We start from the raw sequence: 53,042 nt of genomic DNA on the forward strand, positions 1-53,042 counted from the left end.
GCCAGCTCCTGGCGGGCGTCGCCGAGCGGGTCGGGCGGCTCAAGCTCAACGGCCGGGTGGTCGAGCGGTCGCCGATGTCCGTGGTGCTGGAGGCCGAGCTGATGCGGTCCGCCGTCGCCGGCAAGCTGGGCGGCTGGCAGACGCTGGAGGAGCACGCCGGCGAGCTCGGTCTCGACGCCGCCCAGTTCCGCGAGCTCGCCGAGCGCGCGCAGCGGCAGCTCGCCACGCTCGACCGCCTGCACGAGTACGCGCGCCGGCGGGCGTTCCGGGACGACGAGGCGCCGGCGGGCTGATCGCTACGCGGCGTCGGCCCAGGGGTCCAGCACGACCTTGATGCAGCCGTCCTCCTTGCGCTGGAAGGCGCGGTAGGCCTCCGGCGCCTCCTCCAGCGGGAGGCGGTGCGTGCGCAGGTCGAGCACGCCGAGCGGGTCGGCCGGGTCGGCGGCCAGGGGGAGCAGGTCGTCCGTCCAGCGCCGCACGTTCGCCTGGCCCGTGCGGATCGTGAGCTGCTTGTCGAAGACCTGCATCAGCGGCAGCGGGTCCTTCGCGCCGCCGTAGACGCCCGAGAGCGACACCGTGCCGCCGCGCCGCACCAGCGCGATCGCGGCGAGGAGGGCGGCGAGCCGGTCGGCACCGCCCTTCTCGGTCAGCGGGGCGGCGAGCATGTCGGGCAGCAGGCCCACGAGCTTCTGCGTGGTCTCGGCCAGGGGCGAGCCGTGCGCCTCCATCCCGACGGCGTCGATCACCGCGTCGGGCCCGCGGCCGTCGGTGAGGTCGCGCACCGCCGTACGGACCCCGCGCTCTGCCGGGTCGAACGTGATGACGCCGTGCCGCTGCGCCATGATCCGCCGCTCGGGCACCGGGTCGATCCCGACCACGGTGCTCGCCCCGCGGTGCAGGGCGACGCGGGCGGCCATCTGTCCGATGGGCCCGAGCCCCAGCACGACGACGCTGCCGCCCTCCGGGACGTGCGCGTACTCCACCGCCTGCCACGCCGTGGGCAGGACGTCGGACAGGTAGAGCCAGCGCTCGTCGGGCGTGCCGTCGTCGGGCACCACGACCGGGCCGTACTGCGCCTGCGGCACGCGCAGGTACTGCGCCTGCCCGCCCGGCACCTGGCCGTACAGCCGCGTGTACCCGAAGAGGGCCGCGCCCTTGCCCTGGTCGCGGACCTGCGTCGTCTCGCACTGGCTCTGCAGGCCGCGGGAGCACATCCAGCAGCGCCCGCACGCGATGCCGAACGGCACGACGACGCGGTCGCCGACGGCGAGGTGCCCGACGTCGGACCCGACCTCCTCGACGACGCCCATCGCCTCGTGGCCCAGCACGTCGCCGGCGTCGAGGAACATCCCCAGCACGCCGTACAGGTGCAGGTCGGACCCGCAGATCGCGGTCGACGTCACCCGGATCACGGCGTCGGTCGACTCCTGGACCCTCGGGTCCGGGACGTCCTCGACGCTGACGTGCTCCTTGCCCTGCCAAGTCAGTGCGCGCACCGTTCCGCCCTTCCGCCGTGGGGTCGTGGCCCCTCGGCCGGCGAGCTGCTGCACCGACGTGGCCAGTGAAGCACCACCGGCGCATGCACACCCGTCGGCGGCCGAGGCCGTGCGAGCACGTGGTCGCGCGGGCACGGTGAGAAGACCGGTGAAGCAGTCCGCCGTCGCTCTCCCGAAGAGATGGAGGACGACATGACCATCCGTACCGTCGCCGACTGCATGACCTCCGCCCCCGCCGCCGTCGACGTCTCGGGCACCGTCCGGACCGCGGCGCAGGCCATGGGCCAGCTCGACGTGGGGGCGCTCGTGGTCCGGTCCGGACGGCAGATCGCCGGGATCGTCACCGACCGCGATCTCGTCGTGCGCGGGCTTGCCGAAGGCCGGGGACCGGACGACCGGCTCGACGGGATCGTCAGCGAGCAGCTCGTGGCCGTCGGCCCCGGTGACCCGGTCGAGGTCGCCGTCCAGGTGATGCGGGACGCCGCCGTGCGTCGCGTGCCCGTGGTGGACGGCGACGTGCTCGTCGGGATCGTGTCCCTCGGGGACCTCGCCGTCGAGCGGGACCCCTCGTCGGCGCTCGCGGACATCTCGGACGCCCCGCCGAACCGCTGACCGGCCCCCGTCGCGGGAGCCGGGTGCCACGCTGCTGGACATCCGGCCCGCGGCGGCCGCACGGGTCGCCGCACGTCGATCGTGCCCGGCCCGCGGACATGGTCGCCACCCGGGCCGACGTGCGGGGAGAGCGGGGCGGTCCCAGGCTGGGACGACGCGTCGAGCCGTGGCGCCCACCGACCCGCCGGAGGCCTCCGTGTCCCGTGCTCCCGCCGAGCTCACCGCGGCCGAGACCGCTCGCGTCGTCGGCACCGTGCTCGCGCCGCTCGTGGCGCAGGGCGCGATCGTGCGCCGTCCCCGCCTCACGGCGTGGGCGGAACGCAGGCAGACCGACCGCGCGGCCCGTCGCGTGCTCGGCGGCCTGCGCGACCGGTACGACGGCGCGCCCCTGGCGCTGCGGCTCGGGCCGCGCCGTCTGGTGCTGGCGACCACACCCGACGACGTCCGGCGCCTGCTGGAGGGCACGCCCGACCCGTTCACGGCCGCGTCGAACGAGAAGCGGGGCGCGCTCGCACACTTCCAGCCGCGGGCGCTGCTGATCTCCGGCCCGGACGACCGCCGCCGGCTGCGGCCGCTCAACGAGGACGCCCTCGACGCCGCGCACGCGGTGCACGACGACGGCTCGGCGTTCGTCGCGGCGGTCGAGCGTGCCGCCGAGGAGCTGGCCCGGCGGGTCGACGCCGCGGGCGGTCTCGACGCGGCCGCGTTCTCCGACGCGTGGTGGAGCCTCGTCATGGAGGTGACGTTCGGGGCACGGGCCCGCGACGACCTGCGGGTGGTGGACCTGCTGAACGCGCTGCGCCGCGACGGCAACTGGTCGTGGTTCCGCCCGCGCCGGCCGTGGCTGCGTGCCGAGCTGGAGCGGCGCGTCGCCGAGCACGTGGCGCGGGCGCCGTCGTCGTCCCTCGCCGGCCGGATCCGCGACGCCGACCCCGACGAGGCGCCCGGCCAGGTGCCGCACTGGCTCTTCGCCTTCGACGCCGCGGGCGCGACCACGCTGCGCGCGCTGGCCGTCGCCTCGGCCCGCGACGACGTCCGGGGCCGCCTGGTGGGCGAGCTCGCGGACGACAGGGGAGGGCCGGCGGCGCTGCTGCCGTACGGCCGGGCCTGCCTGCTGGAGGCGGTGCGGCTGTGGCCGACGACGTTCGCGGTGCTGCGCGACGCGGTGCGGCCCACCGACTGGGGCGGCGCGACCGTGCCCGCGGGCACCGGGTTCGTCGTCGTGAGCGCGTTCTTCCACCGGGACCCGGAGCGCCTGGCGTTCGCCGACGCCTTCGTGCCGGAGGCCTGGTGGGACGGGAGGGCGGACGAGGACTGGGGGATCGTGCCGTTCAGCGGCGGCCCGGCGGCGTGCCCCGGCCGTCACGTGGTGCTCCTGGTGGCGTCGCACCTGCTCGCCCGGATGGCGAACCTCGGCCTGGAGGTGGAGCGCGGGCAGCATCTCGCCCGGGACCCGCTCCCGGCCACGGTCGACCACCTCGGGCTGCGGTTCGTCGCGCCGCCCCTCGCCGGGGTCCGGTGAGGTCGGCGGGTGGGGAGGCATGCGCCGCGTTACCGTGGCGCGAGGTCCAGGAGCGGCCGCCGCGACGCGAGGTACGGAGAGCGCGATGAAGGCCCTGTTCGTCAGCTGCACGCTCAAGAAGTCCCCCGAACCCTCGAACACCGAGCTGCTGGCGAGGGTGGTCGCCGAGGCGCTGGAGGAGCGCGGCGTCGACGTCGGGCACGTGCGCCTGGCCGACCTCGACGTCCCGCCGGGAGTGGTGACCGACCTCGGCGGCGGGGACCGGTGGCCGCAGGTGCACGCCCGGCTGCTCGACGCCGAGATCCTCGTGGTCGTGACCCCGACGTGGCTGGGCCGGCCGTCGTCGGTCGCGCAGCGCATGCTCGAGCGGATGGACGCGATGCTGTCCGAGACCGCCGACGACGGCACGCCGGTCGCGTACAACCGCGTCGCGGGAGTCGTCGTCACCGGCAACGAGGACGGCGCGCACCACGTGATCTCGGAGATCAGCGGCGCGCTCGCCGACATCGGCTACACGATCCCCGGGCAGGCGTGGACCTACTGGAACCAGGGCCCTGGCCCCGGTCCGGACTACCCCGACACCGAGCACGGCCACGCGTGGTCGCACCGCACCGGCCGGCTCATGGCCCACAACCTGCACGCGGTGGCCACCGCGCTGCGGGCGCTGCCGGTGCGCCCGTTCCCCGAGAGCTGAGCCGGCCCGACCGGCGAGCGGGCCGGTCAGGACTCGGGCTCGGCCTGTCCGCCGCTGCGGGGGTTGAGCTGGTCGGGGTCGGCGTCCGGGTCCTGCACGGTGTCGTCGTCGCCGTCTCCTGCCCTGTCTCCTGCGGCGGCTCCCGTGCGCGGGTTCAGCTCCTCCGGATCGGCGTCGGGGTCCTGGGCGGGGTCGTAGCCGGGCTGGTCGGTCATGGTCGTCTCCTGTCGCACGAGCTGTCGTGCGAGCACGGCGGCCGGGGCTGGACCGCGCGGCTCTCCGGGCACCGTGGCACGCGCGGCCGACGCACGCACCCGTGGCGCCGGGTCACGACGTCAGCGCCTGCGCGGACAGCACCTTGATCGTCGCGTTCGCCCACCGGAGCTGGCGGAGCGTCCCGGGGTGGCAGCGCTGGCACAGGGCGAGCAGGTCCGGGTCGCGCACCGCCTGCGCCGCCTGGGCCACCATCTCCCACTCGGTGGAGACGCCGTAGGCGTGCATCGCCACCTGGCGCAGGTCGCGGAGCAGCTGGAGGGCGTCGGTCGGTACGTCCGCGGGATCACCGACGACGGCCTCGGCGGCGGTCGCGTCACCGAGAGGGTCGTCGAGCGCTCCGCCGAGGGCCGCCCCGAGCTCCCGGCCCAGGCCCTCGCCGGGCCCGTCGCCCTCCGGCGCGTCCTCGTAGCGCCGCGCCGCGGCCGCGACGTCGACGGCGTGGACGCGCGACCAGGACGCCACGTCGCGGCCGACGTGGAAGACCTCGTGCTCGGCCGGGTGCCGTGCCGCGAGGTGCTCCAGGCCGCGGGCCAGGCCGCGCTCCGACCGTTCCAGGTCGCGCAGGGCGGTCCCGATCCTCATGGCGTGCCCCACCTTCCGGCAGCCCACCCGACCGCGACGCCCTCGTCGCTCAGGGCGTCCGCCCCGCCCGCGGTGGGTGGGACGCCCGCGCCGGCCGGCGCGGACGCGGTCGTCGTGGGCGCCGGAGCCGGACCGGTCCCGTCGCGCACCTTCCGCACCGCCGCGACGCCGGCCTTGAACAGCGGCTGCTTCGAGGCGGGGTCCCAGTCGGTGGGCGTGAGCTCGTTGGCGGCCCGGCCCGTCGTCCCGTCCGCGCGCGGGCCGGTGTCCCAGGAGCCGTAGTGGAACGGGACGAACGCCACGCCGCGCCGGATCCCGCCCACCCGCACGCGGGCCTCGATCCCGCCGCGCGGCGTCGTGACGGCGGCGACGTCGCCCTCGGCCAGCCCGTACGCCTCGGCGTCTGGGGGGCTGAGCTCGACCCACACGTCGGGGGCGGCGTCGCGCAGCTGGGGCACCCGGCCCGTCTTGGTCCGGGTGTGGAAGTGGTAGAGCGTGCGGCCGGTGGTGAGGTGCAGCGGGAACGCCTCGCTCGGCTCCTCGTGCGGAGGCAGGTACTCGGCCGCCTTGATGACGGCCCTGCCGTCGGGGTTCAGCGCGCGGTACTCGGTGGGCTCGACGGGCGCCCCCGTGACGAGGTCGCGGCCGTAGCTCTCGCACGTGTCCGGCGCCGCCCAGAACGCCCCGTCGGCGTACAGCCGCTCGGTGCCGTGCGGGGCGTCGGCGGTGCACGGCCACTGCACGCCGCCCTCGCGCAGCACGGCGTAGGTGAGGCCGCTGTAGTCGCACGGCCGGCCGCGCGAGCACTCCTTCCAGGCCTCGAAGGCGCCCTCCGGGTCGGTCCACGGGACGAGCGGGCCGCCGTCCTTGTCCCGCAGGTTCAGGCGACGGGCGAGATCGAGGAAGATGTCGAGGTCCGGCCGCGCCTCGCCGGGCGGGTCCACGGCCCGCTCGGACAGGTGCACGGTGCGATCGGCGTTGGTGAACGTCCCCGACTTCTCTCCCCACGCGGCGGCGGGCAGCACGACGTCGGCCAGCTCGGCCGTCTCGGACAGGAAGATGTCCTGCACCACGAGGAACAGCCGGTCCTGGGAGAGCACCGAGCGGACGCGGGCCAGCTCGGGCAGGGACACCGCCGGGTTGGTGGCCTGCACCCACAACAGCCGCAGCGAGCCCTGCTCGGCGTACCGCAGCATCTGCATGAGGTGCGTGGGGGGCGAGTGGTGCGGGATCTCGTCCGGCTCCACGTTCCACACCCGGGCCAGGTCGGCGACGTGCGCGTCGTTCGCCCAGTTGCGGAAGCCCGCCAGGTCGCCGTCCGCGCCGCACTCGCGGGTGTTCTCGGCCGTGGGCTGCCCGTTCATCTGCAGCACCCCCGCTCCCGGGCGGCCCAGCATCCCGCGCACGAGGTGCAGGTTGTTCACCTGCACGGCCGCCGCCGTCGCCTGGTGCGACTGGTAGAAGCCCTGCAGCACGGTCGAGAGCAGGCGCTCCGCCGTGCCCACCAGCTCCGCCGCCGCCCGCAGGTCGCGCTCCGGCACGTCGCAGATCCGCGCGACCACGTCCGGCGGGTACGCCGCCACCTGCTTCTCCAGCTCCGCGAACCCCACCGTGTGGGCCGCGACGTAGTCGTGGTCCACCCAGTCGTGCGTCAGGACCTCATGGAGCAGGCCGTCCAGCAGCGCCACGTTGGTGCCCGGGCGGGGTGCGAGGTGCACGGTCGCGGCCCGGGCGACCGGCGTCTGCCGCGGGTCGACGCACAGCAGAGCCGGCGGCCGCGGCCCCGCGAGCCGGTCCAGCATGCGCGTCCAGAGCACCGTCTGCGTCTCGGCCACGTTGTGGCCGAACAGCGCGATCGCGTCCGCGTGGTCGACGTCCGAGTACGAGCCGGGCTGCCCGTCGCACCCGAAGGACTCCTTCAGCGCCTCCGCCGCCGTGGCCGTGCACAGCCGGGTGTTGCCGTCCACGTGGTTGGTGCGCAGCCCGGCATGGGCGACGAGTGCGAGCGTGTAGTACTCCTCGAGGAAGAGCTGGCCCGACGTGTAGAAGCCGAGCGCGCCGGGCCCCTGCTCGTCGAGCAGCTCGCGCGTGCGCGCCACGACCCGCCCCATCGCGTCGTCCCACGACGTCTCGACGAGGCGGCCGTCGCGCCGCACGAGGGGGCGGGTGAGCCGGTCCGGGGAGGCGTTGGCCTGCCAGCCGTACAGGTCCTTGGGGCCCAGCCGGCCGTGGTTGACCCGGTCGCCGGCGCGGCCCCGGACGCCCACCATCCGCCCGTCCTTGACGGCGATGTCGAGCGCGTCGCCGTTGGAGTGCAGCACCGTGGCGGACGGGACCCACCGGTCGACGTCGTCCGGCTCGATGCCGTCGGCGAGGTAGGTGTCCGTGCGCGCCGGCCACGTCTCGCCCGGTCCGTAGGGGGTGCGCGTGCCCCAGGGCTCCGCCACCCGGTCGATGGAAGCCACGAGGCCTCCTCTCGCCTCGAGGACGGCCGGCCGCGTCCTGACCGGCTCTGTCGACGCTAGCCCTCCGCCGCGGACGTCGCCGGTCGGCGCAGCCCGGCTCGGGCGCCGTCGGCGGGCCGGCCTGACGCGTGCGTGGCCGGTCCCTCACGACCTGGCCGCGTCCCGGTCCGGAGCACCAGCCCTGACCAGGGCGGGCACGCTGCGAGGTGCGCGGCCGAGGGCTCTTCGTGCGCTAAGTTATTGGCATGACCGCCAATAGCAGGGGCGCGCGCGGACGGGACGGCCGCCGCCGGCTCACCCCCGAGCGGTCCCGCCAGGAGATCCTGGAGGCCGCGACGGCGCTTGTCGCCGAGCACGGCCCCGACGCCGTGACCCTCGCCCAGGTCGCGGGCGCGGCCGGCGTGACCCGAGGGCTCGTGAGCCACTACTTCGGCACCCATCGCGGCCTGATCCGCGAGGTGCTGCGCGCGGAGGACGCGCGCCACCGCGAGCGCGTCCGCGCCAGGGTCGCGGACGACGCGGGCGTCCCGTACGCGGCCCGGATGCTCGACGTCGTCTTCGCGACGCTCGACGACGAGCGGTACCTGCGGCTGTGGGCATGGTCGGCGCTGCACCCCGAGCACGGCACGCTCGCGACCGACGGGCTCGCCGGCATCGCCGACATGATGGAGGCCGGGCTGCGCGCGGCGCTGCCCGCCGACCGGGTGCCGTCGCGCGACCGCATCGAGGCGGTGCTGCTGCTCGGCATGTCCGGCGCGTACGGCTACGCGCTGGGCGGGTGGTCGTGGCAGTCGGCGCTCGGTCACGACCCGGCCGACCCGGCGCGGGCCAGCGCGTTCCGTGCCGCGCTCGCCGCCGCGGTGGCGGCGTACCTCGTCGGCGAGGAGGCCGCCTGATGGGCACGACGCTCGACGCGACGCTCGACTCGATGCCGCCCCAGGTCCTCGTCGGCCTGGTGACCCTCGCCGTGGTCGTCCTCCTCCGCCTGCGCGCCCGCCCGGCGCGGACGAGGCGCCTGGTCACCGGCCCGGTCGTCGTCATGGTCGTCGGCGCGTTCCTGCTGGTGCCCTGGCTCGGGCTGCCGTCGCCCGGCGGCGGGGGAGCCACCGTCGCCGTGGCGGCCGCCGATCTCGTGCTCACCGTGGGTCTCGGCGTCGCGCGCGCCGTGACCGTCCAGCTCTCGCCGGGGGCCGGGGACGTGGTGCGCTACCGGTACACGGCGGCGACCGTGGTGCTGTGGGCGGTCTCGGTGGCGCTCCGGTTCGAGCTCGCGGACGCCGGCGCCCGGCTCGGCGCGTCGCCCGCGGTCACCGAGGGCAGCGTGCTGCTGACGCTCGGGCTCGCCCTGCTGACGCAGAACCTCGTGGTGGCGCGGAACGCCGCGCGCCTGCGGCGCGCGGCGGCCGGCGCCGCGCCACGCGAGCGAGCACCCCGGCTGGGTGCCGCCTAGCCTCCGCGCGTGCGCTACCTCGCGGCCCGCCGCTGACGCGCACCACGGCCCGGCCGGGTGGGTCGTTCCCCGGCCGGGCCGCGTGCCCGGGTCACTGGCCGGGTCCCGCGTCCGCGGCGTCGGTGCCACCCGTGCCCCCGGCGTCGCCATCGTCGCCACCGGCGAGCTTCCCCCGGACGGTCTCGGCGTCCGCGTCGATCGTCGCCTGGTCCACACCGGCGGTGACGGGCACGCGCGCCGCCACCTCGTCGACCAGGGCGGCGGCCTTCCCGCTGTCGATCCACTCGGCGGTCAGGTCGTCGACGGCGGCGTCGATCTTCGCGGAGAAGTCGGCGTTCTCCTCGAAGCGGGTGACCAGCGCGTTCTGGCTCATCATCCCGCCCATGCCGCCGCCCCCGCCGCCCCCGCCGGGGCCGCCCTCCATGCCCTCGGGCGGGCCCTGGACGTCGCCACCGGGCGCGGCACCGCCAGCCATGCCGCCACCCGTGCCACGGCCGGACATGCCGCCCAGGGCCAGGTTGAGGTCCCAGGACACGACGCTGAGGAGCCCGGTGTCGAGGTCGTAGTAGAGGTACGCGTTCTTCCCCGGACCGGAGATGGTGTCGACGTTGTCGAGCACCTCCTGGGTGCCGAGGTACCGGGCGAAGGACTCGACGTCGACCCACTGGTCGAGCTCGTCGGCGAACTCCTCGTCCGACGCGCCGTCGAGCCACTTCAGGAACGACACGATCGGCTGCAGGTCCTGGTTCCCGACGAGGTTGACCTGCTTGAAGTCGTCCGTGTACTCGGTCTGGTCGTCCCCCTGGTACTCGAACGAGCTCGTCGACAGCAGCTTGTAGAGCACCCCCTCGCCCTCGAGCCCGTCCGCGTACTGCGGGTCGGGGTTCTCGACGACGAGCCGGGTCGTGGTCGGACGGTCGTTGACGGCGTAGGTGGTGAACGCGTAGTCCTGCGTGGGCTGCCCCGACTGCTCCGTGAGCTCGAGCGCCACCGCCTCGTTGAGCGACGACTCGCTCGACGCGCTCGCGGGGCGGATGGAGAGCTCGGTCCGCCCCTGGTAGGCACGGCCCGGCTCGTTCTCGTCGAAGCTCACCAGCAGCGGCAGGTTCTCCGGCTCGTCGGTGGTCAGGGCCACCCCGGTGCCGCCGAAGCCGCCCCCGCCGTCCTCGCCGCCGGGCATCCCGCCCTCCGGCAGCTGTCCGCCCTCCGGCAGCCGTCCGCCCTCGGGCGGTTCCATGCCCTCGGGGAGCTCCATGCCCTCGGGCAGCTCAGGCATCCCGCCGCCCTGCCCACCCTCGCCGCCACCCATGCCGCCGATGCCGCCCGGGGCGCGCTCGCCCTCGGTGTCGGACCCCTCGCGGTCGTCGACCAGCGACGACAGCGTGGAGTTGCCCTTGAGGCGCACGGCGACGTCCTGGATGGTGGTGCCGTCGATGGTGATGTCGGCGGACATCCACTCCTTCTCGCCGTCGGCGAAGTAGGCGTCGAGCATCTCGTCGTAGCGCTCCTGCGTGTACGACAGCGAAACCTCGTGCTCCACGGAGTCGTCGAAGAGATCGACCGTCCCCGTGATGTCCTGCGTGATCCGTTCCTCGTCGGTGACGGCGGCCGAGCTCGTGGAGTACGGCCGGATCGTCAGGTCCCCGAAGAACGTCAGGGCGACGGCCACCCCGACCACCCCCGCGGTGAGGGGCTTCCAGTGCTGGCGCAGTCGGACGGGGAGGCGCTTGCGGAGGCTTGCGAGACTCATGTTCACCTGGGCTGTTCCCCGCTCACATGTCGGACTGGTCGTACCCGGTCAGCACGGTGACCTTCTGGCCGGAGTTGATCGCGCCGAGCTCCTCGATGACCTCGGCGGTCGTGACCCCGCCCTTGAGGCGCACGGAGTAGAACAGCTCCGTGAGGGCGCCGCCGCGCACGGTCTCGACGCTCACGAGCTCGAACTCCTGGGTCAGGCGGACCAGCACGTCGGCGACGTCCTGCTGGTACCGCGGCTCGGGCGGCACCTGGACCTTGACCACCTGTCGCTGGATGTCGAGCTTGAACCAGTCGAAGCGCTGCATGAGGAAGACGACGAGCAGGATCATCGCGGTCGCGGCGGCGGCCAGCAGGTAGAAGCGCGTGCCGACGGCCATGCCGATCGCCATCACGAGGAAGATGAACCCGACGTCGCGGGTCTCCTTGATCGCGTTGCGGAACCGGATCACGGACAGCGCGCCGACGAGGGCGAACGCGCGGGCGATGTTCGACCCGACGACCAGCATGATCACGGCGACGACCATGCCGATGACGACGAGGGTCTGGACGTAGGACTGGCTGTAGGAGATGTTCCGGTGCGTCCGCTTGTACACCCAGCCGATGGCCGAGGACAGGACGAAGGACAGCACCAGCGTCATCGCGACGTCGAAGACGGAGAAGGTTCCGCTCAGATCTTGCAGGTTCATCGGACGAGGACACTCTTTCGGTTCGGGGCGTCGGTGACGCCGTCGTCGGTGGACCCGGGGACGGGCCCGTCGGTCAGCTCGGTGGCGGGCGCGTGGTCGCCGAGGACGGCGTCGAGCTCGTCCGGGGCGTGCATCGTCGAGCGCGGCACGAGGCCGAAGGCCTGCACGCTCTGGCAGTACTTCGAGATCCGCACGACGTCGAGGCTCATCCGGGCGGTGAGATCCGTGACCCACGCCGGCACCCGTTCGTTCGCCTTCACCTCGAGCACGGACAGGCGGGCGGGCAGGATGAGCCGGTTCGCGGCCTCGGAGGCGAGGTGGAAGTCGCGGTCGCGGCCGCGCAGGCGGTGGTCGAGGGTGACGCGCAGGCCGAGGTCGGCCTCCCGCCCCACCCAGGCCTCGCGGTGGTACCCGGTGGTCACCGTCGGGCGCAGGTCGAGCTCGCCCACCAGGGTCGACACCTCGTCGAGGAACGCGCGCTCGCGGGCGCCGACCTCGCCCTCGGGCTCGTAGCCCTCCGGCGAGCACAGCCGCAGCGCGTCCCGGTACGGCAGCACGACCCGGCGCTTCTGCGTGACCCGGTTGACGCGCTGCTTGATCTCGACGAAGACCCTCGAGTCCGGCGACAGGTCGTCGGCCGTGCCGTAGTGCCGCACGCGCAGCTTGCGGCGGAACTTCAGGCCCTCGATCTTCTCCCAGTAGAACTTCAGGCGGGCCGTGTCGTAGTAGACGCTGGTGATCGGGTAGCCCCGGTCGCCGGAGTACGCGTCGTCGTCCATGTGCCGGCGCAGCTCGGCACGGAGCTCCTCGGCCCGGTCCTGCGGCACGAGGTACTTGATCTCGAAGCGGTTGAACGCGTGCAGCCGGCTCGCGGTGGCGGTGCGCGCCGAGGTCGCGGCGGCCGTCGGCCCCGCAGGCCCGGGGTCGCTCGGTGTCGCGCGGGGTTCGGTACGTCGGGACCGACGTCGCACGGGACGCTCCTCTCGTCGGTGCCGGGCCGGCGCCGTGGGTGAACGACGGCCGTCCGGCAGGTGAACAACCGGGAGCCTGCAGACTGTCGGGGCAACTTATGCGCCCGCTGGGACGGGCCGGGTCGCGGGCGAAGACATAGCCGGCTCACAGGTTCGGCACAGGATGCGCGGGGGTGGACGACGCAGGCTGGCGCCCATGTCGACGCCCTTCGTCCCCTCCTCCGTGCCCGCCGGGCGCCCGGACCTGCCGCCCCTCACCCGTCCGGACGGGGCGGCCGTCAGGGCGCTCGTGGTGGACGACGAGCTCAACCTCGCCGAGCTCCTCACCACCGCCCTCCGCCTCGAGGGGATGGACGTCGCCGCGGCGCCCGACGGCGCGTCGGCGCTCCGCCTGGCGCGGGAGACCGGCCCCGACCTGGTCGTGCTGGACGTGATGCTCCCGGACCTGGACGGGTTCACCGTGCTGCGGCGGCTGCGCGCCCAGGGCGCGCGGATGCCGGTGCTGTTCCTCACCGCGCGCGACGCCGTCGAGGACCGGGTCGCCGGCCTCACCGTCGGCGGCGACGACTACGTGACGAAGCCGTTCAGCCTCGAGGAGGTGGTCGCCCGGGCGCGCGGCCTGCTGCGGCGCGCGGGAGCGGTGACGCGGTCCGAGGACGGGCTCCTCGTCGTCGGCGACCTCGAACTGGACGAGGACGCGCACGAGGTGCGCCGGGCGGGTCAGGAGATCCACCTCACGGTGACGGAGTTCGAGCTGCTGCGGTACTTCATGCGCAACCCGCGCCGGGTGCTGTCGAAGGGGCAGATCCTCGACCGTGTGTGGAACTACGACTTCGGGGGCCAGTCGAGCATCGTCGAGCTGTACGTCTCCTACCTGCGTCGCAAGATCGACAAGGGCCGGGAGCCGATGATCCACACGCTGCGCGGGGTGGGTTACGTGCTCAAGCCCGCCGCCGTCGCGGAGGACGGCGGCGCCCGTGTGTGACCGTCGTCGCGCGGGACGGCGTCTGCGCCCGACAACCCTGCGCCGTCGCCTCGTGGTCGTGCTCGCCGCGGTGGTCGTCGTCGTGACGGTCGGTCTCGCGACGGTCTCGACGGCGGTGCTGCGTTCGCAGCTCGTCGCGCAGACCGACCAGCGGCTGGAGCAGGCGGGCCGGCGCCTCGTCGACGGTCCGGGACCGCGGCCGCCCGGCGCCGACGCCGGGGACGGCGCGGCCGCCGCGGACGACGTCCCGCCGCCCGCCCCGACCGACGCCCCGTCGGACTTCCCCGCGGGCTTCGGCCCGGGGAGCGCCGTCGTGCACTCCGTGGACGGCGAGGTGGTGCTCGCCGACCACGTCACGGACGCCCTCGAGCGCACGACGCTCGACGACGCCCAGGTCGCCGCCCTCCAGGCGGTGCCCGCGGACGGTCGTGCGCACGACGTCACCGTGCCGGACCTCGGCGCCTTCCGGGCCGTGCACCGGACCGGCGACGACGGCGCGGACGCGGTCGTCGCCACGAGCACCGCGGCGGTCGCCGAGACGGTGCGGGGGTACGTCCTCGTGCAGGTGGCGCTCGGGGCGGCAGGCCTGGCCGTGGCGGTGGTCGGCGGCGCGTGGCTGGTGCGCCGCTCGCTGCGCCCGCTCGACGACGTCGCCGAGGCCGCGGTCCGGGTCTCGGAGCTGGAGCTCTCCCGGGGCGCGGTCGCCGGCATCCCGCGCGTGACCGAGGGGCTCACGGACGAACGCACGGAGGTGGGCCAGGTGGGCGCCGCGCTCAACCGGATGCTCGAGCACGTCGAGACCTCGCTCCAGGAGCGCCACGACTCGGAGCAGCAGGTGCGCCGGTTCGTCGCGGACGCGAGCCACGAGCTCCGGACCCCGCTCGCGACGATCCGCGGCTACGCCGAGCTCGTGCGTCGCGCGCCCGACGATGCCGCCGGCCCCGCCGGTGACACCGCCCGGCCGCTCGACCGGATCGAGTCCGAGGCGGTGCGCATGTCCGGCCTCGTCGAGGACCTGCTGCTGCTCGCACGCCTCGACGCCGGCCGGCCCCTCGACCGGTCCCCGGTCGACCTGGCGGCGCTCGCCGTCGACGCGGTGATGGACGCGCACGCCGCGGGCCCGGACCACGACTGGGTGCTCGCGCTGCCGGGCGACGGCGACGATGCTGACGAACGCGGGCTGCCCGAGGAGGACGAGCTGGCCGTGACCGGCGACGAGGCGAGCCTGCGCCAGGTGCTGGCGAACCTGCTCACGAACGCCCGCACGCACACGCCGCCCGGCACCCGCGTGCAGGTGCGGCTGCGGGACGGCGGGGACGCCGTCGAGGTCGAGGTGGCCGACGACGGACCGGGCATCGCCCCCGACCTCCGACCCGCGCTCTTCCGCCGCTTCACGCGCGGCGACGCGTCCCGCCACCGGGCCGGCGGGTCGACCGGCCTGGGCCTCGCGATCGCCGACGCGATCGTGGCCGCGCACGGCGGCACGATCGACGTCCGGTCCGCCACGGCCGGCGAACGGCCGGGGGGCGCGACCGGCACGACGTTCGTCGTGCGGCTGCCGCGCGGCCGCACGCCGGACGCCGCACCGCGCTCAGCGTGACGCGCCCGTCGGCGGCTGGAAGCCCTCCGGCAGGCCGCCGCCCGGGAACCCGCCCTGCGGCCCGGACCGCTCGCCGGAGCCGCCGAGCCTGCTGAGGCCGCCCGACTCCTCCTCGTCGTCGTCCTGCACGAGCTGCTGGTCCAGGTCGGCGAGCACGACCTCGTCGCCGGCGGCCAGCCCGTCGGTGATCTCGGTGCGCTCCGGGCCGACGGCGCCCGTGGTGACGTCCACGGTCCGGACCGAGCCGCCGTCGAGCATGCGCACGGTCCGGGTGGACCCGTCCGCGCTCACCGCGGACGTCGGGACCACGAGCACGTCGTCCACGGTCGCGACCTCGATCGTCGCCGAGGCCGACGCGCCCTCGGGCAGGTCGGCGCCGGAGTCGTCCGAGCCGTCGACCGGGTCGAGCGCGATCGTCGCCGCGTACGCGGGGGTCGACGTCTCCGAGGAGTCGAGGACCCCCACGTTGCTCACCGTGCCGGTGTACTCGCCGCCGGTCGCGGGCAGCGTCGCCGTGACCGGCTGCCCGACCTCGACCGTACGCACCTCGGCGAGGTCGAGCGTCGTGGACAGGACGTAGCCGCCGTCGCCGAGGATCGTCGCGGCCGCGTCGCCCGCGCTGACGCTCGCGCCCTTCGAGGCGTCGACCTGCGCCACCGTGCCGGAGATCGGTGCCGTGAGGGTACCCGCCGCGGCGGCCGCCTTCGCGATGTCGACGTCGTTCTCCGCGACCGTCACCGCGGCACGGTCCGCGAGGATCCGCTCGGCCGTGACCGTGCCCGACGTGCCGGAGCCGCCGAGCGCGCCGGTGCCGGACCCGCCCGCCGTGCCCGAGGTGCCGGACCCGGCTGATCCACCGGACCCGCCCGTCCCGTCTGGTCCGGTCGGCAGGTCGCCCCTGCTCGAGCCGCCCGACGGCGTCGACCCGTCGACGGTGCCGCTCGGGGCGCCGCCCTGCGGGGTGTCACCGGCGCCCGACCCCGTCTCGGGTGACTGTCCCGAGGAGGTACCGCCGCCGGTGGATGCGTCGCCGGATCCGTCGCCGGACCCGGACGGGGCGGCGTCCTCGAGGGCCTGGACCGCGTCGTCGAGCGCGCCGGCCTTCTCGCCGAGCGTCGTCACGGCGTCGTCCAGGTCGGCCACGAGGTCGGTGAGGGCGCCCTCGGCCGTCCCGGTCGCCTGCTGGGCAGCGTCGGTCGCCGCGAGCGCGTCCTGCGCCGCGACGATCGCGTCCACGCAGGCGGCGAGGTCGTCGGCGGTGGCCCCGTCGTCCGTGGTCTCGTCGTCCGAGGCGTCCGCCGCGAGGACGGCGGCGCACGCGCCGTCGTCGCCCGTCGCCGCGGTCACGGCGTCGCCCGAGGTGCCGAGAGCCGTGGTGCCCTCGGCCAGCGCGTCCTCCACGGCCTCGTAGCCGTCGAGCAGCGCGTCCTGTGCCGCCTGCACGTCCGCCCGAGCGGCGGTGAGTGAGGCGCGGGCGTCGGTCACCGCCTGCTCGAGGTCGGCGGTGCCGCCGGCGGCCGGGGCCGTCGCGGCCGTCGGGCTCGTCGCGCTGACCAGCCGGACGGTCGCTGTGGTCGTCGTGCTGGTCGTCGTGCTGGTCGAGGTGTCGGACGTCGCCGCGCTGCTCGCCCGCACGTCGCCCGACGCGGACGACCCGGACGGGGTGGCGGCGGTGCCGCTCGTCGAGCTGGTCCCGGCGGCCTGGGCCTCGAGGTCGTCGGCGAGCGTCTGCTTGGCTTCGGCCAGCGCCTCGGTGGCGTCGTCGACGGCGTCCTGCAGCGCGGCGGCGTCCAGCGTGGCGAGCGTGTCGCCCGCCTCGACCTCGTCGCCCGCGGCCACCGTCACCGAGGCGACGGTGCCGGCCGTGCCGAACGTCGCGTCGGCGCGGCGGGCGGACGCGACCGTCGCGCTCACCGACACGTGCTGCGCGACGTCGCCGGTGGTCACCGCCGCCGTGCGGTAGCGGGCGTCGGCCGGGCGCAGGGCGAACGCCGTGCCCCCGGCGCCCAGGACGACCACGGCGACGCCGGCCGCGACGAGGCGACGCCGTCGGGTGCGGCGCCGGCGGACGGCGGCGTCACGCATCGCCGTCACCGCCCTGCCCGGCGGCCTGCTCGTCGCCCTCGCCGTCGCCCTGCCCGCCGGGGAAGACGCCGCGGCCACCGAAGCCGGTGGAGCAGCCGTCGTCGCCGGGCGCCGCGACCGTGAGGCCGGTCGCCGCGACCGTGCCGCTGTCGTCCTCCTCGCCCTGCGCCGTGACGCACTGCCCGACGGCGACGTCGTCGGCCGTGCCGTCCTGCTGCACGGAGTACCGGGTGGCGTCGTCGACCGTCACGGTCTCCTCGGTCGTCTCGCCGTCCGCGGACGCGGTCCGCACCGTGAGGGTGGCGCCGTCCACCGCCGTGACCTCCCCGGCGGTGACGCCGCCGAACCCGCCGCCGCGGCCGCCTCCCGGGCCGCCGCTCGGCATGTCCGTCGGCAGGTCGGTGGGCAGGTCGGAGGGCATGTCCGTCGGCGCGCCCTCCGGCCGCTCGCCGCCACCGCCGCCGGGGAACCCGCCGCCGAACCCGCCGGTGCACTCGCCGTCCACCGGCTCGCTCACGGAGACGGACGACACCGCGGAGGCCTCGTCGTCGGAGGAGTCGGACGAGCCGTCGCCGGGCGTCCCGCCCGTCGTGGCGACGACGCAGGAGCCCACGGCGACGTCGTCGAGCGTGCCGTCGACGGTGACGGTGATCGTCGTGTCGTCGGTCCAGGTGACGGCGGTCTGCGAGTCGGAGCCCTGGACCTGCGCCGTCGTGCCGTCGACGGCCGCCACCTCGCCCGAGACGCCGGGGGCGCGGCCGCCGCCCGCGGGGCCGCCCTGACCCTGTTGCTGGCCCTGCTGCTGGCCCTGCTGCCCCTCGGCGGCGGGCGTGCCGTCGGACGTCGCGGCGTCCGAGGAGGAGCACCCGGCGAGCGCGAGCACGAGGCCGACGACGCCCACGACGCCGTACGACGCGAGGGTGGCCCGCGAGCGCCGGGCGGCGGCCTGGGACGGGGCGGTGCGGGACGAGGTGGTGCTGGACAGGGCGGTGGTGGACACCGTGGTGCGGCGGGTCATGGGGGTCTCCGGGACGTGGGGGACGGTTCGGGCGCGGACGGTGGCCGCTCGGGGTGGGGCGCGGTGCACGGCTACTCGCTCCGCAGCGCGTCGATCGGGGCGAGCCGGGCGGCGCGGACGGCGGGGTAGACGCCGAACACCAGGCCGATGGCGAGCGCCACGGCGAGCGAGCCGGCCACCGCGACGGGCGACACGACAATCGACGAGCCGAGCACCGAGGGCAGGGTGACGGCGGCGAGGACGCCGAGGCCGGCGCCGACGAGCCCGCCGGTGACGCCGAGGATCGACGCCTCCGTGAGGAACTGCCGCCGGATCGCGCCGGGCGGGGCGCCGAGCGCCTTGCGGAGCCCGATCTCCCGGGTCCGCTCCGTGACGGACACCAGCATGATGTTCATGACGCCGATGCCGCCGACCAGCAGGGACAGCCCCGCCACGCCGGCCAGGAGCACCGTGAGGGTGCGGTAGACCGACGTCGCCGTGGACACGAGCGAGTCCTGCGAGTCGATGGTGAAGTCGGCGGCGTCCGCGCTGGTCGCGCCGTGCAGCGCGAGGAGGAGCGACTCCGCCTCCTGGTACGCGGCCGAGATCGCGTCGGTGTCGGTCGCCTTGAGGTAGATGGTGCTCACCGACGTGTCGGCGCCGCCCGTGATGCCCGACGTCATCGCCGTCATGGACACCACGGCGGTGTCGTCGAGGTTGGTCGACGCGCTGGACCCGGCGGGCTCGAGCACGCCGACGACGTCGAACGTCGTCCCGGCGATGCTCACCGTGCGCCCGACGACGTTCGTGGTGCCGAACAGCTCCGTCGCCGTCTCGGGGCCGAGCACGACCTCGTCGGTCGAGCCGTCGCCGACGAACTCGCCCGACGCGAGCTCGCGCGAGCGCACGCCCAGCCAGTCGCCGGTGACGCCGGTGACGGTCGTGGTCCAGTTGGCGTCGCCGGCCTCCAAGGACTGCGACGACTCCTTCTCCGCGGTGACCGCGGCGACGTCGGGCACGGCGACGCCGGAGCCCAGGGCCTCCGCGTCCGCCGTCGTCAGCGTCGACGCGGTCCCGAAGCCGCCGCGCATCCCGGAGGAGTCGGTGGACGACCCGGGCGTGACGATGAGCAGGTTCGAGCCGAGTGAGCTGATGTCCTGGGACACGTCCTTCTGGGTGCCCAGGCCCAGGCCGACCGTGAGGATGACCGCGGCGATGCCGATGAGGATGCCGAGCACCGTCAGCAGCGACCGCATCGTGTGCGCGCGGATCGCGTGCCACGCCGTCGCCAGGGTCTCCGCCCAGCTCATGGCGTCACCGCCCGGCCGCTCGGGGCGTCGGACGTGATCAGCCCGTCGAGCACCCGCACGACGCGGCGCGACCGCTCGGCGACCTCGTGCTCGTGCGTGATGAGCACGATGGTGCGGCCGTGGGCGTGCAACGCGTCGAACAGGTCGAGCACGTCGGCCGTGGAACGCGAGTCGAGGTTGCCCGTCGGTTCGTCCGCGAGGACCAGCGCGGGCTCGCCGACCAGGGCGCGGGCCACCGCGACCCGCTGCTGCTGGCCGCCCGACAGCTGCCCGGGGCGGTTCGCGGTGCGGTCGCCGAGGCCGACGCGCTCGAGCGCCTGCGTGGCCCGTGCGCGGCGCTCGGCCGGCGCGACGCCGCGGTAGACGAGCGGCAGCTCCACGTTCCGCAGCGCCGACAGCGAGGGCAGGAGGTTGAACTGCTGGAACACGAAGCCGATCTGCTCGTTGCGGACGCTCGCGAGGTCGGTCTCGTCCATGTCGTCCACGTCGTCGCCCGCGATCCGGTAGCTGCCGGACGTGAGCGTGTCGAGGCAGCCCAGCACGTTCATGAGCGTCGACTTGCCCGAGCCGGACGGCCCGACGATCGCCACGTACTCGCCGCGCCTGATGCGCAGGTCGACGCCGCGCAGCGCCTCGAACTCCAGGTCGCCCGTGCGGTAGGTCTTGCGCGCGTCCCGGAGGTCGATCACCGCGTCGGGCGTCGGGTGCAGCACCTCCGGGCCGACGGCGGCCGGCGCGGTCACGAGTTCCCTCCCCGGCCGCCGCCGGGCACGCCCAGCTGCGACGGGTCGAAGCCCTCGGGGAGGCCGCCCTGGCCGCCGCCCCGCACCTGCGACGGGTCGAAGTCCTCCGGCAGCTGGCCCTGCCCGCCGGTGCCCTGCCCGCGCCCGGCGCCCGGGGTGAACGTCGTGTACTGGACGGTGTCGCCCTCGGACAGGCCCGAGGTGATCTCGACCAGCTGGCCGGACGTCTCGCCCGTCTCGACCGCCTGCTCGGTGGTCGAGCCGTCGTCGGCGACCAGCGTCACCGTCGACGAGCCGTCGTCGCCCGTGGTCACGGCGGCCGCGGGGACGGACAGCACGTCGCTGCGGCGCTCGGTGACGATGGAGACGTCGACGCTCACGCCGTCGTGCAGGCCGTCGGGGTCGCCCGTCACCGCGACCGTCACGGGATAGGCCACCGCGCCCTGCGACGTCGACGGCAGCCTGCCGATCTCGCTGACGGTGCCGAAGACGGTGTCGGCGAGGTCGTCCGAGGTCATCTCGACCTGGTCGCCCTTCTCGACGGACGCGACGTCCGCCTCGCCGACGCTCACGTCGACCGTCCATGCGTCCGTGCCGACGATCGTGAACGCCGCGGTGGCGTCGGTGGAGCCCGAGCTCCCGGACCCGCTCGCGGAGCCGGAGGCGCTCGGCGCCGAGCCGGAGCCGCCCTGGTCGGAGGTCGAGCCGCCGCCCGCGGAGGAGCCGGACGTACCGCCCGCCGTGTCGCCCACCGTATCGCCCACCGTGACCCCGACCGAGGTCACGAGCCCCGCCGCGGGGGCCTTGAGCGTGGCGTCCGACATCGCGGCCTCGGCGTCGTCGGCCGCCTGCCGCGCGACCGCGACGGCGCTCTCGCGCGCCTCGACGGCGGCCTCGGCGGCGTCCGTCCCGTCGTCGGAGTCCTGCGCGTCGGCGAGGTCCGCCTCGGCCTGGGCCAGGTCGGCCTTGGCCTGCGCGAGCGCGGCGTCGAGCTGCAGCGTGTCGACGGTCGCGAGCGTCTGGCCCTTCGTGACGGTGTCGCCCTCGGCGACCTCGACGGTCTGCACGGTGCCCGACGCCTCGAAGGAGACGTCCTCCTGCACGGCCGGTGTCAGCGTCCCGGTGGTGGTGACGGACTGCTCGAAGGTCGCCGTGCTCGCGGTGGCGGTGGCGGTGCGGGTGGCGGCCGCCGCGTCCGGCGCGGCGCTCCGCGGCCGCAGCACGGTGAGCCAGACGACGAGCGCGGCCACCACCACGACGGCGACGGCGCCGAGCAGGATCGCGCGGCGTCCGGGGCGGCGCCCGCGCAGCCGCAGGGCGACGCGTCGGCGGCGGGCGGGCGGGTCGTCGGGGACCCCCGACGACGGTGAGGTCACGGACGACCGTGAGCGCTGGAGCAACACCCTCGACTCCCTGGATCGGTGCCACCGGACAGGTGACGGGTGATCCGGAGGCTAGGGAGCGCGCCTGGGACGTGATGAGCCCGGGCCTATGGAGTTCCTGAGAGTCAGGGGGCGGGGCTCGAGGTGGTCCCGCCGGCGTTGTCGACGGGACCGTCGGTCGGGTCGGGCTCCGCCGGCGGGGTCGTCGTCTCCTCGTCGGTCGGGTCCGGCTCGGGCTCCGTCGGCTCCTCGGTCGTCGGCTCGTCGGTCGGCTCGTCCGTGGGCGTGGGCGTCGAGGTGGGCTCGTCGGTCGGCGTGGGCGTCGACGTCGGGGTCTGCGTCGGGGTCTGCGACGGCGTCTCGCTGGGCGTGGGCGTGCTGGTCGGGGTGGGCGTCGACGTCCGCTGGGGGCGGGACGTCGGCTCGGTCGGGGCCTGCGTCGTGGGGGCGGTCGTGCTGCGCGTCGGCGACGGGGTCGACGACGGCGACGGGCTGTGCGTGACCGGGGCGACCGGGCCGTTGCCGTCGGTGTCGCGGAAGAACCAGAAGGCGCCCGCGCCGAGCGCGACCGCCAGGAGCGCGGCCAGCACGATCAGGAGGATCCGACGCCGGCGTGACGGCCCGGGCTCGTCGGCGGCGGGCACCCCGCCGACCGGGGCGTCCGTGGGGGGCTCGGGCGGCGGGCCGCCCAGCACCTCCGTGGGTGCCTCGCCGGAGGGGGCGAGGGGCTCCGTCGGTGCGCCGTCGTCCGGCGTGAGCGGCTCGGTCGCGTCGACGGCCCCGAGCATCCGGGTGCGCTGGAGCTCGGCCTCGGCGGCGGCCGCCGCGGCCGCGCCGGCCGCGACACCCGCCACGCCGAGCGCTGCCGTGCGGTGCGGGTCCTGGGCCGCGATCTGACCCATCGTCATCGTCTGGTCGCCGTCCGGGGTCTCGGGTCCCGCGTCGGGGTGAGGGACGGCCACGCGGGGCGCCCCCGCGAGCAGGGTGGCGACCGTCTCGCCCATCGCACCCGCGGTCGCGAACCGCCGGGCCGGGTTCTTCGCCATCGCACGGGCCACGAACCGGTCCACGGCGGACGGCACGGCGGCCCGGCGCGCCGACGGTGCGGGCACGGGCGCGCCCACGTGGGCCAGCAGGACGTCGCCCGGGCGAGAACGTTCGTACGGCGGGTGCCCGGTGAGGGCGAAGTAGGCGAGCGCCCCCACCGAGTACAGGTCGCTGCGGGCGTCGAGCGGCCGGCCCTGCGCCTGCTCGGGGGACATGTACGACGCCGAGCCGGCGACCCGCTCGCCGTCGCCGTCGCCCCCGCCGGGCGCGGTGAGGCCCAGGTCCAGCAGACCGACCGTCATGCTGCCGTCGTCATGCCGCTCGACCACGACGTTGCGCGGGCCGACATCGCGGTGCACCAGGCCCGCCTCGTGCACGGCGGCCAGGCCCTCGAGCAACCCGGCCACCACGGTGAGCGCCTCCGGCCAGGGAAGGCCGTCGCGGGCCGCCAGCTCCGACAGGGGCGTGCCGGGCAGGCGCCGCATGAGCAGCCAGGGGACGTTCGCCCCCGCGACCTCGTCCTCGCCCGTGTCGAGGACCTTCGAGACGCCCGGGTGGTCCATCAGGTCCGACGCCGCGATCTCGCGGGCGAGGCTGGCGCGCGCCACCTCGTCGTCGACCAGGTGCGGGTGGAGCACCTTCACCAGGAGCGGGGTCTCGTCGCCGGTGTCGCCGGTGTCGCCGGTGTCGTCGCTGGTCTCGGCGGTGGTCTCGGCACCGGTGTCGGCACCGCCGGGCAGGCGGGTGGCCTCGTAGACGGTGTACGTGCCGCCCGTGCCGAGGATGTCGCCCAGCACGTACTTCCCGCCGAGCACGACGTGCCCGGCGGCCGGCTCCTCGGCGGGGTCGTTCGGCGTCATGCCGGGCACCGCGGCGAGAGCGGGGCGTCGAGGCGGATGCCTGCGCAGGAGGGCGTCGGGGCGGCGAACTCGGTCATTTCAGTCATGGGCGATCACAGGATAAGTGGTGGCCACGCGTGCTGCAGTGTGCCCCGTCACGACTCCTGGAGGTCCGCCAGCGCGCTCTCGATCGCGCGGTGGAACGTGGGGTAGGCGTAGATGAGGTGCCGCAGCTCGGAGACGGGCACCCGGGCCTGCACGGCGAGGGTGAGGACGGCGAGGATCTCGCCGCCCGCGGGCCCGGCGGCCGTGGCACCGACGAGCACGCCGGCGTCGGCGTCCTCGACCAGCTTGATCAGCCCCTCGTTGCCGGGCCCGTGCACGAAGCCGCGCGACGACGCGGCCAGGTCGGTGAGGCCCGTACGGACGGTCAGCCCGGCGTCGCGGGCGGCGGCCTCCGTGAGCCCGACGCCGCCGATCTCGGGATCGGTGAACGTGACGTGCGGGACGGCCCGGTAGTCGGCGTGCTCCTCGCCGCCGTCCTCGCCCCCACCGTCCGCGCCACCGCCCGCGAGGATGTCCGCGGCGGCGATGCGCGCCTGGTACATCGACACGTGGGTGAACGCCCCCTTGCCCGTGACGTCGCCGACGACCCAGACGCCGTCCGCCGCGCGCAGCCGGTCGTCGACGGCGATCGTGCGGCCGGTGTCGTCGATGCCGACGGCCGCGACGCCCAGCGCCTTCAGGTCGGTGCGCCGGCCCGCGGCGACCAGCAGCCGCTCGGAGACCAGCTGGGTGCCGTCGGCGAGGGTCAGGGTGAAGCCGCCGCCGTCGTGCGACACCGACGTCACCTTCGCGTCCGTGCGCACCCCGATCCCCTCGGCGGCGAAGCGGTCGGCGAGGAGCGCGCTCGCCTCGGGCTCGTCGGGGGCCAGCAGACGAGGGCCGGCCTCCACCACCTCGACCGCGGTCCCGAACCGGGCGAAGACCTGCGCCAGCTCGCAGCCGATGGCGCCGCCGCCCAGCACGGTGAGCGACGCCGGCGCCTCGGTGGCACGCACGGCGTCGCGGTTGGTCCAGTACGGGGTGTCGGCCAGCCCGTCGACGGGCGGCACCGCGGGCTCCGTGCCCGGGTTGAGCAGGACGCCGCGCGTCGCCCGGAAGCGGCGCTCGCCGTCGGCGGTCGCGACGACGACCTCGCCCGGGCCGACCAGGCGACCACGGCCGCGCACGACGTGCGCCCCCGCCTTCTCCAGCCGCTCGACGGCGGCGGTGTCGTCCCAGTCCGCGGTGGCCTCGTCGCGCACGCGCGCCGCGACGGGTGCCCAGTCCGGGGCGACGTCGACCCTGCCGGCCAGCCTGCCCGCGCGGCGGGCCTCGGCGAGCGCGTCCGACGCGCGCACCATCATCTTGGTCGGGATGCAGCCGAAGTACGGGCACTCGCCGCCGACCAGGCGCGCCTCCACGGCGACGACGTCCAGCCCCGCGCGGGCCAGCCGGCCGGTCGCGTCCTCCCCGCCCGGTCCGGTGCCGATCACCACGACGTCGACGGTCTCGACGGGCTGCTCGGTCGTCATGCGGTCCTCCTCGCGCGGTGGGGTGGCCGGGTGCGCCGGCCTCGGCCAGCGCACCACATCGGCGGGCTCGTCGCGCGGCGAGGATCGCGGGAGGTGGTGAGTCGGTCGTGCGTCGGTGGCGGGCGGCAGGATGGCGGCGTGCACGTCGTCCTGACCCGAGAGCCCGGCGGCACGGTCCGCGTGCACGACGGTGCGCAGCGCGCCGTGCCGGCGGTGCCCGTGGCGGACCTGCCCGCCCTCGTGGCGGACGCCGAGGGCGGCGGGCGCGACGGAGGCGTCGTGCCGCGGTGGACGTGGGACGACACGAACCGTTGGTACCTCGGCCTGCTGCGGGCGGGCGTGCGCGTCGAGCGGTCGCACGACCTGCGGCTCGTGCACCGCATCCTGCGCCACTCGACGGCGACGGCGGGTTCGGCGCTCGCGACGGCGCCGTCGGACGCGTGGGACGCGATGCCGCCCACGCCGGCGGGCGCGGCGTCGCCGGTGGGCGCCCGCCGCGCGCCGCAGGGCGAGGCGCTCTTCGACCTCGCGACGCCCGCGCCGTCGGCCTCGGCCGAGCGGACGGCCGGGGCGGTCGACCCGGCGGTGGAGCTGCGGCGCCAGGAGGACGCGGTGCGCGGCTCGACCGCGCCGGGGCGGCTGCGGCTGCTCGCGGCGGGGGAGTCGGCGGGCGCGCTCGTCGCGGCCGAGATGCACCACGCCGGGCTGCCGTGGCGCGCGGACGTGCACGACGCGATCCTCACCGAGGCGCTGGGCCCGCGGCCGCCGGAGGGTCAGCGCCCCGCGCGGCTCGAGGAGCTCGCCCGCCAGATCCGGGCTGCCCTCGACGCGCCGCCGTCGCTCAACCCCGACTCGCACCCCGACCTGCTCAAGGCGATGCAGTACGCGGGCGTCGGGGCGCGCAGCCTGCGCAAGTGGGAGCTGGCGACGATCGACCACCCCGTCGTCGCGCCGCTGCTGGAGTACAAGAACCTGTACCGGCTCCTCACCGCCAACGGCTGGCACTGGCTCGACGAGTGGGTGACCGACGGCCGGTTCCGCACCGAGTACGTGGTGGGCGGCGTCGTGACCGGGCGCTGGGCGTCCACCGGGGGCGGGGCGCTGCAGCTCCCCAAGGGCGTGCGACGCGCGGTGGTCGCCGACCCGGGCTGGTGCCTCGTCGTCGCGGACGTCGCCCAGCTCGAGCCGCGCGTCCTGGCGGGCATGGCCGGCGACGAGGCGATGGCCGGTGCGGGCCGGGCCGGCGACCTGTACGCCGGCATCGTCGCGTCCGGGGCGGTGCCGACGCGCGAGCTGGCCAAGGTGGGCATGCTCGGCGCGATGTACGGCGGCACCACGGGGGCCAGCGCCCAGGTGCTGCCGCGCCTCGGCAGGGAGTACCCGCGGGCGATCGCCCTCGTGGAGGAGGCGGCCCGCACGGGGGAGCGCGGGGGCGTCGTGACGACGTGGCTCGGCCGGTCGTCCCCGGCGCCGGGATCCGCGTGGGACGAGGCGCAGGCGGGCGCGTTCGCGGACGACGCCGGGGCCGACGCCGCGGCGCGCGCCCGGTCGGCCACGCGGTCCTGGGGGCGGTTCACGCGCAACTTCGTGGTGCAGGGGACGGCGGCGGAGTGGGCGCTGTGCTGGCTCGCGTCGATCCGCCGCCGGCTGTGGGCGCTCGGCGTCGCCGACGGCACGCGGCCCGGGCTGGCCCCCGCCCCGTTCGCCGCCCGCCCGCACCTCGCGTTCTTCCTGCACGACGAGGTGGTGGTGCACGCCCCCCGGGAGCTCGCCGAGGTCGTCGCCGCGGAGGTGCGCGCGGCGGCCGAGGAGGCGGGCCGCCTGCTGTTCGGCGACTTCCCGGTCGACTTCCCGCTGACCGTCGCGGCGGTCGACTCCTACGCCGACGCCAAATAGTGCCCCCGCCTTTAGGGTCGGGCCATGACCACCGGCACCGGAGACAGCAGCCGAGACAGCACCGCACCGCACACCCTGCGCGACGTCGTCGCCGCCCTCGAGGACCTGTACCCGCCGTCGACGGCGGAGGGGTGGGACGCCGTCGGCCTGGTGGTGGGCGATCCTGCGGCACCGGTGCGCAGGATCCTGTTCGCCGTCGACCCGGTGGCCGCGGTGGTCGACGAGGCGATCGACTGGGGCGCGGACCTGCTGGTCACGCACCACCCGCTCTTCCTGCGGCCCGTGCACTCCGTCGCGGCCACGACGTTCAAGGGCGACGTGGTGCACCGGCTGCTGCGCGCGGGCTGCGGCCTGTACGTGGCGCACACCAACGCGGACGCCGCCCCGCGCGGCGTCGCGGACGCGCTCGCGGACCTCGTCGGCATCACCGACCGCAGCCCGCTCGTCGTCGGGGACGCCGGCGACGGCACCGGTGCGGGTGCGGTGCGCGGCATCGGCCGGGTCGGCCGGCTCGCGGAGCCCACGACGCTGGGGGCGTTCGCCGAGCACGTCGCGGCGGTGCTCCCGGCGACGGCGCAGGGCGTGCGCGTCGCCGGCGACCTCCACGCGCCGGTCGCGACGGCGGCCGTCGTCGGCGGGTCGGGGGACTCGCTGTTCGACGCCGTCCGTGCCGCCGCCGTCGACGTGTACGTCACCGCCGACCTGCGCCACCACCCCGCCTCGGAGCTGCGGGAGCGGGCGGACTTCGAGGCCCGCGCCACCGGCCGGGCGGCGACGCCGTTCCTCGTGGACGTGGCGCACTTCGCGAGCGAGTGGCCGTGGCTCGAGTACGCCGCCGAGGATGTCGTCGCACGGCTCGGCGAGACGGCCGGAGAGGGGAGCGGCGGGGGCACCGGCGAGGGTTCCGGAGAAGGTACGGTGACCACGAGGGTGAGCACGATCGGCACCGACCCGTGGACCGCGCGGGTGGCGAGCACCGTGCGCGCGACGTGACAGTCCGCTGATCGCCCGACCAGCTGAATCACTGCGAGAGGACCGCCCGTGGCCACTGCACCCCCCGAGGACCAGCGCCGACTGCTCGAGGTCCAGGCCCTCGACACCCGGCTGCAGCAGCTCGTCCACCAGCGCCGCAACCACCCGTCGCTGGCCACCATCGCGGAGCTCGACGGCCGCATCGGCGACCTGCACACCTCGCTCGTCGACTCGCGCACGGCCGTGGCCGACCTCGAGCGCGAGCTCGCCAAGGCGGAGTCCGACGTCACCCAGGTGCGCACGCGCGCCGAGCGCGACCAGCAGAAGCTCGACTCCGGCGCCCTCTCGGCGAAGGACTCCCAGGCGCTGGTGAGCGAGCTCGAGTCCCTCGCCCGCCGCCAGTCGGTCCTGGAGGACGCCGAGATCGAGGTCATGGAGCGCCTGGAGGCGCACCAGGCCTCGCTGGCCGAGGTGGAGTCGGCGCACGCCGAGCTCGAGGCCGCCAAGGCGAAGGCCACGGCCGAGCGGGACGAGGCCTGGGCCGAGATCAACGCGACCGGGTCGAAGGTCAAGGCGGAGCGCGAGGCGGCCGCGGCCGCGCTCGACGCCGGGCTCGTCGCCCTGTACGACAAGCTGCGCGCCCAGCTCGGCGGGGTCGGGGCCGCGGCGCTGCGCGGCGGCCGGTGCGAGGGCTGCCGGCTCGACCTCAACCCTCGTGACCTGGCCGCCGTCAAGGCGGCCCCCGCCGAGCAGGTCGTGCGCTGCGAGGAGTGCGGCCGGATCCTCGTGCGGCTGCCGGACGACGGCGCCGCCGCCTGATGTCCCGACCGTCCGGAGCGAGCCCCGCGGCGGGCACGGGGACGGGCACAGGAGCGGGCACCGATCTGCGCACCGTCGTGCTCGTCCGGCACGGCGTGACGGAGCTGACCGAGGCACGCGCGTACTCGGGCGGGGGCGTGCCGGGCCCGTCGCTGACCACGCGGGGACGCACCCAGGCCGCGCGCGCCGCGGACGCCGTCTTCCGCGTCGGCAAGGACCTGTGGCCCGACCTGCCGCGTGCCGGGGCGCTCGTCGCCTCGCCGCTGGTGCGCACGCTCGAGACCGCCGCGGCGGTCGGGCGACGCATCGGGCAGCACGTGCGCCCGGACGGCCGGTTCGCCGAGTGCGACTTCGGCGCCTGGGAGGGCCTCACCCCCGACGCCATCGCCGACGGCTGGCCCCACGAGTTCGCCGCCTGGTCCACGACCGGCACCGACCGGGCTCCCGGAGGCGAGTCGTACGCCGACGTGGGCGAGCGGGCGTGGGCCGGGCTGCGGGACGTCGTCGCCGCGACGGACCCGGGGGCGACGAGCGTCGTCGTCTCGCACACCGTGACGATCCGCGCCCTGGCGGGGCGGGCGCTCGGCGCTCCGGTGTCGTCGTGGCGGCTGCTGCGCGTGCCGCCCTGCTCGCTCACGGTGCTGCGCTTCGGCCTCGGGGACGACGGCGAGCCCGCGCTCGCGGAGGTCACCGCGACCGGGTTCCCGACCGACGTCTGACGCGGTCAGCGCTTCGGCGGCTTGGGCGGCAGCGCGAGCGCGAGGTCCACGCCGCGGTCGACCCAGGCGTGCAGCGCGGCGTCGTCGGAGGTGATCTCGGTCCCCACCACGACCGTGCCGCGCATCGTGCGCTCGCCCATCCGCATCTCGTGGGCGCCGTCGGCGAGCGCCTGCGCGTGGCCGTCCGTCCCGACGTGCACCATGAGCTCGTCGCCGCCGACGCCCACGGCCATGTGGGTGTTCACCATGAACGCGACGCCCCCGAACATCTGCCGCTCCACGAACGGCGCGCGCTCGCCGACGGCGTCGCGCACGCGGGCGGCGAGGTCCTGGTCGTAGGCCATGCGGCCAGTGTCGCCGGGCGCCCGACGACCCGCCCGTCAGGCGATGACGACCTCGAGGGTGCGCGGGCCGCGGCGGGTGGCGGCGTCGTGCAGCGTGGCCTCGACCATCCGGTACGACAGGCCCGTCCCGACCTCCGTGCCGATGACCTGACCGTCGAGCTCGCGGGCGGCGTCGAGCAGCTCGGCGGCGGTGGTCGGCGCGGGGCCGGAACGGCGCAGCAGGTGGCCGGTGAGCACGCCGCGCGTGTGCTTGGCGTTGTGCGACACGACGGCGCGCTTCCCGTCGGTCTCGCGCACGACGCGGACGGTCACCCAGTCGGCGGCCGTGCCGCCGGTCGTGACCGGCTTCCACGCGGCGAGGTAGGCGGCCGAGCGGCAGTCGACGACGACGTCGCCCGCGGCGCGCTCGTCGAGGGCGGCGGACAGGTGGGGCCGCCAGGCGGTGGCGAGCTTGCCGACGCCGGGCAGGTCCACGCCCATCGACAGGCGGTACGCGGGGATGCGGTCGGCGGGGGAGACGGCGCCCCACAGGCCGGAGAAGACGCGGACGTCGTCGGCGGCGCGGCGGGCGGCGTCGTCGGGCAGGTCCGCCAGGCCGGCGGCGGCGTACAGCACACCCGTGTAGACGCGGGAGGCGGGTGCCGTCGGCGCCGACTTGAGCTCGGTGTTGCGGGCGACCTCCGCGCCGAGCGACGCGCCCACCCCGAGGACCTGGGCCGCGTCGGCCCGCGCGCTCACCGCGGCGAGGGCGTCGAGCACGACCCGCCGCTGCTCGGTGAGCTGCTCCGCGCCCGTGAGGCCCTCGAGGTCGACGGGCGGGGCGCCGGCGGGCGCGGGCGTCTTGCCCTCGGAGGGCGGCAGGCAGATCAGCACCCCGACACCCTACGGTCGGTCTCGACGCGCGGACCCTCTGGTGACAGTGCCGTCGGTCACCGCTACCGTCCTCGGGCATGGTCCAGGTGAAGGTCTACGGCAACCGACGGGTGTGGGGTCAGCGGCGCGCGGAGGTCTCCGACGCGCTGCACGCGGCGCTGGTCGGGGCCTGGCGGATCCCCGAGGACAAGCGGTTCCACCGGTTCTTCCTGCTCGACGACGGCGACCTCGTCGCCCCGCGCTCCGACGACTACCTGATGATCGAGATCGTCGCCTTCGCCGGCCGCACGCGGGAGGCCAAGCGTGACCTGATCCGCCGGGTGTACGACGACGTCGCGCCGGCCCTGGGTGTCGCGACCGACGACGTCGAGCTCGTCGTCATCGAGTCGCCCGCCGAGAGCTGGGGCATCCGCGGACGGTCGGGCGACGAGCTGTCGCTGACCTACAAGGTGGACGTGTGACCGTGCTGAGGTGAGCGGGCGTCCGGCCGGCTCGAGCGCGCATAGACTGTGCGACGCGGACGAGTCGGTCGGACGGTCGCGTCGGCGGTGCCCTCGGGTGCCGTCGCCGAGGAACGTCCGGGCTCCGAAGGGCGAGGTGGTGGCTAACGGCCACCCGGGGTGACCCGCGGGACAGTGCCACAGAAAACAGACCGCCGTCGCCGGGCAACCGGCGGCGGTAAGGGTGAAACGGTGGTGTAAGAGACCACCAGCACGGCCGGTGACGGTCGTGGCTCGGTAAACCCCACCTGGAGCAAGGTCAGACAGATTGTGTTTGAGAGTTGCCCGCTCGATTCTCTGTTGAGAAGCACAGTCGGGTAGACCGCTCGAGCCCTGCGGCAACGCAGGGCCTAGATGGATGACCGTCGCCCGTGCCGGGGCAACCCGGCACGGGAACAGAACCCGGCGTACAGACCGGCTCGTCCGCACTCATCTGCTCGCGGCCAGCACCGCCGCGAGGCCGTCCTGCAGGTCGCGGACGAAGTAGTCGGGGACCTCCAGCGACGGGAAGTGCCCGCCGCGCTCGGGCTCGTTCCACCGGACGACGCGCCGGTAGCGCTGCTCGGCCCAGGCGCGCGGGGTGCGCGACTCGATGTCGCCGGGGTACATGGTGATGGCGGCGGGGACGTCCACCCGCAGGTCGGGGTCCAGCGAGCCGGGGCTCTCGGCGTAGATGCGGGCCGCCGACGCGCCCGTGGAGGTCAGCCAGTACAGGGTGACGTCGTCGAGGATCCGGTCCCGCGAGATCGTCTCGAACGGGCTGTCCTCGGTGTCGGACCACTCGGCGAACTTGTCGAGGATCCAGGCGAGCAGGCCGACGGGCGAGTCGACGAGGGAGTACCCGATGGTCTGCGGCCGGGTCGCCTGCTGCGTCGCGTACGCCCGGTGGTGGAGCCAGAAGTCACGGGTCTCCTCGGCGTGCCGGCGCTCCTGCGTCGTCAGTCCGTCCGTCGTCATCCCGGGCGGTGCCAGGGCGAGCGTGGTGTGGATGCCGAGCACGTGCGCCGGGAACCTCCCGCCGAGGACCGCGGTGACGTTGCCGCCCCAGTCGCCGCCGTGGGCGAGGAACTCGTCGTAGCCGAGTCGTCCCATCACCTCCACCCACGCGGCCGCGGTCTTCTCGACGCCCCATCCGGTGACGGCCGGCCTGTCGCTGTAGCCGAAACCGGGCAGCGACGGGACGACGACGTGGAACGCCGGCGCGTCGGGGTCCGCCGGATCGGCCAGCTCGTCCACCACGTCGACGAACTCGGCGACGCTGCCGGGCCAGCCGTGGGTCAGGACCAGCGGCGTGGCGTCCGCGCGCGGGGACCGGCGGTGCAGGAAGTGGATGCCCAGGCCGTCGACCGTCGTGCGGAACTGGCCGATCTCCTCGAGGCGCCGCTCGAACGCCCGCCAGTCGTACCCGGTGCGCCAGTGGTCGACGACGTCCACGAGGTCGTCCAGAGGAACCCCCTGATCCCACCGGCGCGGGTCGGGCGCGGGGCGGCGGACCGTCTCGGGCTCCGGCAGCCGTGCCGCGGCGAGCCGCGCGCGCAGGTCGTCGAGGTCGGCGTCGCTGGCCCGGGACTCGAACGCCTGGACGTCGCTGGACGGAGGGGGCATGAGGGCTCCTGGTCGTCGCGAAGCCGGCTCCGCCGTCGGGAGCCGACCTCACGGTTCTACCAAGCGGCCCTGACACACCGGGGAAGTGCTCCGCCCCCGGCGAGCCAGCAGCGAGACCCGGCCCGGGGCGGGCGGCCGTGCAAAGGGGGTCGACCGTGAACCGCTGCGTGTCTTGACCCCGCTGCGCGGAGGCGCGTACCACCGCGACCTCGGACGAGGTGAGTCGGAACGCACCTCGTCATGGAGCCGTACGCGCGCGTGCCCGAGCGTGGAGACGGAGGTCGTGGCAGGCTCGGGGTCCGCGCCCCGTCGACGGCGGGGCGGGGCCCACCCGAGGGTTCCGCGTCTGTGAACACTGCGTAAAGAGTTCCTATGCCGAGGTTCCGTTCCGGGTTGGGGGAGGTGTAGCGTTGCCGGCGTCGTGACAACGAGGTCACGAGTCCGGGACGCAGCGCTCGAGACCGAGGCGCGCAGGGACGCAGGACGTGGGACGAAGGTGTGGCAGTGACTTTCACCGACGAGGCTCAGGCCGGGGGGATCTCCCTGGTGGAGCGGACCGACGTGAGCGTGGTGGACATGTGGGGCGAGATCGACATCGCCCTGCGCAACGAGGCGAGCGCGGCGCTCGCGAGGGCGTTCGAGCGGGATCTTCCCGTCGTCGTCGACACGTCGCGGGTGACGTTCATCGACTCCGCCGGGGTCGCCTTCCTCGTCCAGCTGTGCCGTATCGGTCGTGACGAGGGCCTGCGGGTGTCGCTGCACCGGCCGCCGGCCGCGGTGCTCGACGTGCTGCGGATGCTCGACCTCGACATGCCGCCGGACACGACGGTCCTCGACCGGCCCGCGGCCCCGACGGCGCCGACCCCGGTCGCGCCGCACAGCCTCGCCGGCTGAGGGGCGGACGACGGCGCGTCAGTGGTCGCGGCCGCTGGCCGCGAGCGCGGCGGCCCCGACGATCCCCGCGCGGTTGCGCAGCGTGGCCGGGATGATCGGCGCGCGCAGGTTCAGCAGCGGCAGGAACTTCTCGTGGTGCTTGCTCACCCCGCCGCCGACGACGATGAGCTCGGGGGCGAGCAGCATCTCGACGGTCTCGAAGTAGCGCTGCAGCCGCTCCGCCCACTGGTGCCACGACAGGTCGTGGCGCTCGCGGGCGGACTCGGCGGCCCGCGACTCGGCGTCGTGCCCGTCGATCTCGAGGTGCCCCAGCTCCGTGTTCGGCACGAGCACGCCGTCCACGAGCAGGGCGGACCCGATGCCGGTGCCGAGGGTGACCATGAGGACGACGCCGTCGCGCCCCTGGGCCGCGCCGTACCGCTGCTCGCCGACGCCGGCGGCATCGGCGTCGTTGACGGCGGTCACCTGCCGGCCGGTGGCCTCGCTGGCCAGGGCCGGCAGGTCGACGCCCTTCCACGACTTGTGCAGGTTGGCGATGAATCGGACGACGCCGTGGTCCATCGGGGCGGGGAAGGCGACGCCGACCGGCACGTGGGGCGGCAGCTCGAACGAGTCGACGAGCTCGGCGAGCACGCCTGCCACGGCGTCCGGGGTGGACCTCTCCGGGGTCGGGATGCGGCGGCGCTCGTCCGCGAACTCTCCCGTCGCCAGGTCGACCGGCGCCCCCTTGATGCCCGACCCGCCGATGTCGATGCCGAACGCGACCGGCTGCGCTGCCTCCACCATGGGCCCCATCTTGATGCAGGATCGTCCTATGAGCGACACAAGCCCGGTGCAGTACTGGTACAACACGAAGACCGGTGAGGTCGAGGAGAGCCACGACCGCTCCAGCTGGACCCACCGGATGGGCCCGTACCCCACGCGCGAAGCCGCCCGCAACGCCCTGGACTCCGCGCAGCGCCGCAACGAGGAGTGGGAGGGCGAGGACGCCGACTGGCGCGGCAAGGACTGACGCCGACGCCCGTGCGTGCGGGCTGACGCGGAGGGCCGATGAGTCCGTGTCACCCCCGAGGTCGACCCCGCATGACGACGACGATCGAGGCGAACGGTGTCACGCTCGGTGTGGAGCACTTCGGGGACGAGGCGGCGCCGCTCGTGCTGTGTGCGGGCGGCACGACGATGCTCTCCTGGCCCGACGCGCTCTGCGACGCCCTCGCGCGCGGCGGCCGCCACGTGGTGCGGTACGACCTGCGCGACGCCGGGGCGTCCACGACCGTGGACCCCGGGGCGCCGGGCTACACGCTGCGAGACGTCGCGGCCGACGCCGCGGCGCTCGCCCGGGAGCTCGACGACCGGCCGGCGCACCTGGCGGGCATCGGCGTCGGCGGGATGGTCGCGCAGGTCGCCGCGGTCGACCACCCGGAGGCGTTCGCGGCGCTGACCCTCGTCGGTACGCGGTCGGTCGCGCCGGGCCCGGTCGACGACGACCTGCCCGACCACGACGCGGCGACCATGGGCCGGCTGTTCGCGCTGCCGGAGCCGGACTGGTCCGACCGCGACGCCGTGGCCGAGCACGCCGCCCGCAGCGCCGAGATCCTCGGGGACGATCCGGCCGCGGCGCGCGCGGTCGCCGGTCGGGTCTGGGACCGGACGCCGGGGACGACGCCGGTGGTGCACGCGGCCAACCAGCAGGGCATGGTCTTCGCCGCCCTCGACTGCACCCCGCGGTGGCGCGAGCGCCTCGCCGAGATCGCCGTGCCGACCCTCGTGGTGCACGGACGCCGCGACCCGTTCTTCCCCGTCGGCAACGCCGAGGCGCTCGCCAGGGAGATCCGGGACGCGCACCTGCTCGTCCTCGACGACGCGTCGACGGCGATCCCCGACGCCGACGCCGACGTCGGCGCCGTCGCGGCGGCGATGCTCGCCCTGACGTCCGCCTAGCGCTCGAACGAGTGCGCGGCGTCGGGGAAGGAGCCTGCGCGGACCTCGGCGGCGTAGTCCTGCGCCGCCTGGCGCAGCAGGTTGCCGACCTCGGCGAACCGGCGCGCGAACCGCGGCGACCAGTCCGTCATCCCGGCCATGTCGGTCCAGACGAGCACCTGCCCGTCGACGCGCGGGCCCGCACCGATGCCGATGGTCGGGATGCGCAGGATCTCGGTGGCCCGCGCGGCGACCTCGACCGGCACCATCTCCAGCACGACGGCGACGGCGCCGGCCTCCTGCACGGCGAGGGCGTCCTCGCACAGCGCCTCGGCGGCGTCGTCGCCCCGGCCCTGCACGCGCGGGCCGCCGAGGATGTTCTCCGACTGCGGCGTGAAGCCGAGATGCCCGACGACGGGGATGCCGGCCTCGGTGAGCGCGCGGATCTGCGCCGCCGACCGGCGGCCCCCCTCCAGCTTGATCGCGGCGGCGCCCGTCTCCTTCATGACCCGCACCGCGGAGGCGAGGGCCTGCTCTGGGCCCGCCTCGTAGGTGCCGAACGGCAGGTCGACGACGACGAGCGCGTGCTCGGCCGCCCGGGCGACGGCTCGCGCGGGCGGGATCATGTCGTCGAGGGTGACGGGCAGCGTGGTCGCGTGGCCGTGCATGGTGTTGCCGATCGAGTCGCCCACGAGCAGCAGGTCGAGCCCCGCGGCGTCGAAGATCCGGGCCGTCACGGCGTCGTACGCCGTGAGCATCGTGAGCTTCTCGCCGCGCTCCTTGGCCTCGGCCAGGTGGTGGACCCGGACGCGCCGTCGGCGCGTGAGGTCGGCGGCGGGCGAGGGGGCAGCGGCGACGTCGGCGGCGGCGTCGTGACCGGGGTTCGACATGGCGGTCAGCCTATGCCTCCGACGCGTGGTATCGGGTATCCGTCCAGGTCGGAGCCCGGCGCGCGCGGGGAGGCCGCCAGGACATACCCCGTTAACACTTCTCGGGCAGGATGGGCTCATGGACAGGCAGCAGGAGTTCGTGCTCCGCACGGTCGAGGAGCGCGACATCCGCTTCATCCGGCTCTGGTTCACCGACGTGCTCGGGGTGCTGAAGTCGGTGGCGGTCGCCCCGGCCGAGCTCGAGCAGGCGTTCACGGAGGGCATCGGCTTCGACGGCAGCTCCATCGAGGGGCTGACGCGGGTCTACGAGGCGGACATGATCGCCAAGCCCGACCCCACCACGTTCCAGGTGCTGCCCTGGCGCGGCGAGCGGCACGGCACCGGCCGCATGTTCTGCGACATCCTCACGCCCGACGGCGAGCCCTCCCTCGCGGACTCGCGCAACGTGCTCAAGCGGCAGCTCGCCAAGGCCAGCGACCGGGGCTTCACCTTCTACACGCACCCCGAGGTCGAGTTCTACCTGTTCAACCAGCTCGCGTCGCCGGAGGACCCGCTGGTCCCGGTGGACAACGGGGGCTACTTCGACCACCTGGCCCGCGGCAGCACGCACGACTTCCGCCGCGCGGCGATCACGATGCTCGAGTCGATGGGCATCTCGGTGGAATTCTCCCACCACGAGGCCGGGCCGGGCCAGAACGAGATCGACCTGCGGTACGCCGACGCACTGACCACGGCGGACAACCTCATGACCTTCCGCACGGTGGTCAAGGAGGTCGCGCTGGAGCAGGGCGTGTTCGCGTCGTTCATGCCCAAGCCGATGGCCGACCAGCCGGGCTCCGGCATGCACACCCACCTGTCGCTGTTCGAGGACGACCAGAACGCCTTCCACGAGCCCGGCGCCCAGTTCGAGCTGTCGAAGACGGCCCGGCAGTTCATCGCCGGCCTGCTGGTGCACGCGGCCGAGATCACGGCCGTGACCAACCAGTACGTCAACTCGTACAAGCGGCTCTGGGGCGGCGCCGAGGCCCCCAGCTACATCTGCTGGGGCCACAACAACCGCTCCGCCCTGGTGCGGGTGCCCATGTACAAGCCGGGCAAGGGCAACTCGGCCCGCGTGGAGTACCGGGCGCTCGACTCGGCGGCCAACCCCTACCTCGCGTTCGCGGTGCTGCTCGCCGCCGGCCTCAAGGGCATCGAGCACGGCTACGAGCTGCCGGAGGCCACGGGCGACGACGTCTGGGAGCTCACGGACCGCGAGCGCCGCGCCCTCGGCATCGCGCCACTGCCGCAGTCCCTCGACGAGGCGATCGAGCTGATGGAGCGTTCCGAGCTGGTGGCAGAGACGCTCGGGGAGCACGTCTACGACTTCGTCCTGCGCAACAAGCGGCAGGAGTGGGACGCGTACCGCGCGCAGGTCACGCCCTACGAGCTGCGCCGGTTCCTGCAGAACCTGTGACCGCCCGCCCACCGACCCTCACCAGCCGGCTGCTGCACGCGGGCTTCGCGGACCTCACCCGGTCGGCGTCGCTCTGGTCCGACCCGGCGCTGCAGGAGGCGCTCGCCGAACCCGGGCGCGCGGACGCGCTCCTGGGGGCGATCGGCACCTGCGCCGACCCGGACCTCGCGCTCCTGCAGCTGGTGCGGCTCGCCGAGCACCCCGACGCCCGGGAGCGGCTCGGGGCGCTGCTCGACGCGGACGCGCCCCCGCGGGCGCGCACCCGGCTGCTGGCCGTGCTCGGGGCGTCGTCGGCGCTGGGCGACGAGGTGGTGCGCCGTCCCGAGCTGCTCGACGTCCTCGCGGTGCCGGACGGCGCGGCGCGCGACGACGACATCGACGACGTCGACGACGACACCGATGACGACACCGACGACGAGGACGAGGGCGAGGGCGACGAGGGGGAGGGCGGCGACCCCGGCCCGCGCACCGCGTCGGGCCCGGCCGAGGTGCGCGCCGCGCTGCTGCGCGCCGTCGGCGCGGACCCGGACGTCGCGGTGCCGGTGGCCGCGGATCCGGACTCCGGGCCGGGCGTGGGCTGGCCGGACGCCGGGGCGGCGACGACGACGGACGCGCTGCGCCGGGCGTACCGCGCCCGGTTGCTGGCGCTCGCCGCCGACGACCTCACCGCGAGCGAGCCGCTCACGCGCATGCCCGTCGTCGGGGCGGCGCTCGCCGACCTGGCGTCGGCCGCCCTGGAGGCCGCCCTCGCCGTCGCGCGGGCCGAGCTGGAGGACCACGGCGCGGGCGTGCGGCTCGCCGTCGTCGGCATGGGCAAGACCGGCGGGCGCGAGCTGAACTACGTCTCCGACGTCGACGTCGTGTACGTGTGCGAGCCGGGCGAGCTGCCGGACGGCGGCGTCCTCGACGAGGAGACGGCGCTCGCGGCGGGCACCCGTCTCGCGACCGGGCTGCAGCGCGTGTGCTCGGCCACCTCCGCGGAGCCCGCCCTGTGGCCCGTCGACGCGGCGCTGCGGCCCGAGGGGGCGCAGGGCCCGCTGGTGCGGACGCTGGCCAGCCACGTCGCGTACTACGAGCGGTGGGCCGAGACGTGGGAGTTCCAGGCCCTGCTCAAGGCGCGACCCGTGGCCGGCGACGCGGCGCTCGGGCGCGACTACCGGGCGGCCGTCGACCCGTTCATCTGGGCGGCCGTGCACCGGGAGCACTTCGTCGAGGACGCGCGGGCGATGCGGCGCCGGGTCGAGCAGCACGTGCCGCCGGCCGAGGCCGACCGGCAGATCAAGCTGGGCAAGGGCGGCCTGCGCGACGTCGAGTTCACCGTGCAGCTGCTGCAGCTGGTGCACGGCCGTGCCGACCCGAAGATCCGCTCGCCCCACACGCTGTCCGCGCTCGCCGCGCTGGCCGCCGGCGGGTACGTGGGCCGCGAGCACGCGGCGCGGATGGCGGTCTGCTACCGGTTCCTGCGGGCGCTGGAGCACCGGGTGCAGCTGTACCGGCTGCGCCGGACGCACCTGCTGCCCACCGCGGAGGAGGACCTGCGCCGTCTGGCCCGGTCGCTCGGCATGCGCGCCGAGGGCGCCGCGGGCCTCCTCGAGCGCTGGCGTGCGACGCGTCGCGAGGTCCGCGCCCTGCACGAGGAGGTCTTCTACCGCCCGCTGCTGCCGGCGTCGGCCCAGCTGTCCGACGCCGAGCTGTCGCTCTCGCCCGACGTCGCGCGCGAGCGGTTCGCCGCCGTCGGCTACCGCGACCCCGACGGCGCGATGCGGCACGTCGTGGCCCTCACGGCGGGCACGTCGCGGCGGGCCGCGCTGCAGCGGCAGCTGCTGCCGGTGCTGCTCGGCTGGTTCGCCGAGAGCGCCGACCCGGACGGCGGGCTGCTGGCGTTCCGCAAGCTGTCCGACGAGCTGGGCGCCACGCCCTGGTACCTGCGCCTCCTGCGCGACTCCGAGAACGCGGCGTACCACCTGAGCCGGCTGCTGGCGTCGTCCACGTACCTCGCCGACGCCCTGGCTCGCTCGCCCGAGTCGGTGCGCTGGCTGGCGGACACGTCCGGGCTCGAGCCCCGGGGCCCGCAGCGGCTGGCCGCCGAGGCCGACGCGCTCCTCACCCGCGCGGACGAGCCGAAGGCGGCCGCCCAGCGCCTGCGCGCGCTGCGCCGCCGGGAGCTGGCCCGGACGGGGGCGGCCGAGGTGCTCGGGCTGCTGCCCCCCGTGGACGCGGCGGCCGCGGTCTCGGACGCCGCCGACGTCGTGCTGGCGGGGGGCCTGCGGGTCGCCGAGCACGTGGCGCGGGCCAAGCTCGGGCTGGGGGAGTCTCCGGCGGCGAACCCTACGCGGATGCTCGTCGTCGCGATGGGGCGGCTCGGCGGGCGCGAGATGGGCTACGGCTCGGACGCCGACGTGATGTTCGTGCACGAACCGGTGCCGGGCGCCGAGCCGCAGCTCGCGCAGGACTTCGCCACGCGCACGGCGACGCGCCTGCGGGCGCTGCTGTCGGAGGTCGGCCCCGAGCCCGCCCTGCCCGTGGACGCCGACCTGCGCCCGGAGGGCCGGCAGGGGCCGCTCGTGCGCACGCTCGACTCGTACGCCGAGTACTACGGGCGCTGGTCGAGCGTGTGGGAGGCGCAGGCGCTGCTGCGTGCCCGGCCGGTGGCGGGAGACGTCGGCGCAGGCGGCGGGCTCGGCTCCCGGTTCGAGGAGCTCGTGGACCCCCTGCGCTACCCGGAGGGTGGGCTCGACGACGTGCGCCTGCGCGAGGTGCGCCGCATCAAGGCCCGCGTGGAGGCGGAACGGCTGCCGCGCGGCGCGGACCCGGCACGGCACCTCAAGCTCGGCCGCGGCGGGGTGTCCGACGTCGAGTGGACCGCGCAATTGCTCCAGCTGCAGCACGCGGGCGAGGTGCCGGGCCTGCGCACCACCGGCACGGTTGCGGCGCTCGACGCCGCGACGGCGGCGGGACTGCTGGACCCCGAGGACGCCGCGCAGCTGCGCGACGCGTGGGTGCTCGCCTCCCGCCTGCGGTCCGCCGTCGTGCTCTGGTCCGGGCGGACCACGGGCGCGCAGACCGACCGGCTGCCGCACGACTCGCGCGACCTGGCCGGCGTCGCCGCCCTGCTCGGCGACGTGGGCACCGGGGGAGAGCTCGAGGAGCTCTACCTGCGCACCGCCCGCCGTGCCCGCACGGTCGTGGAGCGCGTCTTCTACGGCGAGGAGTGATGCGCTGCCGAACGCGGGTCCCTCCGCGCCGCGGCATGCGGCACGATATGCCCATGCTGATGTCACCGCCGTCGCCCGCGGGCGCGCCGACCCCTCGCTGCCGACTCTCGGGAGCGGTCGCGTGAGCGCCGGCCTGCTCGGCCTGCTCGACGACGTCGCCGCGATCGCGAAGCTCGCCGCCGCGTCGCTCGACGACGTCGGGTCCGCCGCCGCGAAGGCGACGGCGAAGGCGGCGGGCGTCGTCGTCGACGACACCGCCGTGACCCCGCAGTACGTGCACGGAGTCGCCGCGAACCGCGAGATCCCCATCGTCAAGAAGATCGCCTGGGGCTCCATCCGGAACAAGGTGTTCTACATCCTTCCGGTGGCCCTGATCCTCAGCCAGTGGGCGCCGTGGCTGCTCACGCCGATCCTCATGCTCGGCGGTACGTACCTGGCGTTCGAGGGCGCGGAGAAGATCTGGGGCCGCCTGCGCGGGCACGAGGGGCACGACAAGCCTGCCGCGGCGGTGGGTCCCGACGCCGAGAAGACCCTGGTCGCCGGCGCCGTACGCACCGACCTCATCCTCTCCGCCGAGATCATGGTCATCGCCCTCAACGAGGTGGCGCACGAGCCGTTCTTCTCACGGCTGGTCATCCTGCTGGTCGTCGCGCTCGCCATCACCGTGGTGGTCTACGGCGTCGTCGGACTCATCGTGCGGATGGACGACATGGGCCTGGCGCTCGCGGGTCGCGACTCCCGGGGCAGCCAGCGCGTCGGCCGTGCCCTCGTGACCGGGATGCCCAAGGTGCTCGCCGTCATCTCCGTCGTCGGCACCGTCGCGATGCTGTGGGTCGGCGGCCACATCCTGCTCACCGGCACCGACGAGCTCGGCTGGCACGCCCCGTACGAGTTCGTGCACCACCTCGAGGAGGCCGTCGCGCACGCCGTGCCCGGCGTCGGAGGATTCCTCGGCTGGCTGGTCAACACGTTCTTCTCCGCCCTCGTCGGCGTCCTCGTGGGCGCCGTGGTCCTCGCGGTGATGCACGTGCTGCCGTTCGGGAAGAAGCACGACGAGGGCCACGCGGCCGACGCCGAGGCGACGGCTGCCACCGAGCCCACCGACGAGTTCACCGACGAGCAGAACGAGGGGCCGCGGGCCTGAGTCGGCGCGAGCGCGGCATCACGGGCAGGGCAAGGTAGAACACCTGTTCGAAGCGGGGCTATCCTGCTGCCGTGGGTAGCAGGAGACGGGACGACGTCGGCAGGTCGCCGAGCGCGGTCGACAAGGTGCCGCTGCGCGACGCCGCCGAGGGCGCGCCGGGCCGGTCGCGCGACGGCGCGCACATCACCCGCCCCGAGAGGGGTGTCCCCGTGCGCGCCTGGATCACGTCGCGGCAGTCCGGCGAGCAGCTCGTCGACGGCGAGGCCACCGCCTGGACCGACGCGCAGGTGCACGTGCGCTACGTCGACTCCCACGGCCGCGAGGGGTTCGTCTGGCTGTGGGCGGGCGCCGTGACCCGACGGTAGCCGTGCGCGCGGTCGCGGCTGTCGGGTCGGCGGGCTGCGGCCTAGCCTGAGATGGCGACCCGTGGCGCCCGTCGCCACGCCCGCGTCGTCGAGAGGAGCACGTCATGAGAGACGTGCGCTGTGTGCTGGGCATGCATCAGTGGCTCCGGCGCCAGAACGAGGACTCCCAGTACCTGCTCTGCGCGCGCTGCGGGCGGGACCGACCGACGGACGGGCGGGTGCCGCCGATCGGACGGATGGTCTGACGTCGTCCAGCCGCCCTCGGACACCTGCGTCGTCCGGCGTCCGGTCGTGACCGGCCGTACTGGCGGGCCTACGCCGAACGGCGGCCCGCCCCCAAAAGGGTGGGCCGCCGTCCGGGCGACGTCAGCAGGCCCTGATGGGCCGCCGATCAGATGTCGTAGTAGAGCTCGAACTCGTGGGGGTGCGGGCGCAGGCGGATCGGGTCGATCTCGTTGCTGCGCTTGTAGTCGATCCACGTGGCGATGAGGTCCTCGGAGAAGACGTCGCCCTGCGTGAGGAACTCGTGGTCGCGCTCGAGGTTGTCGAGGGCCTCCTCGAGGGACGCGGGCACCTGGGCGATCTGCGCGTGCTCCTCGGGGGGCAGCTCGTACAGGTCCTTGTCGATCGGCGCCGGCGGCTCGATGCGGTTCTTGATGCCGTCGATGCCCGCGAGGAGCTGCGCGGCGAACGCGAGGTACGGGTTGGCCGTCGGGTCCGGCACGCGGAACTCGACGCGCTTGGCCTTCGGCGAGGAGCCGGTGACCGGGATGCGGATGCACGCGGAGCGGTTGCGGGCCGAGTAGACCAGGTTGACCGGAGCCTCGTAGCCGGGCACCAGGCGGCGGTAGGAGTTCACCGACGGGTTGGTGAAGGCCAGCAGCGACGGGGCGTGCTTGAGCAGGCCGCCGATGTACCAGCGCGCCGTGTCGGACAGGCCGCCGTAGCCCTTCTCGTCGTAGAACAGCGGCTCGCCGTTCAGCCACAGCGACTGGTGCGAGTGCATGCCCGAGCCGTTGTCGCCGAAGATCGGCTTCGGCATGAAGGTGACGGTCTTGCCGTGCTGCCAGGCGACGTTCTTGATGACGTACTTGAACTTCATCAGGTCGTCGGCCGAGTGCAGCAGGGTGTTGAACTTGTAGTTGATCTCCTGCTGGCCGGCGGTGCCCACCTCGTGGTGCGCGCGCTCGACGTCGAGCCCGACCTCCGCCAGGACCGCGCACATCTCGTCGCGCAGGTCGGCGAACTGGTCGTTGGGGGAGACGGGGAAGTAGCCACCCTTGTAGCGGGTCTTGTACCCGAGGTTGCCGCCCTCCTCCTCGCGCCCCGTGTTCCAGGCGGCCTCGACCGAGTCGAGGCTGTAGAAGCTCTCGTGCTGGTTCGTCGAGAAGCGCACGTCGTCGAAGATGTAGAACTCGGCCTCGGGGGCGAAGAACGCCGTGTCCGCGATGCCGGTCGACTTCAGGTAGGCCTCGGCCTTGGCGGCGATCGTGCGCGGGTCGCGCGAGTACGGCTCGTCGGTGAACGGGTCCACGATCGAGAAGTTCACGATGAGCGTCTTGCGCTTGCGGAACGGGTCGAGGTAGGCCGTGGTGACGTCCGGCACGAGCTTCATGTCGGACTCGTGGATCGCCTGGAAGCCGCGGATCGACGACCCGTCGAACATGAGGCCCTCGGTGAAGGAGGACTCGTCGAACTGCTCCACGGGGATGTTGAAGTGCTGCATCACGCCCGGCAGGTCGATGAAGCGGACGTCGATGAACTCCACCCCCTCGCGACGGGTGAAGGCGATGGCCTCCTCGGCGTTCGTGAACATGCATGCACTCCTTGCGTGGATGGTGCCGTTCGGTCGGGGCCGCCGGACGGTTCCGAAGGACGGGCGCGGCGGGCTCGTGCTCACCGCTCGACGACCACGACCGTAGGGTGACGGCGTTTCTCCGGCGTGGCGCCATTGTTTCGAACACGTTACGGCGGTCGCGCCCGGAGCGCCGCGTAGCCTTGACGCATGGCATCGCGGGAGGACATGGGTTCGTGGCTCGAGGGCGGACGCCGGGAAGACGCCGGGAGCGACGGACGCCTGGGTCTTCCCGAGGCCGGTCCAGGCTCGCTCGCCCGGCTCGGACGCCGGGCCGTGGCCCTCGTCGTCGACTGGGCGGTGGCGACGCTGATCGCCTACCTGCTGACGAGCCCGGCGTCGTTCGCGGAGCTCAACTCGTGGGTGACGCTGGGCGTCTTCGCGCTCGAGAACCTGCTGCTGGTGAGCACCGTCGGCTTCACGATCGGCCACCGCCTGCTGGGCATGCAGGTGCGCACCCTGGGCGCCCCCGACGTCGCCCCCGGGTTCGCGCGGGGCGCGGTCCGCACGCTGCTGCTGTGCCTCGTGATCCCCGCCGTCGTGTGGGACCGCGACGGGCGCGGCCTGCACGACCGCGCCGCGGGCACCGTCCTCGTCCGCCGCTGACGCCGGCACGACCACACCGGCCGCAACGAGATCGACCCACCCGCCGCGACGTAGACCCTCGGTGGGTCGATCTCGCGGCGGGTGGGTCGATCTCGTGGGAGCGGCGCCGGTCAGCGGCCCTTGAGGCCCTTGCGGTCCGGCCGCGCCTTCATCGGGTCGACGCCCTTGGGGATCGGCAGGCGGGCGCCGCCGAGCGCCTTGAGCCGCTTCTTGACCTGGTCGGCCTCGGGCTTGGTGAGGGTGCGCTTGAGCTTCTGCACCTTCTTCGCGACCTTGGGGAGCGGGACCTGCCCCTCCTCGTTGCCGACCTGGATGAGCGTGATCGGCACGTTGGGCAGCACGCGGGCCGTCTTGCGGCGCTCGTCCTCGAGGAGGCGCTGCACGCGGTGCGACGGGCCCTCGGAGACGAGGACGACGCCCGGGCGGCCGACGCCGCGGAACACGAAGTCCTGCGTGCGCGGGTTGATCGCGACCGGCTCGTCCGCGAACTCCCACCCGCCGCGGACGGTGCCGAGCGCCGCGCGGGCGGCACCGGGCTGGCCCTCGATCTGGGTGTACGCGGCCTTCTCGGCCTTGCGCGTCAGGGTGAACATCGCACCGAGCGCCGCGAACGGGACGCCGAGCACGACGATGTACAGGATCTGGAAGCCGGTCGGCAGGTCGAGCAGCAGCACGATCGCGGCGACGACCGCGAGGATCCCGACGAACACGCCGAGGATCAGCCACGTCACCGTGGGGTCCTGCTTGCGCGTCATCTGGTACGCGGCCCACACCTGGTGGTACCAGCGCTGCTTCTTGGGCTTCTTCTGCTTACCGGTGGCGTCGGCGGGCGCGCCGGCGTCGGACTTGGTGCGGGCCATGGTCGTCAAGTCTAGTGGGGTCTCTAGTGGGCTCGGGGCGCAAGCAGGCTCGCGGCCTCCTGGCGCGACGTCGTCGGCTCCGCGAGGTGCGACAGCGACTCCGGGATGGGCAGGCCGCGGCGGGTCATCGCCTGGCCCCACAGGCGGCCCGCGCGGTACGACGAGCGCACCAGCGGACCGGCCATGACGCCCAGGAAGCCGATCTCCTCGGCCGCCTCGGACAGCTCGACGAACTCCTCGGGGCGCACCCAGCGGTCCACCGGGTGGTGACGCAGCGACGGGCGCAGGTACTGGGTGATCGTGACGAGGTCGCAGCCGGCGTCGTGCAGATCCTGCAGCGCCTCCCGGGCCTCGTCGATCGTCTCGCCCATGCCGAGGATGAGGTTGGACTTCGTGACGAGCCCGGCCTCGCGCGCCCGGGTGAGCACGGACAGGGACCGCTCGTAGCGGAACGCCGGGCGGATCTGCTTGAAGATGCGCGGCACGGTCTCGACGTTGTGCGCCATGACCTCGGGCCGCGACTCGTTGACGACGTCGAGCAGCTCGGGGATCGCGTTGAAGTCGGGGATGAGGAGCTCGACCCCGGTGCCCGGGTTGAGGGCGTGGATCTGGCGTACGGTCTCGGCGTACAGCCAGGCGCCGCCGTCGGCCAGGTCGTCGCGCGCGACGCCGGTGATCGTCGAGTACTTCAGCCCCATGGTCCGCACGGACTCGGCGACGCGACGCGGCTCGTCGGCGTCGAAGTCGGCCGGCTTGCCCGTGTCGATCTGGCAGAAGTCGCAGCGCCGCGTGCACTGGTCACCGCCGATGAGGAACGTGGCCTCCCGGTCCTCCCAGCACTCGAAGATGTTGGGACAGCCCGCCTCCTCGCACACCGTGTGCAGGCCCTCGCCCTTGACCAGGCCCTTGAGCTCCCGGTACTCGGGACCCATCGTGGCCTTCGTCTTGATCCACTCGGGCTTCTTCTCGATGGGGGTGGAGGCGTTGCGGGCCTCGATGCGCAGCATGCGGCGGCCCTCTGGTGCGATCGTCACGGGTGTCTCCCGGTCGTCGTCGAGCAGGTGGACGTCGGGCGGCGGGCCTGTGCGGACCTCACCGCCGGACCTGGTCAGAGTACGTGAGCGGCGCGTCGCGGCGCCGCGACCTGCTCACCGTGTGGACGTGACCTCAGCAACACCCGCCCCCGCGGCGTCCGGGGTGCAGTCGGCGCGCAGCGGGCCGAGGTGGCGGACGAGGGCGTCGACGAGCGGTGCGCGGACGTCGTCGAGCGTGACGCGACGGCCGGTCTCGATCGTCAACGAGGTGACGTCGGCATCCGTGATGCCGCACGGCACGATGCTGTCGAAGCGGCTCAGGTCGGGGTCGCAGTTGAGGGCGATGCCGTGCATCGTCACGCCCTTGGCGGTGCGGACGCCGATGGCGCAGACCTTGCGCTCGAGCCGGTCGCCGTCGGCGGCGAACCACACGCCGGTGCGGTCGGCGACCCGGATCGTCGTGAGGCCGAAGCCGGCGCACACCTCCATGACGGCCTCCTCGAGCGCGCGCACGTACGCGACGACGTCGATGGGCTCGGCGAGGCGCAGGATCGGGTAGACCACCTGCTGCCCCGGGCCGTGCCAGGTGATCTTGCCGCCGCGGTCGACGTCGACGACGGGGGTGCCGTCGGTGGGGCGCTCGTCGCGGTGCGTGCGCCGCCCGGCCGTGTAGACGTCGGGGTGCTCCACGACGATCAGGGTGTCGGGGCGGTCGCCGGCGACGACGTCGGCGTGCACGCGGCGCTGGAGCTCCCACGCCTCGTGGTAGTCGGTCAGTCCGGGCAGCGTCATCACGTCCACCCGGCCGAGGCTAGCCCCCTGCCGTGCGATCAGGCGTCGTCGTCCCGCTGGGCCCGCACGAGGGTGACGAGGATCTCACGCAGGCGCGCCACGTCGTCGTCGGCGAGGCCCCGGGCGGTGAGGTCCTCCGCCGGCTGCAGACGCCCGGCCTCCGCGGCGGCGCGCCGGCCGGCGTCGGTGACCGCGACGGCGCGACGTCGGCGGTCGCGCGGGTCCGCGCCGCGGGTGACGTAGCCCGCGCGCTCGAGCCGCGCGACGATGCGACTCATCGTCTGCTCGGTGACGCCGTTGAGCGCTGCGAGCTCGCGCTGCGTGCGCGGCCCGGCGAACAGGTGCAGCAGCACCGGGAAGCCCGCGTGGTTGAGGTTCCAGCTCGCGAGGTGGGCGTTCCAGTCGTGCTCGATGCGTCGCACGACGGTGAACAGGAGGCGCCCGGTGGGCCACTGGTCCGGGTCGTCGCTGGTGGGGTCGACCGGGTCCGGCCAGGAGTTCTCGTCGCGACCGTCGTCGAGCTGCACTTGCTTCCTCCCAGGTGCGCCGTCAGAATACTCAGCATGCTGAGTAATCGGGCGCGGGGCAATCGGGGTCGAGGTCTGCTGCGGGGCCTGGTCATTCTGGCAGCGATCGGCGTCTGGCTCGCGATCGGTGCGTTCGGGGGACAGGCCCAGGGCAGCCTGAGCAGCGTCCAGACCAACGACGACGCGGCGTTCCTGCCCGCGAGCGCCGAGTCCACGCAGGCCGCCGCGCTGGCCGAGGAGTTCACCGACTCCGAGACGCTGCCGGCGCTGGTCGTGGCCGAGACGGCGGACGGGTCCGAGCTGACCGAGGAGCAGCTCGCCGACGTCCGGGCCTTCGCGGAGTCGATCGCGGACGCCCCGCTCGAGGGGACCTCGGGGGAGGAGCCGCGCACCGTCGGTGACCTGAGCGTCGCCGACCCGGTCGTGGTGCCGTCCGAGGACGGCCAGGCCGCGCTCGTCGTCGTCTCGCTCGACGCCGCCGAGGCGTCCGAGGACCTGGGCGCCGAGGAGTCGAGCGGCTCGGAGCTCGCGGTCGCGGCGCTCCGTGCGCTCGCCGCCGCCGACGTCGCGGACGGCGGGCTCGCCGGCACCGGGCTCGACGCGTGGGTGACCGGGCCGGCGGGCTTCGTCGCGGACCTCGTGAGCGCGTTCGGCGCGATCGACACCGTGCTGCTGCTCGTCGCGCTGGGCGCCGTCCTGGTGATCCTCGCGCTCGTCTACCGCTCGCCCGTCCTGCCGTTCGTCGTGATCTTCACAGCGGTGCTGGCCCTGTGCCTCGCGGGGCTGGTCGTCTACCACCTCGCTGCGAACGACGTGCTGACGCTGAACGGGCAGTCGCAGGGGATCCTGTCGATCCTCGTCGTGGGCGCCTCCGTCGACTACGCCCTGCTGCTCGTGGCCCGGTACCGCGAGGAGCTGCGCGCCACCAGCTCCCCGTACACGGCGATGCGCCGGGCCGTGCGCGCGTCGATCGAGCCGATCGCCGCCAGCGCGGGCACGGTGATCGTGGGGCTGCTGTGCCTCCTGCTGTCCGACCTGTCGTCGAACCGCAGCCTGGGGCCGGTCGCCGCCATCGGCATCGTCGCCGCCTTCCTGTCGGCGATGACGCTCCTGCCCGCGATGCTGCTGGTCGGCGGGCGCCGGGCGCGGTGGGTCTTCTGGCCCCGCGTGCCGCACGCCGTCGGCCGGCACTCCGGCCCGGCGGACGTCCCCGATCCTGCCGGGAACGGGGACGACGACACGCACGTGGAGGTCGCCGGGCACGGCGTGTGGTCGCGCGTCGCCGGCTTCGTCGGGCGGCACGACCGCGTCGTGTGGGTCGTCACCGCCGTCGTCCTGGCCGCCGGCGCCGCGTTCGTGCCGACGCTGGACGCGAACGGCACGGGCGACTCGGAGGTGTTCCTCACGCAGGTCGACTCGGTCGACGGCGAGGAGGCGCTCACCCGTCACTTCGAGGGGGTGTCCGCGCAGCCCGCGATCGTGATCGCGCCCGAGGAGGACGCCGACGCGGTCGTCCAGGCGGCGGAGGCCACCGACGGGATCACGGCCGCGACGGTCGTGACCGACCAGCCGGCCGCCGCGCCGGGCATGCCCGCGCAGGGCGACCCGCTGGTCGTGGACGGCCAGGTGCGTGTCGACGTCACCACCGAGGCGCCGTCCGACAGCCAGGAGGCCGTGGAGACCGTCTCCGCCCTGCGCACCGCGGTGCACGACGTGAGCCTGGACGCGCTGGTGGGCGGCGCGGCCGCCGAACGGCTCGACACGCAGCTCGCCGGCCAGCACGACCTACGGGTGATCGTGCCGGTGGTGCTCGGCGTGATCCTCCTGATCCTCGTGCTCCTGCTCCGGTCGGTGCTGGCCGCCGTGCTGCTCATGGCGGCGAACGTGCTGTCGTTCGGGTTCGCCCTCGGAGTCTCGGCCGTCGTGTTCAACCACGTGCTCGACTTCCCGGGCGCCGACCCGGCCGTGCCGCTGTACGCCTTCTGCTTCCTCGTCGCGCTCGGTGTCGACTACTCGATCTTCCTCATGACGCGCGTGCGCGAGGAGAGCCTGCGGGTGGGGACGCGTCAGGGCGTGCTGCGCGGGCTGGCCGTCACCGGTTCCGTCATCACGTCGGCCGGCGTGGTGCTCGCCGCGACGTTCGCCGCCCTGGGCGTCATCCCGCTGCTGTTCCTCGCACAGCTCGCCGTCATCGTCGCGTTCGGCGTCCTCGTGGACACGCTCGTCGTGCGCAGCCTGCTCGTGCCGGCGCTCGTGCACGACGTCGGGGATCGGGCGTGGTGGCCCTCGCGGCTCGCCCGCGGCACGGTCACGCCCGAGGTCACGCCGTCGAGTCGATGAGCTCCAGCAGGGCCCGGGCCGCGTCCCGGATCTCGTCGTGGTCGTACTGGCCGGCCCGGCTCTCCAACGACACCACCGCGCACCGGTGGACCTTCGACAGGTCGCCGTAGGGGAACGACACCGCCTGCTTCGTCTCGGGGTCCTCGTCGTCGTCCAGGCCGAGGTACCAGTGCCGGAACTCCGTCCAGCCCTCGCGCTCGACGAAACGGTTCTCGGCGTCCGTGCTCGGGGCGTGCTCGCTCCAGTCGTCCCGTTCGTCGCGCACCACCCTGCCCTCGCGCACCAGCGCGCGGGCCTGGTCCAGGCCCGGCTGGTTGAGTCGCGTCGCCATGGTCGTGGCTCCTCCCGATCGGTTCGTCGTGGGCCCGTACGGGGCCCTTCGTCCGGTCTACGGGACGGTCCGGATGCCCACAACCTCGTGCGGGGTCCGACCGGCCGCCGGGGCGCGCCGGTGCGGTGCGGGGGCGCCGGGCGCGCCGTCGGGCACGATGGGTGACATGGTCACGGACGAGGCGGCACTGGCGGGCGCGACCGACGGCGCGACGGCGGCACCGCCGCCGCGCCTGGCGATCGTGGGGTACGGGGGAGCGGGCCGGGAGATCCACGCCCGCCTCGCGGCGGAGGCCGGGCTGCCGGTGACGGCCGTCGTGACGCGCGACCCCGGCCGGCGCAACCAGGCGGCGGGCGACTGGCCGGGAGCCCGGCTGCTGTCGGACCTCGACGAGCTGATCGCCGCGCGCCGCTCCTACGACCTCGTCGTCGTGGCCAGCCCCACGCCCCTGCACGCCGAGCAGGCCGCCGCCCTCGCCCGCGCGGAGATCCCCTTCGTGCTCGACAAGCCGATCGGCCTCGACGCGCACCAGGCGCGCGCCGTCGTCGAGGAGGCGGCCGCCACCGGCACGCCGTTCACCGTCTTCCAGAACCGGCGCTGGGACCCCGAGCAGCTCACCCTGGCGAGCCTGCTCGACGCCGGGGAGCTCGGCGACGTGCACACCTTCGAGCGCCGCTGGGAGCGCTGGCGGCCGGTCCCGCGGCAGCGGTGGAAGGAGAACGACCCGGTGGGCGGCGGGCTGCTGCTCGACCTGGGCCCCCACCTGGTGGACTCGGCGACACAGCTGTTCGGTCGGGTGGAGTCCGTCTGGGCGCAGACCCGCAAGCTCACCACGCCCACCGAGGACGACGTCTTCCTCGTCCTGGAGCACGAGGCGGGCGGCGGCCGTGCGGCGAGCCAGCGGTCCGTCGTCTCCCGCCTCTGGGCGGGGTCGGTCGTGGGCGCGCCCGGCCCCCGGACCCGCGTGCTCGGGTCGGCGGGCGCCTACCTGGTGACGACCTTCGAGCAGGACGCCTCGCCGCTGGAGGTGCTGGACGACGACGCGCCCGAGGGCTCGGTGGGCTGGCTCACGCGCGGCCGCGACCGTCGCGCCGTGCCCGCGGCGCCGGGCGGCCACGCCGACTTCTACCGGGCGCTGGGGCCGTGGCTGCACGGCGACGAGCCCGCCCCCGTCGACCCGGCCGACGCCGTGCGTACCGCCGAGGTGCTGGACGCGGCCCGGGTGTCGGCACGCGAGGGGCGTCGCATCACCCTCTGAGCCCGACCGCGGTGCTGCCCCGGCCGTCGGTTGACGGTCTGGGGGACGACGGGCCTGTGGATGACGGCGACGGCGGGCGGCCCCGAAGGTGTTCGATGGCACCGTGCCGACCCAGACGCTCCCGATCCCGACCGACGCCGGCGCCCGTGACGCCCTCCTGGAGCGGGTGCGCGCGCTCGCCGCGCTCCGGCACCCGTGCGTGGAGCCCGTCGTGGCGGTCGACGTGCGCGACGACGGGACCCTGGCCCTGCGGCGCAGCGGCGCGGCGACCGACCTCCCCACCGTGCTCGCCGTCCGCGGCCGCCTGACGTCACGGGAGGCGGCGGGAGTCCTCGTCGCCCTGGCACGCGGACTGGCCGCCCTGCACAGCTCCGGGCTGCGGCAGGGGAGCATGGGAGCGCGGGACGTCGTGCTCGACCGGGGCGGCGGGGCGCTCCTGCGCCCGCGGGTCGGCGGGGTCGACGACGTCGGCGGCGCGGGCGGCGCGGGCCTCGGGGCGGGCGACCCGGCCGAGGCGGAGGCGGCGGACGTGCACGCGCTCGCCACGCTCGTCGCCGACCTGCTCGGCGACCGCAGCGACGACGACGCCACCGCGTTGCGCGCCGTGCTGGCCCCGGCGGCGGCGCCCGACCCGCGGGTGCGTCCGGAGGCGGGCACGCTCGCGGCCCAGGCCGACGTCGTCGTGGCCGCCGACCCGGTGCGGCTCCCGGAGCCCGCGGTGCTGGCGGCCGCGGCGCTGGGCCGGCGGCC

Annotated in this window: 49 protein-coding genes and 1 other RNA gene (1 of these 50 only partly in view); 25 read left to right on the forward strand and 25 right to left on the reverse strand. The window is 74.9% G+C overall.

Annotation, left to right across the window (positions count from 1 at the left end; all coding sequences use genetic code 11):
* On the forward strand, positions 1 to 293 hold the 3' end of the coding sequence (locus ACQP60_RS11930) for an NAD-dependent epimerase/dehydratase family protein (RefSeq protein WP_429732578.1). It extends 1,294 nt beyond the left edge of the window; only the last 293 of its 1,587 coding nucleotides appear in the window; its start codon lies off the left edge, out of view; the stop codon is at positions 291 to 293.
* 3 nt (positions 294 to 296) lie between these two features.
* On the opposite strand, the gene ACQP60_RS11935 is transcribed toward ACQP60_RS11930, so the two are convergent.
* Complete coding sequence (locus ACQP60_RS11935; protein WP_429732581.1) at positions 297 to 1,496, reverse strand: alcohol dehydrogenase catalytic domain-containing protein; 1,200 nt, start codon at positions 1,494 to 1,496, stop codon at positions 297 to 299.
* Between the two features lie 192 nt (positions 1,497 to 1,688).
* Here ACQP60_RS11935 and ACQP60_RS11940 point away from each other — a divergent pair, with 192 nt between their 5' ends.
* The 3 genes from ACQP60_RS11940 to ACQP60_RS11950 all read left to right on the forward strand — a co-directional run bounded on the left by ACQP60_RS11940 (position 1,689) and on the right by ACQP60_RS11950 (position 4,324).
* Positions 1,689 to 2,108, forward strand: a complete 420-nt coding sequence (locus ACQP60_RS11940) for a CBS domain-containing protein (RefSeq protein WP_429732583.1) — start codon at positions 1,689 to 1,691, stop codon at positions 2,106 to 2,108.
* Between the two features lie 196 nt (positions 2,109 to 2,304).
* Positions 2,305 to 3,630: a cytochrome P450 gene (locus tag ACQP60_RS11945; RefSeq protein ID WP_429732586.1), complete on the forward strand. Its 1,326-nt coding sequence runs from the start codon at positions 2,305 to 2,307 to the stop codon at positions 3,628 to 3,630.
* A gap of 85 nt (positions 3,631 to 3,715) precedes the next feature.
* Positions 3,716 to 4,324: a flavodoxin family protein gene (locus ACQP60_RS11950; RefSeq protein WP_429732588.1), complete on the forward strand. Its 609-nt coding sequence runs from the start codon at positions 3,716 to 3,718 to the stop codon at positions 4,322 to 4,324.
* 26 nt (positions 4,325 to 4,350) lie between these two features.
* Here the strand turns inward: ACQP60_RS11950 and ACQP60_RS11955 are convergent, their stop codons facing one another.
* The 3 genes from ACQP60_RS11955 to ACQP60_RS11965 form a co-directional block, all read right to left on the reverse strand.
* Positions 4,351 to 4,539 carry a hypothetical protein gene (locus ACQP60_RS11955; RefSeq protein ID WP_429732591.1) on the reverse strand — a complete coding sequence of 63 codons (189 nt, stop codon included), beginning with the start codon at positions 4,537 to 4,539 and terminating at the stop codon, positions 4,351 to 4,353.
* A gap of 112 nt (positions 4,540 to 4,651) precedes the next feature.
* The gene (locus ACQP60_RS11960) at positions 4,652 to 5,182 is read right to left on the reverse strand and encodes a hypothetical protein (protein WP_429732594.1); all 531 of its coding nucleotides are present in this window, start codon (positions 5,180 to 5,182) and stop codon (positions 4,652 to 4,654) included.
* Positions 5,179 to 7,647: a molybdopterin oxidoreductase family protein gene (locus ACQP60_RS11965; RefSeq protein WP_429732597.1), complete on the reverse strand. Its 2,469-nt coding sequence runs from the start codon at positions 7,645 to 7,647 to the stop codon at positions 5,179 to 5,181. Before ACQP60_RS11965 ends, ACQP60_RS11960 begins: the two co-directional genes overlap by 4 nt.
* 245 nt (positions 7,648 to 7,892) lie before the next feature.
* Here ACQP60_RS11965 and ACQP60_RS11970 point away from each other — a divergent pair, with 245 nt between their 5' ends.
* On the forward strand, positions 7,893 to 8,543 hold the full coding sequence (locus ACQP60_RS11970) for a TetR/AcrR family transcriptional regulator (RefSeq protein ID WP_429732599.1): 651 nt from the start codon (positions 7,893 to 7,895) through the stop codon (positions 8,541 to 8,543).
* Positions 8,543 to 9,097, forward strand: a complete 555-nt coding sequence (locus ACQP60_RS11975; RefSeq protein WP_429732602.1) for a hypothetical protein — start codon at positions 8,543 to 8,545, stop codon at positions 9,095 to 9,097. Before ACQP60_RS11970 ends, ACQP60_RS11975 begins: the two co-directional genes overlap by 1 nt.
* A 91-nt stretch (positions 9,098 to 9,188) precedes the next feature.
* Here the strand turns inward: ACQP60_RS11975 and ACQP60_RS11980 are convergent, their stop codons facing one another.
* Genes ACQP60_RS11980 through ACQP60_RS11990 form a run of 3 tightly spaced genes read right to left on the reverse strand, consistent with a single transcriptional unit; the run spans position 9,189 to position 12,512 of the window.
* Positions 9,189 to 10,847, reverse strand: coding sequence for a CotH kinase family protein (locus ACQP60_RS11980; protein WP_429732604.1), 1,659 nt, complete (start codon positions 10,845 to 10,847; stop codon positions 9,189 to 9,191).
* Positions 10,848 to 10,869: 22 nt separating this feature from the next.
* Positions 10,870 to 11,541: a DUF4956 domain-containing protein gene (locus ACQP60_RS11985; RefSeq protein ID WP_429732607.1), complete on the reverse strand. Its 672-nt coding sequence runs from the start codon at positions 11,539 to 11,541 to the stop codon at positions 10,870 to 10,872.
* The gene (locus ACQP60_RS11990; protein ID WP_429732610.1) at positions 11,538 to 12,512 is read right to left on the reverse strand and encodes a polyphosphate polymerase domain-containing protein; all 975 of its coding nucleotides are present in this window, start codon (positions 12,510 to 12,512) and stop codon (positions 11,538 to 11,540) included. The genes ACQP60_RS11985 and ACQP60_RS11990 overlap by 4 nt, the downstream gene beginning before the upstream one ends.
* Before the next feature lie 196 nt (positions 12,513 to 12,708).
* Between ACQP60_RS11990 and ACQP60_RS11995 the strand changes: the two genes are divergently transcribed.
* Together ACQP60_RS11995 and ACQP60_RS12000 are read left to right on the forward strand one after the other, a co-directional pair.
* Positions 12,709 to 13,497, forward strand: a complete 789-nt coding sequence (locus ACQP60_RS11995) for a response regulator transcription factor (RefSeq protein ID WP_429732613.1) — start codon at positions 12,709 to 12,711, stop codon at positions 13,495 to 13,497.
* A 58-nt stretch (positions 13,498 to 13,555) separates the two neighbouring features.
* Positions 13,556 to 15,097: a sensor histidine kinase gene (locus ACQP60_RS12000; protein WP_429732615.1), complete on the forward strand. Its 1,542-nt coding sequence runs from the start codon at positions 13,556 to 13,558 to the stop codon at positions 15,095 to 15,097.
* Here ACQP60_RS12000 and ACQP60_RS12005 read toward each other — a convergent pair.
* The 7 genes from ACQP60_RS12005 to ACQP60_RS12035 form a co-directional block, all read right to left on the reverse strand.
* Positions 15,089 to 17,182 carry an efflux RND transporter periplasmic adaptor subunit gene (locus tag ACQP60_RS12005; RefSeq protein ID WP_429732618.1) on the reverse strand — a complete coding sequence of 698 codons (2,094 nt, stop codon included), beginning with the start codon at positions 17,180 to 17,182 and terminating at the stop codon, positions 15,089 to 15,091. The genes ACQP60_RS12000 and ACQP60_RS12005 overlap by 9 nt on opposite strands.
* Positions 17,175 to 18,200 carry a hypothetical protein gene (locus ACQP60_RS12010; RefSeq protein ID WP_429732621.1) on the reverse strand — a complete coding sequence of 342 codons (1,026 nt, stop codon included), beginning with the start codon at positions 18,198 to 18,200 and terminating at the stop codon, positions 17,175 to 17,177. Before ACQP60_RS12010 ends, ACQP60_RS12005 begins: the two co-directional genes overlap by 8 nt.
* A 71-nt stretch (positions 18,201 to 18,271) precedes the next feature.
* Positions 18,272 to 19,489, reverse strand: coding sequence for an ABC transporter permease (locus ACQP60_RS12015; RefSeq protein ID WP_429732623.1), 1,218 nt, complete (start codon positions 19,487 to 19,489; stop codon positions 18,272 to 18,274).
* On the reverse strand, positions 19,486 to 20,232 hold the full coding sequence (locus ACQP60_RS12020; protein WP_429732626.1) for an ABC transporter ATP-binding protein: 747 nt from the start codon (positions 20,230 to 20,232) through the stop codon (positions 19,486 to 19,488). Before ACQP60_RS12020 ends, ACQP60_RS12015 begins: the two co-directional genes overlap by 4 nt.
* On the reverse strand, positions 20,229 to 21,608 hold the full coding sequence (locus ACQP60_RS12025; RefSeq protein ID WP_429732629.1) for an efflux RND transporter periplasmic adaptor subunit: 1,380 nt from the start codon (positions 21,606 to 21,608) through the stop codon (positions 20,229 to 20,231). The genes ACQP60_RS12020 and ACQP60_RS12025 overlap by 4 nt, the downstream gene beginning before the upstream one ends.
* A 131-nt stretch (positions 21,609 to 21,739) precedes the next feature.
* The gene (locus tag ACQP60_RS12030; RefSeq protein ID WP_429732632.1) at positions 21,740 to 23,521 is read right to left on the reverse strand and encodes a serine/threonine-protein kinase; all 1,782 of its coding nucleotides are present in this window, start codon (positions 23,519 to 23,521) and stop codon (positions 21,740 to 21,742) included.
* A gap of 134 nt (positions 23,522 to 23,655) precedes the next feature.
* Entirely contained in the window at positions 23,656 to 25,077 is a 1,422-nt protein-coding gene (locus ACQP60_RS12035; protein ID WP_429732634.1) for a dihydrolipoyl dehydrogenase family protein, read from the reverse strand.
* Between the two features lie 138 nt (positions 25,078 to 25,215).
* Here ACQP60_RS12035 and ACQP60_RS12040 point away from each other — a divergent pair, with 138 nt between their 5' ends.
* From ACQP60_RS12040 to ACQP60_RS12055, 4 genes are read left to right on the forward strand one after another with little or no spacing between them, the layout of a single operon-like run.
* Entirely contained in the window at positions 25,216 to 26,973 is a 1,758-nt protein-coding gene (locus ACQP60_RS12040) for a bifunctional 3'-5' exonuclease/DNA polymerase (RefSeq protein WP_429732637.1), read from the forward strand.
* Positions 26,974 to 26,997: 24 nt separating this feature from the next.
* On the forward strand, positions 26,998 to 27,966 hold the full coding sequence (locus tag ACQP60_RS12045; RefSeq protein WP_429732640.1) for a Nif3-like dinuclear metal center hexameric protein: 969 nt from the start codon (positions 26,998 to 27,000) through the stop codon (positions 27,964 to 27,966).
* Positions 27,967 to 28,014: 48 nt separating this feature from the next.
* Positions 28,015 to 28,764 (forward strand): zinc ribbon domain-containing protein, encoded by a 750-nt coding sequence (locus tag ACQP60_RS12050; protein ID WP_429732643.1) that lies wholly within the window; start codon positions 28,015 to 28,017, stop codon positions 28,762 to 28,764.
* On the forward strand, positions 28,764 to 29,483 hold the full coding sequence (locus ACQP60_RS12055) for a histidine phosphatase family protein (RefSeq protein ID WP_429732646.1): 720 nt from the start codon (positions 28,764 to 28,766) through the stop codon (positions 29,481 to 29,483). Before ACQP60_RS12050 ends, ACQP60_RS12055 begins: the two co-directional genes overlap by 1 nt.
* Before the next feature lie 5 nt (positions 29,484 to 29,488).
* Here ACQP60_RS12055 and ACQP60_RS12060 read toward each other — a convergent pair whose 3' ends face one another.
* Positions 29,489 to 29,827, reverse strand: coding sequence for a TfoX/Sxy family protein (locus tag ACQP60_RS12060; RefSeq protein WP_429732649.1), 339 nt, complete (start codon positions 29,825 to 29,827; stop codon positions 29,489 to 29,491).
* 36 nt (positions 29,828 to 29,863) lie between these two features.
* Positions 29,864 to 30,700, reverse strand: a complete 837-nt coding sequence (locus ACQP60_RS12065) for a YaaA family protein (protein WP_429732651.1) — start codon at positions 30,698 to 30,700, stop codon at positions 29,864 to 29,866.
* A gap of 77 nt (positions 30,701 to 30,777) precedes the next feature.
* Between ACQP60_RS12065 and ACQP60_RS12070 the strand changes: the two genes are divergently transcribed.
* Together ACQP60_RS12070 and rnpB are read left to right on the forward strand one after the other, a co-directional pair.
* Positions 30,778 to 31,161: a tautomerase family protein gene (locus ACQP60_RS12070; protein ID WP_429732654.1), complete on the forward strand. Its 384-nt coding sequence runs from the start codon at positions 30,778 to 30,780 to the stop codon at positions 31,159 to 31,161.
* Positions 31,162 to 31,221: 60 nt separating this feature from the next.
* An RNA gene (gene rnpB / locus ACQP60_RS12075) (RNase P RNA component class A) lies at positions 31,222 to 31,626 on the forward strand.
* Positions 31,627 to 31,629: 3 nt separating this feature from the next.
* Here the strand turns inward: rnpB and ACQP60_RS12080 are convergent.
* Complete coding sequence (locus ACQP60_RS12080; RefSeq protein ID WP_429732657.1) at positions 31,630 to 32,805, reverse strand: epoxide hydrolase family protein; 1,176 nt, start codon at positions 32,803 to 32,805, stop codon at positions 31,630 to 31,632.
* A gap of 504 nt (positions 32,806 to 33,309) precedes the next feature.
* On the opposite strand from ACQP60_RS12080, the gene ACQP60_RS12085 reads away from it, so the two are divergent.
* Complete coding sequence (locus tag ACQP60_RS12085) at positions 33,310 to 33,699, forward strand: STAS domain-containing protein (protein WP_429732659.1); 390 nt, start codon at positions 33,310 to 33,312, stop codon at positions 33,697 to 33,699.
* Between the two features lie 18 nt (positions 33,700 to 33,717).
* Here the strand turns inward: ACQP60_RS12085 and ppgK are convergent, their stop codons facing one another.
* Complete coding sequence (ppgK, locus tag ACQP60_RS12090; protein WP_429732662.1) at positions 33,718 to 34,485, reverse strand: polyphosphate--glucose phosphotransferase; 768 nt, start codon at positions 34,483 to 34,485, stop codon at positions 33,718 to 33,720.
* A gap of 28 nt (positions 34,486 to 34,513) precedes the next feature.
* Here ppgK and ACQP60_RS12095 point away from each other — a divergent pair, with 28 nt between their 5' ends.
* Together ACQP60_RS12095 and ACQP60_RS12100 are read left to right on the forward strand one after the other, a co-directional pair.
* Positions 34,514 to 34,711 carry an SPOR domain-containing protein gene (locus tag ACQP60_RS12095; RefSeq protein WP_429732664.1) on the forward strand — a complete coding sequence of 66 codons (198 nt, stop codon included), beginning with the start codon at positions 34,514 to 34,516 and terminating at the stop codon, positions 34,709 to 34,711.
* A 71-nt stretch (positions 34,712 to 34,782) separates the two neighbouring features.
* On the forward strand, positions 34,783 to 35,640 hold the full coding sequence (locus ACQP60_RS12100) for an alpha/beta fold hydrolase (protein ID WP_429732667.1): 858 nt from the start codon (positions 34,783 to 34,785) through the stop codon (positions 35,638 to 35,640).
* Here ACQP60_RS12100 and panB read toward each other — a convergent pair.
* Positions 35,637 to 36,509: a 3-methyl-2-oxobutanoate hydroxymethyltransferase gene (panB, locus tag ACQP60_RS12105; RefSeq protein WP_429732670.1), complete on the reverse strand. Its 873-nt coding sequence runs from the start codon at positions 36,507 to 36,509 to the stop codon at positions 35,637 to 35,639. The genes ACQP60_RS12100 and panB overlap by 4 nt on opposite strands.
* A gap of 118 nt (positions 36,510 to 36,627) precedes the next feature.
* Between panB and glnA (ACQP60_RS12110) the strand changes: the two genes are divergently transcribed.
* The 4 genes from glnA (ACQP60_RS12110) (at position 36,628) to ACQP60_RS12125 (ending at position 42,689) form a co-directional block, all read left to right on the forward strand.
* Positions 36,628 to 37,965 carry a type I glutamate--ammonia ligase gene (gene glnA, locus ACQP60_RS12110; protein WP_429732673.1) on the forward strand — a complete coding sequence of 446 codons (1,338 nt, stop codon included), beginning with the start codon at positions 36,628 to 36,630 and terminating at the stop codon, positions 37,963 to 37,965.
* Positions 37,962 to 41,180 (forward strand): bifunctional [glutamine synthetase] adenylyltransferase/[glutamine synthetase]-adenylyl-L-tyrosine phosphorylase, encoded by a 3,219-nt coding sequence (locus ACQP60_RS12115; RefSeq protein WP_429732675.1) that lies wholly within the window; start codon positions 37,962 to 37,964, stop codon positions 41,178 to 41,180. Before glnA (ACQP60_RS12110) ends, ACQP60_RS12115 begins: the two co-directional genes overlap by 4 nt.
* Positions 41,181 to 41,301: 121 nt before the next feature.
* On the forward strand, positions 41,302 to 42,324 hold the full coding sequence (locus ACQP60_RS12120; RefSeq protein ID WP_429732678.1) for a DUF808 domain-containing protein: 1,023 nt from the start codon (positions 41,302 to 41,304) through the stop codon (positions 42,322 to 42,324).
* A gap of 71 nt (positions 42,325 to 42,395) precedes the next feature.
* Complete coding sequence (locus ACQP60_RS12125; RefSeq protein ID WP_429732680.1) at positions 42,396 to 42,689, forward strand: hypothetical protein; 294 nt, start codon at positions 42,396 to 42,398, stop codon at positions 42,687 to 42,689.
* A gap of 391 nt (positions 42,690 to 43,080) precedes the next feature.
* On the opposite strand, the gene glnA (ACQP60_RS12130) is transcribed toward ACQP60_RS12125, so the two are convergent.
* Complete coding sequence (glnA, locus tag ACQP60_RS12130; RefSeq protein WP_429732683.1) at positions 43,081 to 44,505, reverse strand: type I glutamate--ammonia ligase; 1,425 nt, start codon at positions 44,503 to 44,505, stop codon at positions 43,081 to 43,083.
* Between the two features lie 189 nt (positions 44,506 to 44,694).
* Between glnA (ACQP60_RS12130) and ACQP60_RS12135 the strand changes: the two genes are divergently transcribed.
* Positions 44,695 to 45,150 carry an RDD family protein gene (locus ACQP60_RS12135; RefSeq protein WP_429732685.1) on the forward strand — a complete coding sequence of 152 codons (456 nt, stop codon included), beginning with the start codon at positions 44,695 to 44,697 and terminating at the stop codon, positions 45,148 to 45,150.
* Positions 45,151 to 45,260: 110 nt separating this feature from the next.
* On the opposite strand, the gene ACQP60_RS12140 is transcribed toward ACQP60_RS12135, so the two are convergent.
* The 4 genes from ACQP60_RS12140 to ACQP60_RS12155 all read right to left on the reverse strand — a co-directional run bounded on the left by ACQP60_RS12140 (position 45,261) and on the right by ACQP60_RS12155 (position 48,363).
* Entirely contained in the window at positions 45,261 to 46,010 is a 750-nt protein-coding gene (locus ACQP60_RS12140; protein WP_429732687.1) for a DUF4191 domain-containing protein, read from the reverse strand.
* A gap of 23 nt (positions 46,011 to 46,033) precedes the next feature.
* Positions 46,034 to 47,044 carry a lipoyl synthase gene (gene lipA, locus ACQP60_RS12145; protein ID WP_429732690.1) on the reverse strand — a complete coding sequence of 337 codons (1,011 nt, stop codon included), beginning with the start codon at positions 47,042 to 47,044 and terminating at the stop codon, positions 46,034 to 46,036.
* 114 nt (positions 47,045 to 47,158) lie between these two features.
* Positions 47,159 to 47,836, reverse strand: a complete 678-nt coding sequence (lipB, locus tag ACQP60_RS12150; protein ID WP_429732732.1) for a lipoyl(octanoyl) transferase LipB — start codon at positions 47,834 to 47,836, stop codon at positions 47,159 to 47,161.
* A 38-nt stretch (positions 47,837 to 47,874) separates the two neighbouring features.
* Positions 47,875 to 48,363 carry a MarR family winged helix-turn-helix transcriptional regulator gene (locus ACQP60_RS12155; RefSeq protein WP_429732693.1) on the reverse strand — a complete coding sequence of 163 codons (489 nt, stop codon included), beginning with the start codon at positions 48,361 to 48,363 and terminating at the stop codon, positions 47,875 to 47,877.
* Positions 48,364 to 48,399: 36 nt separating this feature from the next.
* Between ACQP60_RS12155 and ACQP60_RS12160 the strand changes: the two genes are divergently transcribed.
* Positions 48,400 to 50,703: an MMPL family transporter gene (locus tag ACQP60_RS12160; RefSeq protein ID WP_429732696.1), complete on the forward strand. Its 2,304-nt coding sequence runs from the start codon at positions 48,400 to 48,402 to the stop codon at positions 50,701 to 50,703.
* Here the strand turns inward: ACQP60_RS12160 and ACQP60_RS12165 are convergent.
* Positions 50,684 to 51,034, reverse strand: a complete 351-nt coding sequence (locus ACQP60_RS12165) for a hypothetical protein (RefSeq protein ID WP_429732698.1) — start codon at positions 51,032 to 51,034, stop codon at positions 50,684 to 50,686. The two genes, ACQP60_RS12160 and ACQP60_RS12165, sit on opposite strands and share 20 nt — an antisense overlap.
* Before the next feature lie 166 nt (positions 51,035 to 51,200).
* Here ACQP60_RS12165 and ACQP60_RS12170 point away from each other — a divergent pair, with 166 nt between their 5' ends.
* Both ACQP60_RS12170 and ACQP60_RS12175 read left to right on the forward strand, forming a co-directional pair.
* Entirely contained in the window at positions 51,201 to 52,292 is a 1,092-nt protein-coding gene (locus ACQP60_RS12170) for a Gfo/Idh/MocA family protein (RefSeq protein ID WP_429732701.1), read from the forward strand.
* A gap of 103 nt (positions 52,293 to 52,395) precedes the next feature.
* Positions 52,396 to 53,042: hypothetical protein (locus ACQP60_RS12175; protein ID WP_429732704.1), on the forward strand; the 647-nt coding region annotated here is incomplete at its 3' end.

Origin of the sequence: Isoptericola variabilis (assembly GCF_050311655.1) — a bacterium.
Lineage (GTDB): Bacteria > Actinomycetota > Actinomycetes > Actinomycetales > Cellulomonadaceae > Isoptericola > Isoptericola variabilis.

Excerpts from the sequence above, each read along its gene's own strand:
- ACQP60_RS11940 (WP_429732583.1), top strand. The coding sequence starts at position 1,689 with ATGACCATCCGTACCGTCGCCGACTGCATGACCTCCGCCCCCGCCGCC.
- ACQP60_RS11950 (WP_429732588.1), top strand. The coding sequence starts at position 3,716 with ATGAAGGCCCTGTTCGTCAGCTGCACGCTCAAGAAGTCCCCCGAACCC.
- ACQP60_RS11955 (WP_429732591.1), bottom strand. The coding sequence starts at position 4,539 with ATGACCGACCAGCCCGGCTACGACCCCGCCCAGGACCCCGACGCCGAT.
- ACQP60_RS11960 (WP_429732594.1), bottom strand. The coding sequence starts at position 5,182 with ATGAGGATCGGGACCGCCCTGCGCGACCTGGAACGGTCGGAGCGCGGC.
- ACQP60_RS11970 (WP_429732599.1), top strand. The coding sequence starts at position 7,893 with ATGACCGCCAATAGCAGGGGCGCGCGCGGACGGGACGGCCGCCGCCGG.
- ACQP60_RS11975 (WP_429732602.1), top strand. The coding sequence starts at position 8,543 with ATGGGCACGACGCTCGACGCGACGCTCGACTCGATGCCGCCCCAGGTC.
- ACQP60_RS11980 (WP_429732604.1), bottom strand. The coding sequence starts at position 10,847 with ATGAGTCTCGCAAGCCTCCGCAAGCGCCTCCCCGTCCGACTGCGCCAG.
- ACQP60_RS11985 (WP_429732607.1), bottom strand. The coding sequence starts at position 11,541 with ATGAACCTGCAAGATCTGAGCGGAACCTTCTCCGTCTTCGACGTCGCG.
- ACQP60_RS11995 (WP_429732613.1), top strand. The coding sequence starts at position 12,709 with ATGTCGACGCCCTTCGTCCCCTCCTCCGTGCCCGCCGGGCGCCCGGAC.
- ACQP60_RS12005 (WP_429732618.1), bottom strand. The coding sequence starts at position 17,182 with ATGCGTGACGCCGCCGTCCGCCGGCGCCGCACCCGACGGCGTCGCCTC.
- ACQP60_RS12010 (WP_429732621.1), bottom strand. The coding sequence starts at position 18,200 with ATGACCCGCCGCACCACGGTGTCCACCACCGCCCTGTCCAGCACCACC.
- ACQP60_RS12015 (WP_429732623.1), bottom strand. The coding sequence starts at position 19,489 with ATGAGCTGGGCGGAGACCCTGGCGACGGCGTGGCACGCGATCCGCGCG.
- ACQP60_RS12030 (WP_429732632.1), bottom strand. The coding sequence starts at position 23,521 with ATGACGCCGAACGACCCCGCCGAGGAGCCGGCCGCCGGGCACGTCGTG.
- ACQP60_RS12035 (WP_429732634.1), bottom strand. The coding sequence starts at position 25,077 with ATGACGACCGAGCAGCCCGTCGAGACCGTCGACGTCGTGGTGATCGGC.
- ACQP60_RS12045 (WP_429732640.1), top strand. The coding sequence starts at position 26,998 with ATGACCACCGGCACCGGAGACAGCAGCCGAGACAGCACCGCACCGCAC.
- ACQP60_RS12055 (WP_429732646.1), top strand. The coding sequence starts at position 28,764 with ATGTCCCGACCGTCCGGAGCGAGCCCCGCGGCGGGCACGGGGACGGGC.
- ACQP60_RS12060 (WP_429732649.1), bottom strand. The coding sequence starts at position 29,827 with ATGGCCTACGACCAGGACCTCGCCGCCCGCGTGCGCGACGCCGTCGGC.
- ACQP60_RS12070 (WP_429732654.1), top strand. The coding sequence starts at position 30,778 with ATGGTCCAGGTGAAGGTCTACGGCAACCGACGGGTGTGGGGTCAGCGG.
- ACQP60_RS12080 (WP_429732657.1), bottom strand. The coding sequence starts at position 32,805 with ATGCCCCCTCCGTCCAGCGACGTCCAGGCGTTCGAGTCCCGGGCCAGC.
- ppgK (WP_429732662.1), bottom strand. The coding sequence starts at position 34,485 with ATGGTGGAGGCAGCGCAGCCGGTCGCGTTCGGCATCGACATCGGCGGG.
- ACQP60_RS12095 (WP_429732664.1), top strand. The coding sequence starts at position 34,514 with ATGAGCGACACAAGCCCGGTGCAGTACTGGTACAACACGAAGACCGGT.
- ACQP60_RS12100 (WP_429732667.1), top strand. The coding sequence starts at position 34,783 with ATGACGACGACGATCGAGGCGAACGGTGTCACGCTCGGTGTGGAGCAC.
- panB (WP_429732670.1), bottom strand. The coding sequence starts at position 36,509 with ATGTCGAACCCCGGTCACGACGCCGCCGCCGACGTCGCCGCTGCCCCC.
- glnA (WP_429732673.1), top strand. The coding sequence starts at position 36,628 with ATGGACAGGCAGCAGGAGTTCGTGCTCCGCACGGTCGAGGAGCGCGAC.
- glnA (WP_429732683.1), bottom strand. The coding sequence starts at position 44,505 with ATGTTCACGAACGCCGAGGAGGCCATCGCCTTCACCCGTCGCGAGGGG.
- ACQP60_RS12135 (WP_429732685.1), top strand. The coding sequence starts at position 44,695 with ATGGCATCGCGGGAGGACATGGGTTCGTGGCTCGAGGGCGGACGCCGG.
- ACQP60_RS12140 (WP_429732687.1), bottom strand. The coding sequence starts at position 46,010 with ATGGCCCGCACCAAGTCCGACGCCGGCGCGCCCGCCGACGCCACCGGT.
- lipB (WP_429732732.1), bottom strand. The coding sequence starts at position 47,836 with ATGACGCTGCCCGGACTGACCGACTACCACGAGGCGTGGGAGCTCCAG.
- ACQP60_RS12160 (WP_429732696.1), top strand. The coding sequence starts at position 48,400 with ATGCTGAGTAATCGGGCGCGGGGCAATCGGGGTCGAGGTCTGCTGCGG.
- ACQP60_RS12165 (WP_429732698.1), bottom strand. The coding sequence starts at position 51,034 with ATGGCGACGCGACTCAACCAGCCGGGCCTGGACCAGGCCCGCGCGCTG.
- ACQP60_RS12170 (WP_429732701.1), top strand. The coding sequence starts at position 51,201 with ATGGTCACGGACGAGGCGGCACTGGCGGGCGCGACCGACGGCGCGACG.